Annotated in this window: 41 protein-coding genes and 1 pseudogene; 20 read left to right on the top strand and 22 right to left on the bottom strand. The window is 68.4% G+C overall.

Annotation, left to right across the window (positions count from 1 at the left end; genetic code table 11):
• Positions 1–321, bottom strand: a 321-nt coding sequence (locus AC1DYD_RS31940) for an acetyl-coenzyme A synthetase N-terminal domain-containing protein (protein ID WP_478176755.1), incomplete at its 3' end; no start/stop codon positions are given.
• Between the two features lie 273 nt (positions 322–594).
• On the opposite strand from AC1DYD_RS31940, the gene adh reads away from it, so the two are divergent.
• Together adh and AC1DYD_RS31950 are read left to right on the top strand one after the other, a co-directional pair.
• Entirely contained in the window at positions 595–2,115 is a 1,521-nt protein-coding gene (adh, locus tag AC1DYD_RS31945) for an aldehyde dehydrogenase (RefSeq protein ID WP_478176756.1), read from the top strand.
• Between the two features lie 11 nt (positions 2,116–2,126).
• A complete protein-coding gene (locus AC1DYD_RS31950) occupies positions 2,127–2,534 on the top strand; it encodes a DUF779 domain-containing protein (protein ID WP_478176757.1) in 408 nt (135 codons plus the stop codon).
• 21 nt (positions 2,535–2,555) lie between these two features.
• Here AC1DYD_RS31950 and AC1DYD_RS31955 read toward each other — a convergent pair whose 3' ends face one another.
• Both AC1DYD_RS31955 and pedF read right to left on the bottom strand, forming a co-directional pair.
• Positions 2,556–3,398, bottom strand: a complete 843-nt coding sequence (locus AC1DYD_RS31955) for a substrate-binding periplasmic protein (RefSeq protein WP_478176758.1) — start codon at positions 3,396–3,398, stop codon at positions 2,556–2,558.
• Positions 3,399–3,406: 8 nt separating this feature from the next.
• Positions 3,407–3,946 carry a cytochrome c-550 PedF gene (gene pedF / locus AC1DYD_RS31960; protein WP_478176759.1) on the bottom strand — a complete coding sequence of 180 codons (540 nt, stop codon included), beginning with the start codon at positions 3,944–3,946 and terminating at the stop codon, positions 3,407–3,409.
• 246 nt (positions 3,947–4,192) lie between these two features.
• On the opposite strand from pedF, the gene AC1DYD_RS31965 reads away from it, so the two are divergent.
• From AC1DYD_RS31965 to AC1DYD_RS32025, 13 genes are all read left to right on the top strand, one after another.
• Entirely contained in the window at positions 4,193–6,322 is a 2,130-nt protein-coding gene (locus AC1DYD_RS31965) for a sigma-54-dependent Fis family transcriptional regulator (RefSeq protein ID WP_478176760.1), read from the top strand.
• Positions 6,323–6,589: 267 nt separating this feature from the next.
• Positions 6,590–6,664 carry a pyrroloquinoline quinone precursor peptide PqqA gene (pqqA, locus tag AC1DYD_RS31970; protein ID WP_081781751.1) on the top strand — a complete coding sequence of 25 codons (75 nt, stop codon included), beginning with the start codon at positions 6,590–6,592 and terminating at the stop codon, positions 6,662–6,664.
• 72 nt (positions 6,665–6,736) lie between these two features.
• Positions 6,737–7,669, top strand: coding sequence for a pyrroloquinoline quinone biosynthesis protein PqqB (pqqB, locus tag AC1DYD_RS31975; protein ID WP_478176761.1), 933 nt, complete (start codon positions 6,737–6,739; stop codon positions 7,667–7,669).
• On the top strand, positions 7,666–8,448 hold the full coding sequence (gene pqqC / locus AC1DYD_RS31980) for a pyrroloquinoline-quinone synthase PqqC (protein ID WP_478176762.1): 783 nt from the start codon (positions 7,666–7,668) through the stop codon (positions 8,446–8,448). Before pqqB ends, pqqC begins: the two co-directional genes overlap by 4 nt.
• Positions 8,445–8,720 carry a pyrroloquinoline quinone biosynthesis peptide chaperone PqqD gene (pqqD, locus tag AC1DYD_RS31985; RefSeq protein ID WP_478176763.1) on the top strand — a complete coding sequence of 92 codons (276 nt, stop codon included), beginning with the start codon at positions 8,445–8,447 and terminating at the stop codon, positions 8,718–8,720. The genes pqqC and pqqD overlap by 4 nt, the downstream gene beginning before the upstream one ends.
• Complete coding sequence (pqqE, locus tag AC1DYD_RS31990; RefSeq protein WP_478176764.1) at positions 8,717–9,904, top strand: pyrroloquinoline quinone biosynthesis protein PqqE; 1,188 nt, start codon at positions 8,717–8,719, stop codon at positions 9,902–9,904. The genes pqqD and pqqE overlap by 4 nt, the downstream gene beginning before the upstream one ends.
• Positions 9,898–10,611, top strand: coding sequence for an ATP-binding cassette domain-containing protein (locus AC1DYD_RS31995; protein WP_478176765.1), 714 nt, complete (start codon positions 9,898–9,900; stop codon positions 10,609–10,611). Before pqqE ends, AC1DYD_RS31995 begins: the two co-directional genes overlap by 7 nt.
• A 25-nt stretch (positions 10,612–10,636) precedes the next feature.
• The gene (locus tag AC1DYD_RS32000) at positions 10,637–11,614 is read left to right on the top strand and encodes a PQQ-dependent catabolism-associated beta-propeller protein (RefSeq protein WP_478176766.1); all 978 of its coding nucleotides are present in this window, start codon (positions 10,637–10,639) and stop codon (positions 11,612–11,614) included.
• Between the two features lie 152 nt (positions 11,615–11,766).
• Positions 11,767–13,035, top strand: a complete 1,269-nt coding sequence (locus AC1DYD_RS32005) for a type 1 periplasmic-binding domain-containing protein (protein ID WP_478176767.1) — start codon at positions 11,767–11,769, stop codon at positions 13,033–13,035.
• Positions 13,032–13,871 (top strand): ABC transporter permease, encoded by an 840-nt coding sequence (locus AC1DYD_RS32010; RefSeq protein ID WP_478176768.1) that lies wholly within the window; start codon positions 13,032–13,034, stop codon positions 13,869–13,871. Before AC1DYD_RS32005 ends, AC1DYD_RS32010 begins: the two co-directional genes overlap by 4 nt.
• Positions 13,868–14,845 carry a Bug family tripartite tricarboxylate transporter substrate binding protein gene (locus tag AC1DYD_RS32015; RefSeq protein ID WP_478176769.1) on the top strand — a complete coding sequence of 326 codons (978 nt, stop codon included), beginning with the start codon at positions 13,868–13,870 and terminating at the stop codon, positions 14,843–14,845. The genes AC1DYD_RS32010 and AC1DYD_RS32015 overlap by 4 nt, the downstream gene beginning before the upstream one ends.
• A 5-nt stretch (positions 14,846–14,850) precedes the next feature.
• Positions 14,851–16,953 (top strand): 4Fe-4S binding protein, encoded by a 2,103-nt coding sequence (locus AC1DYD_RS32020; RefSeq protein ID WP_478176770.1) that lies wholly within the window; start codon positions 14,851–14,853, stop codon positions 16,951–16,953.
• Positions 16,950–17,939, top strand: coding sequence for an FAD:protein FMN transferase (locus AC1DYD_RS32025; RefSeq protein WP_478176771.1), 990 nt, complete (start codon positions 16,950–16,952; stop codon positions 17,937–17,939). The genes AC1DYD_RS32020 and AC1DYD_RS32025 overlap by 4 nt, the downstream gene beginning before the upstream one ends.
• Positions 17,940–17,949: 10 nt before the next feature.
• Here AC1DYD_RS32025 and AC1DYD_RS32030 read toward each other — a convergent pair whose 3' ends face one another.
• The 5 genes from AC1DYD_RS32030 to AC1DYD_RS32050 all read right to left on the bottom strand — a co-directional run bounded on the left by AC1DYD_RS32030 (position 17,950) and on the right by AC1DYD_RS32050 (position 24,279).
• A complete protein-coding gene (locus AC1DYD_RS32030; RefSeq protein WP_478176772.1) occupies positions 17,950–20,484 on the bottom strand; it encodes a TonB-dependent receptor in 2,535 nt (844 codons plus the stop codon).
• Positions 20,485–20,596: 112 nt separating this feature from the next.
• Positions 20,597–21,232 carry a response regulator gene (locus tag AC1DYD_RS32035; protein WP_478176773.1) on the bottom strand — a complete coding sequence of 212 codons (636 nt, stop codon included), beginning with the start codon at positions 21,230–21,232 and terminating at the stop codon, positions 20,597–20,599.
• Entirely contained in the window at positions 21,229–22,122 is an 894-nt protein-coding gene (locus tag AC1DYD_RS32040) for a sensor histidine kinase (RefSeq protein WP_478176774.1), read from the bottom strand. The genes AC1DYD_RS32035 and AC1DYD_RS32040 overlap by 4 nt, the downstream gene beginning before the upstream one ends.
• A gap of 8 nt (positions 22,123–22,130) precedes the next feature.
• Positions 22,131–22,472, bottom strand: coding sequence for a high-potential iron-sulfur protein (locus AC1DYD_RS32045; protein WP_478176775.1), 342 nt, complete (start codon positions 22,470–22,472; stop codon positions 22,131–22,133).
• A gap of 10 nt (positions 22,473–22,482) precedes the next feature.
• Positions 22,483–24,279: a PQQ-dependent methanol/ethanol family dehydrogenase gene (locus AC1DYD_RS32050; RefSeq protein ID WP_478176776.1), complete on the bottom strand. Its 1,797-nt coding sequence runs from the start codon at positions 24,277–24,279 to the stop codon at positions 22,483–22,485.
• Between the two features lie 179 nt (positions 24,280–24,458).
• Between AC1DYD_RS32050 and AC1DYD_RS32055 the strand changes: the two genes are divergently transcribed.
• Positions 24,459–26,489 (top strand): S9 family peptidase, encoded by a 2,031-nt coding sequence (locus tag AC1DYD_RS32055; protein WP_478176777.1) that lies wholly within the window; start codon positions 24,459–24,461, stop codon positions 26,487–26,489.
• Between the two features lie 118 nt (positions 26,490–26,607).
• Here the strand turns inward: AC1DYD_RS32055 and AC1DYD_RS32060 are convergent, their stop codons facing one another.
• The 9 genes from AC1DYD_RS32060 to AC1DYD_RS32100 form a co-directional block, all read right to left on the bottom strand.
• Entirely contained in the window at positions 26,608–26,937 is a 330-nt protein-coding gene (locus AC1DYD_RS32060; RefSeq protein WP_478176778.1) for a cupin domain-containing protein, read from the bottom strand.
• A 39-nt stretch (positions 26,938–26,976) separates the two neighbouring features.
• Positions 26,977–27,474: a VOC family protein gene (locus AC1DYD_RS32065; protein WP_478176779.1), complete on the bottom strand. Its 498-nt coding sequence runs from the start codon at positions 27,472–27,474 to the stop codon at positions 26,977–26,979.
• A 145-nt stretch (positions 27,475–27,619) separates the two neighbouring features.
• On the bottom strand, positions 27,620–29,047 hold the full coding sequence (locus AC1DYD_RS32070; protein WP_478176780.1) for an MBL fold metallo-hydrolase: 1,428 nt from the start codon (positions 29,045–29,047) through the stop codon (positions 27,620–27,622).
• Between the two features lie 2 nt (positions 29,048–29,049).
• The gene (locus AC1DYD_RS32075; RefSeq protein WP_478176781.1) at positions 29,050–31,065 is read right to left on the bottom strand and encodes a hypothetical protein; all 2,016 of its coding nucleotides are present in this window, start codon (positions 31,063–31,065) and stop codon (positions 29,050–29,052) included.
• A gap of 57 nt (positions 31,066–31,122) precedes the next feature.
• Positions 31,123–32,505 (bottom strand): ComEC/Rec2 family competence protein, encoded by a 1,383-nt coding sequence (locus AC1DYD_RS32080; protein WP_478176782.1) that lies wholly within the window; start codon positions 32,503–32,505, stop codon positions 31,123–31,125.
• A gap of 13 nt (positions 32,506–32,518) precedes the next feature.
• Positions 32,519–36,115 carry a hypothetical protein gene (locus AC1DYD_RS32085; protein ID WP_478176783.1) on the bottom strand — a complete coding sequence of 1,199 codons (3,597 nt, stop codon included), beginning with the start codon at positions 36,113–36,115 and terminating at the stop codon, positions 32,519–32,521.
• Positions 36,116–36,120: 5 nt separating this feature from the next.
• Positions 36,121–37,146: a patatin-like phospholipase family protein gene (locus AC1DYD_RS32090; protein WP_478176784.1), complete on the bottom strand. Its 1,026-nt coding sequence runs from the start codon at positions 37,144–37,146 to the stop codon at positions 36,121–36,123.
• A gap of 96 nt (positions 37,147–37,242) precedes the next feature.
• Complete coding sequence (locus AC1DYD_RS32095) at positions 37,243–37,740, bottom strand: flavodoxin family protein (RefSeq protein WP_478176785.1); 498 nt, start codon at positions 37,738–37,740, stop codon at positions 37,243–37,245.
• Between the two features lie 39 nt (positions 37,741–37,779).
• A complete protein-coding gene (locus AC1DYD_RS32100) occupies positions 37,780–38,760 on the bottom strand; it encodes an alpha/beta fold hydrolase (RefSeq protein WP_478176786.1) in 981 nt (326 codons plus the stop codon).
• Positions 38,761–38,874: 114 nt separating this feature from the next.
• On the opposite strand from AC1DYD_RS32100, the pseudogene AC1DYD_RS32105 reads away from it, so the two are divergent.
• Together AC1DYD_RS32105 and AC1DYD_RS32110 are read left to right on the top strand one after the other, a co-directional pair.
• Positions 38,875–39,222, top strand: a pseudogene (locus AC1DYD_RS32105) (pirin family protein); the annotation flags it as partial.
• 141 nt (positions 39,223–39,363) lie between these two features.
• Positions 39,364–39,594, top strand: a complete 231-nt coding sequence (locus AC1DYD_RS32110; RefSeq protein WP_478176794.1) for a pirin family protein — start codon at positions 39,364–39,366, stop codon at positions 39,592–39,594.
• A 104-nt stretch (positions 39,595–39,698) separates the two neighbouring features.
• Here AC1DYD_RS32110 and AC1DYD_RS32115 read toward each other — a convergent pair whose 3' ends face one another.
• On the bottom strand, positions 39,699–40,601 hold the full coding sequence (locus AC1DYD_RS32115) for an SDR family oxidoreductase (protein WP_478176787.1): 903 nt from the start codon (positions 40,599–40,601) through the stop codon (positions 39,699–39,701).
• A 110-nt stretch (positions 40,602–40,711) separates the two neighbouring features.
• On the opposite strand from AC1DYD_RS32115, the gene AC1DYD_RS32120 reads away from it, so the two are divergent.
• Positions 40,712–41,593: a CoA transferase gene (locus AC1DYD_RS32120; protein WP_478176788.1), complete on the top strand. Its 882-nt coding sequence runs from the start codon at positions 40,712–40,714 to the stop codon at positions 41,591–41,593.
• Positions 41,594–41,600: 7 nt separating this feature from the next.
• Here the strand turns inward: AC1DYD_RS32120 and AC1DYD_RS32125 are convergent, their stop codons facing one another.
• From AC1DYD_RS32125 to AC1DYD_RS32140, 4 genes are all read right to left on the bottom strand, one after another.
• Positions 41,601–42,500 carry an aldo/keto reductase gene (locus tag AC1DYD_RS32125; RefSeq protein WP_478176789.1) on the bottom strand — a complete coding sequence of 300 codons (900 nt, stop codon included), beginning with the start codon at positions 42,498–42,500 and terminating at the stop codon, positions 41,601–41,603.
• Positions 42,497–43,789 (bottom strand): NTP/NDP exchange transporter, encoded by a 1,293-nt coding sequence (locus AC1DYD_RS32130; RefSeq protein WP_478176790.1) that lies wholly within the window; start codon positions 43,787–43,789, stop codon positions 42,497–42,499. Before AC1DYD_RS32130 ends, AC1DYD_RS32125 begins: the two co-directional genes overlap by 4 nt.
• Positions 43,786–44,529, bottom strand: a complete 744-nt coding sequence (locus AC1DYD_RS32135) for an NADPH-dependent F420 reductase (RefSeq protein ID WP_478176791.1) — start codon at positions 44,527–44,529, stop codon at positions 43,786–43,788. The genes AC1DYD_RS32130 and AC1DYD_RS32135 overlap by 4 nt, the downstream gene beginning before the upstream one ends.
• A gap of 69 nt (positions 44,530–44,598) precedes the next feature.
• On the bottom strand, positions 44,599–45,579 hold the full coding sequence (locus AC1DYD_RS32140; protein WP_478176792.1) for a Bug family tripartite tricarboxylate transporter substrate binding protein: 981 nt from the start codon (positions 45,577–45,579) through the stop codon (positions 44,599–44,601).
• A gap of 157 nt (positions 45,580–45,736) precedes the next feature.
• Between AC1DYD_RS32140 and AC1DYD_RS32145 the strand changes: the two genes are divergently transcribed.
• Positions 45,737–46,711, top strand: coding sequence for a LysR family transcriptional regulator (locus AC1DYD_RS32145; RefSeq protein ID WP_478176793.1), 975 nt, complete (start codon positions 45,737–45,739; stop codon positions 46,709–46,711).
• The last annotated feature ends 116 nt before the right edge of the window (positions 46,712–46,827 follow it).

Raw genomic sequence — 46,827 nt, forward strand, 5'->3', positions numbered from 1 at the left:
GATCGCGGTCTTGTGCTCGACCGGCGTGCCGATGTGCTTGTCCAGGCAGTTGGCCGAGGCGTTGAGCTCGCCGTCCTCGAACCACTTGTAGAAAGGCGCATCCGACTCGTCGAGCGTGCGCGTGAAGGGCTTGCTCCACACCACGTTGGCCTTCGCCAGGCGGGCCCAGAAGCCGTCGAAGTCGTCCGCCGCCTCCTTGCAGAGGGCGTCGTAGGCCGCCATGCTGGGGATGCGCGCGCCTGCGCTGGCAGTGGCGTCGGGGGGAAACACGCGGGTCTCGATCAAGACCGATTCGATGCGCTTCGATGTCTTCGTCGTCATTGCTTCGTCTCTCTTCCTTCAGTCGATTGAATCGGACGAAGCGCGCAAGTTCGATGCCCATGCGCGAGCGCGCGGCATTGGTTCAATCTGCAACACCTTGCTCCGCTTCGGCACAGCGCCTGGCGCAGTGCGGCCACGCCGCCGTGGAGCACTCCGATCGAAAACCATTTCCTGACAAGGACTTGCATCTGCTGGCATGCGTTGGCACGCGCTGGCCCGCCGATTGCGAAGCAGTCCATGCGTTCCTTCCTCAACTTCAACGGAGATGATTTCATGGACATGGCAGAAATGCGCAATCTCGGCATTGCGAACCCCTACAAGCAGCAATACGGCAACTACATCGGCGGCCAGTGGGTCGCGCCGATCGACGGCCAGTACTTCGACAACCTGACGCCGGTGACCGGCCAGCCCTTCACGAGCATTCCGCGCTCGAACGCCAAGGACATCGAGGCGGCGCTGGATGCCGCGCACAAGGCCAAGGCCGCCTGGGGCCGCACCTCGCCGACCGAGCGCGCCAACATCCTGCTGAAGATCGCCGACCGCATGGAGCAGAACCTGCGGACGCTGGCCGTGGCCGAGACGCTCGACAACGGCAAGCCGCTGCGCGAGACCCTGGCCGCCGACATGCCGCTGGCCATCGACCACTTTCGCTACTTCGCATCGTGCGTGCGGGCACAGGAAGGCGGCATCAGCGAGATCGACCACGAGACCTACGCGTACCATTTCCATGAGCCGCTCGGCGTGGTGGGCCAGATCATTCCGTGGAACTTTCCGATCCTGATGGCGGTGTGGAAACTGGCACCGGCTCTGGCCGCGGGCAACTGCGTGGTGCTGAAGCCGGCCGAGCAGACGCCGGCGTCGATCCTGGTGCTGATGGAGATCATCGGCGACCTGCTGCCCCCGGGCGTGCTCAACGTCGTCAACGGCTTTGGCCTGGAAGCCGGCAAGCCACTCGCGTCGAGTCCGCGCATCGCCAAGATCGCCTTCACCGGAGAGACCACCACCGGCCGGCTGATCTCGCAGTACGCGAGCCAGAACCTGATCCCGGTCACGCTGGAGCTCGGTGGCAAGTCGCCCAACATCTTTTTCGAGGACGTGCTCGCGGCCGACGACGCCTTCTTCGACAAGGCGCTGGAAGGATTCGCGATGTTCGCGCTGAACCAGGGCGAGGTCTGCACCTGCCCGAGCCGCGCGCTGATCCAGGAATCGATCTACGACCGGTTCATGGAACGGGCAATCAAGCGCGTCGAGGCGATCACGCAGGGCCACCCCCTGGACACCGCCACCATGCTGGGCGCGCAGGCCTCGCAGGAGCAAATGGAAAAGATCCTCACGTACATCGACCTCGGCAAGCAGGAAGGCGCGCAGTGCCTGACCGGCGGCGAGCGCAACGTGAAGAGCGGCGAGCTGGCGGCGGGCTACTACATCAAGCCGACCGTGTTCAAGGGCCACAACAAGATGCGCATCTTCCAGGAGGAGATCTTCGGGCCGGTGGTGTCGGTGACGACCTTCAAGACCGAGGAGGAGGCCCTCGAGATCGCGAACGACACGCTGTACGGCCTGGGCGCCGGCGTGTGGAGCCGCGACGGGGCCCGTGCCTTCCGCATGGGCCGCGGCATCCAGGCCGGCCGCGTGTGGACCAACTGCTATCACCAGTACCCGGCTCATGCGGCCTTCGGCGGCTACAAGCAGTCGGGCATCGGCCGCGAGAACCACAAGATGATGCTCGACCACTACCAGCAGACCAAGAACCTGCTGGTGAGCTACAGCCCGAACAAGCTGGGCTTCTTCTGAGCGGGCAGCCCATGGCGTCCGGCACGCAATCGCACGAACCGGCCACGGCCCGGGTGGGTCGCGTGTCCGTGACGCCGGCCGCGCAGGCGCTCATCGAGCGCCTGCGCGCGCAGCATGGCCCGTTGATGTTCCACCAGTCGGGGGGCTGCTGCGATGGCAGCGCGCCGATGTGCTTCGCCCTGGGCGAGTTCATCACGGGCGATGCCGACATCTGCCTCGGCGAGATCGCGGGCACGCCCTTCTACATGAGCCGATCCCAGTTCGAGTACTGGGAGCACACGCACCTGATCATCGATGCGGTGCCCGGCAACGGCGGGATGTTCTCGCTCGAACGCCCGACCGGACTGCGCTTCCTGACGCGCTCGCGGCTGTACGAAGACGCCGAATGGCAGGCCCTGCAGGCGCAGGGCCGGCCGTAGCCGGACCCTGGCCCTGTCGCTTCAAGGCGCCAGCCAGGCGACGTTGGCGCGTTCGAACATCTTGCGCAGCCGCCCGCTGCCGGCGAGCTCGTCGACACCGGCTTGCAGTGCCTGCGCCAGGTCTGCCGCGTCCTTCTTCACCGCCATTCCCACCGCCCAGCCATTGCGTTGGGCGCGCGGCGACGGCAGGGGCGCGATCGCGAAGCGCGCATCGCCACGCAACACCGACTCCATCTCCGACGCCAGACCCGCGGCGGCGGCCACCTCGCCACGCTGCAGGGCGCGTGCGGCCTCGGCGCCGTCCTTCCATTGCGTGCTGAGCTGGTTGCGGTAGGCCCCGCCATCGGCGCCGATCATCAGCCAGCCAGCCAGCGTCTGCCCAGGCACCGCCACCTTCGCATCGCCCAGGGCGGACAGGGAATCGAGCTGCGGCAGGCGGTCGAGCTGCCGTGCCAGCACGACGCGCTCGCGCCAGTACGGCGCAAGGATGCGGGCCTGCGGCGTCTCGTCGATCAGCGGCTTGTCGACCGGCACGTGCATGAGCACGTCGGCCGGACCAAAGCCCAGGTAGTGCCCGCGCCACACCATGTTGCGCAGGTCGTCGCCCATGTTCTCGTCGGCGTTGAAAGGCAGCACCGACAGCTTGACGCCAAGCGCGTCCGCCAGCGCCTGTGCCAGTTCCACGTCGATGCCCTTGCCGTCGACGTGAAACGGCGGCATGTCCTTGTAGAGCGCCACGGTGAGCGTCCCGCGCTCGCGGATGCGGTCCAGCGGCGCGGCGCTCGAGACCAGTGGCGCGCCCGCCAGGCCGGCCGCACCGAGCCAACGCAGGCAGTCGCGTCGCGACGGCAGAGAGGCGTGCATGTCGGCTCCTACATCGGCTTGTCGCGACGGGTCTCGAGGTAGGCCTTGATCGACCAGATGGCCTCCTGGCTCATCATGCCTTCGAACGGCGGCATGTAGACCGCGCCGTTGCGCGTGCGGCCGTGGCGCACGGTGTTCAGGAAGTAGTCGTCGATCTCCTTGATGCAGGCGGCCTTCTTCGCGGCATCCTTCAGCGACGCGCAGTCGTTGTCGATCTTGCGCAGATCGGGAGCGATGCCGCCGGAGATCGCCTCGATGCCATGGCAACGCGCGCAATTCTGGTTGTAGGCGGAGGTACCGATCTTGATGGCGGACCCATTTCCGCGATAGGGGTTCTCCGGGCGCCACTCCTTGCCCAGATCAGGCAGGCCGGTGGTGTCCACGGCTTGCGGCGTCACGTCGCCATGCGACCAGGCCAGGGTGGCGCCGGTCATGCAGGCCGCTGCAGCCAACAGCGCGCCGGCCTTGCGGGCCGCCCGGCTCCATGGTGCCTTCCGGCGATGCAGGCTGCTCAGGGGCCGCCCTTCCTTCGGATCGAAACTCGTCATGTCAGTCTCCGTTCATCAAAATGTAGAAACATGGCCGAATCCGCAAACGCCGTGCCACGCCGAGTTGTTGCACGCGGGTACACAAATTGCGTGGAAAGTCCCGGCATGTGGCATCCTTGCCGTCTGGCAGCCGGCGTGTAACAGCGGGGGTCGGCTTGCGATGTATCAAAGCGGGACACATTGGCCGACGACACAATGTTTTTCGAACGAGACAAGCTGCTCGCATAGAGGCAGAGGAGACAGACAATGGTTGACACCCACCGTGCGCTGGCCACGACTGCCAGGACCTGGACCACGCCCGCAGCGCTACCCGTCCCCCAGCAGCCGGCGCGTACGGAGTTGATCGAGCAGTGGCATCAACGCTGCTCGGCGCTCGGCCTGACGCGCATCGAGCGGCCCGACTTCGAGCCCTTGACGCGCACCGATCTCACCGTGGCGCGGGAACGAAACCAGCGCCTGTTCACGCACGCCGCGCCGGTGATGGAAATGCTGTTCGAGCAGATCGTCAACACCGAAAGCATGATCGTGCTGGCCGACGTGACAGGCACCATCCTTCATTCCGTCGGCGACGACAAGTTCCTGCAGCGCGCCGACAAGGTCGCCCTGACACCGGGCGTGAACTGGGCGGAACACTCCAAGGGCACCAACGCCATCGGCACCGCGCTGTTCGAGGAGGCTCCCACCGTCGTCCACGGCGGCGAGCATTTCATCCACGCCAACCACTTCCTCACCTGCTCGGCGGCGCCCATCTTCGACCCGCGCGGCAACATGCTCGGCGTCCTCGACGTCACCGGTGACCAGCGTTCCTACCACCAGCACACGATGGGCCTGGTGCGCATGTCGGCGCGCATGATCGAAAACCAGTGGTTGTCCGACGACTATGGCAACCGGCTTCGCCTGCACTTCCACAGCCGTGTGGAGTTCATCGGCACGCTGCTCGAGGGCATCATCGTGGTCGGCGCCGACGGCAAGATCCTCGGCGCCAATCGCAGCGCGCTCGACCAGCTCGACATGAGCAGCGCCGCGCTGCGCATGCACAGCCTCACCAGCCTGTTCGGCACGACCGCTTCGGCGGTGTTCGACCACTTCCGCACGCCCTTGCCCGTGCCGATGATGCTGAGCCTTGCCGGCGGGCGGCAGTTTCATGTCAACGCACGGTTCAACGGGCCCCAGCGTTCGATGGTCATGGAGCCGTCCTTTTCGCAGGCTGCCGCCGAGGTCGTCGACCACCGGGCGGCCGCGGGCGACAGCCGCAGGCGCTCCGGCACGCTGGCGGGCGACACGGCCAACTCCGCGGACGGCACGCTGTTCTCGGGCCTGCACTATCTGAACACTGGCGATCCGCAGATCGGTGCGCTGGTGCAGAAGGTGCAACGCGTCATCAACCGCGACATTCCGCTGCTGATTCTCGGCGAGACAGGCACCGGCAAGGAGTTGCTGGCGCGTGCCGTCCACCAGGATTCCAACCGGGCCAAGCAGCCCTTCGTGGCCGTCAACTGTGCGTCGATTCCCGAGTCGCTGATCGAGGCCGAACTGTTCGGCTACGAAGACGGCGCCTTCACCGGCGCGCGCCGCAAGGGCGCGGTCGGCCGAATCGTGCAGGCCAATGGCGGCACCTTGTTCCTCGACGAGATCGGCGACATGCCGCTGCCCCTGCAGGCCCGTCTGCTGCGCGTGCTGCAGGAACGCAACGTGACGCCACTGGGCAGTCTCAAGTCGATTCCAGTGGACATCGCGGTGATCGGCGCGACGCACCGCAAGCTGCGCGACATGATCGAAGCGGGCTCGTTCCGCGAAGACCTCTATTACCGCCTGAACGGCCTCGTCGTGAAGCTGCCTGCACTGCGCGAGCGTTGCGACCTCGACGTGGTGGCGCGCCGCATCCTGCTGGCCGAGTGCCCGCACGGCACACCGGACATCAGCGCGCCGGTGATGTCGCTTTTCAAGGCTTATGCGTGGCCGGGCAACGTGCGCCAGCTCGCCAATGTCCTGCGCACGGCGTCCGTCATGGCCGCCGGCGAAGGCCAGATCGCCGAGCACCATCTTTCGGATGACTTCCTGGAGGATGTGCGGTGCTTGCGACAGGGGCGGGAGCCCGCCGCTTCGGTGGCGATGCCTGTCGCGTCACCCGCGGCCCAGGCGGCAGTCCCCGTGCATTCCCCGGCGCTGCCCGAGGAGCGCGCAGCGCAGCCGATCGTCGCGCCGGCGCCGCCAGCCGCCATGGCCGAAGCCGCCGCGCCCCGCACGCTCGGCGAGTCCGAGGTCGAGCTGATCCGAAACGCCCTTGCCGCTGCCAACGGGAACATCTCGGTGGCGTCGAAGCATCTCGGCATCAGCCGCAACACCATCTATCGCAAGCTTCGCTGGGCCAAGTGAAGCGCGCGGGCGCACGGCGGTCCTTCAGGGATTACCCTGTACCGCCGTCGCACGGGCGGTGTACCAGCCTGGAACACCACGCGTCGGCGCCTGCCATCGCAGGCCTGCGGACGGCGCAAGCACGCCCTCCCAAGCCTTCGGCATAAGGGCAATCCCGAGTCTTTTCGCGCGCGCTGCGCCATGCCGCCACGGGCACGCGATTTGCGAAACAGCAGAGGCACCACAAGGCAATTCCGCCTGGGCCTGTTCCGCAACGAAGGAGACTCCATGCAATGGTCGCAACCCGCGTTTGAAGACATGCGCTTCGGCTTCGAGATCACGATGTACATCTCGCACCGCTGAGCTGTTCAAGCCGGCGGCGGTACGGCCTCTGGCCGCCCTGCCGCCGGCCCGAATCTTCTCTCTGCCTTCATCATGAAAATACTCGTGCTCGGATCCGGCGCCGGCGGCGGATTTCCGCAATGGAACTGCAACTGCCGGCAATGCGCCGGCCAGCGCCTTGGCGGACTCACCGCCCATGCGCGCACCCAGAGCTCGATCGCCGTGTCGAGCGACGGCGAATCGTGGGTGCTGCTCAATGCCTCGCCCGACATCGGCCAGCAGTTGCGCAGCCATCCGCAACTGCATCCACGCCAGGGCCTGCGCAACACGCCGATCAAGGCGGTGGTGTTGATGGATGCGCAGATCGACCATGTCACCGGCCTGCTCGGCATGCGCGAAGGCCCGTGCATCGACATCTATGCGACGCCCTGCGTCTTCGAGGACCTGACCACCGTCTTCCCGGTGCTCAGCGTGCTCGAACACTATTGCGGCACCCGCTGGCACATGCTGCCGGTGGCCGGCACCGAGACCAGCGCCGCCTTCACGGTCGACGGGTTTCCGTCTCTGCGCTTCACCGCGGTGGCCATTCCGGGCAAGGCCCCACCCTACTCGCCACACCGCCGCGAGCAAACGGTCGGAGACAACATCGCGCTGCTGATCGAAGACCTCGATGAGGGCGGGCGCCTGTTCTATTCGCCGGGCCTGGCGGAGGTCGGCGCGCACGAACTGCAGTGGATGCATGGGGCCGACTGCCTGCTCGTCGACGGCACCTTCTGGGTCGAGGACGAGATGCAGCACGCCGGCCTCAGCAGCAAGACGGCCAGCGAGATGGGCCATCTGCCGCAGATCGGCAGCGACGTCCGCATCGGCATGGTCGACGTGATGCTGGCCACCGCCGCGCGACGCAAGGTGCTCATTCACATCAACAACAGCAACCCGATCCTGGACGAGGCGAGCGTGCAGCGCCGCATGCTCGACAGCCATGGCATCGAAGTGGCCTACGACGGCATGGAGATCACGCTATGACGGAAACAACACTGGCGACCCACGTGAACCCGCGCGAGGCGGCACGATACGAATTGCAGCGCCTGTGGGCCTTCGACGAGTTCGAGGTCCGCCTGCGCGCCTGCGAGTCGCGCTACCACATCCACCATCGCTTCAACCAGCGGCTCAATCGCGGCGAACTGCAGCCCTTCCAGGTGCGCGCCTGGGTGGCCAACCGCTTCTATTACCAGGTGAACATTCCGCGCAAGGACGCGGCGGTGATGTCCAACTGCGACGACCGGGCCGAGCGCCGCCGCTGGATCCTGCGCATGCTCGACCACGACGGCCGTGGCGACTACACGGGCGATGACGCCGGTGGCATCGAGGCCTGGGTCCGCCTCGGCGAGGCCGTGGGCCTGGACCCGATCGACCTCTGGTCGCATCGCCACGTGCAACCGGCCGTGCGCTTTGCGGTCGACGCCTATGTCAACTTCGCGCGGCAGCGTCCGTGGGAGGAAGCCGCCATCTCGTCGCTGACCGAGATGTTCGCGCCGAAGATCCATGCAGACCGCCTGGCCGGCTGGCCTGCGCTGTACCCGTGGATCGACGCCCGGGGCCTGGCCTACTTCCGCAGCCGCATCCCGCTCGCCACGCGCGATGTCGAACACGGACTCGACGTCGCGCGGCGCTGGTGCACCACGCGCGCGCGCCAGGAGCGCGCGCTGGCCATCCTGCACTTCAAGCTCGACATCCTCTGGTCGATGCTCGACGCCATCGAGCGCGCCTATCCCGACGACATGCCCGAGGCCCAACGACCATGATCACGCCCGACGCCCACCCCCGCATGTCGGCGCTGTACCGGATGCAGTTCGAGCCGACGCAGGACAGCTGGGTCCTGCTCTATCCCGAGGGGATGGTGCGCCTCAACGGCCCGGCCGCCGAGATCCTGCAGCGCTGCGACGGTCGGCGCAGCGTGGACGAGATCGTCACCGAGCTCGAGATCGCCTTCGCGCCGACAGCTCTGCGCAACGACGTGGTCGACTTCCTCAGCCAGGCGCTGCAACGCGGCTGGCTGCAGGAGGCGCGACCATGACATCCCCCGGCCACGGCACGGTACGGCCGCCGCTCTGGCTGCTGGCGGAGCTGACCTATCGCTGCCCACTGCACTGCGCCTTCTGCTCGAACCCGGTCGACTATGCGCGTCACGATGAAGAACTCGACACCGCGAGCTGGCGGCGCGTGCTGGCCGAAGCACGCGCACTCGGCGCCGTGCAGCTCGGCTTCTCGGGCGGCGAGCCGCTGCTGCGCGACGACCTCGAGGAACTCGTGGCGCACGCACGCGGGCTCGGCTTCTATACCAACCTCATCACCTCCGGCGTGGGCCTCACCAGCGCGCGCGCCAGAGCCCTCAAGGCGGCCGGCCTCGACCATGTCCAGCTTTCGTTCCAGGACTCGACGCGCGAGCTCAACGACTTCCTGAGCTCCACGAAGACCTTCGAACTGAAATCGAAGGTCGCCGGCATCATCAAGGCCGAGGGCTATCCGATGGTGCTGAACTGCGTGATGCACCGCTTCAACCTGCAGCATGTCGACCGCATCATCGAGATGGCCGAGCGCATGGGCGCGGACTTCCTCGAACTGGCCAACACCCAGTACTACGGCTGGGCCTGGCTCAACCGCGCCGCCCTGATGCCGACGGCGGCCGAACTGCGCGAGGCGGAGGCCATCGTCCGGACGTACCAGGCAAGGCTGGCCGGCCGGATGAAGATCATCTGGGTCTCGCCCGACTATGCGGACGCCAAGCCCAAGCCCTGCATGGCCGGCTGGGGCACGGTGTTCATGGTCGTCGCGCCGGATGGTGTTGCCATGCCTTGCCACAGCGCCCGCATGCTGCCCGGTCCGGCGCTGCCGAACCTGCAGTCGATGTCCGTGCGCGAAGCCTGGCACGACACCGAAGCCTTCAACCGCTACCGCGGCCAGGCCTGGATGGACCCGACCTGCAGCGGTTGCGACGAACGGCATCATGATTTCGGCGGCTGCCGCTGCCAGGCCTTTCTGGTCACGGGGGACGCAGCAGCGACCGACCCCGTATGCCCGAAGAGCGCGCATCGCGGCCGCATCGACGACATGCTCGACGCGGCCGCCGTGGCGCGCGCCGACGGCGCGTCCACGCACACATTGCGCTTCGTGCCGGGTGCCAGGCGCGGCGCGGGCCTGGTGTTCCGCAGCGACGAGAACTCGCTCGCCTGCGGCGCGGCGGGGACCCTCGCGTGCTGAAGATCCACGGCCTCACGCAACGCTACGGGACGCGCGTCGCGCTGGATGCGCTGAGCCTGTCGATCGCACGCGGCGGCTTCGTCGCGCTTCTGGGGCCCAATGGGGCGGGCAAGTCGACGCTGTTCCAGGTGCTGACCGGCCTGTTCGCGGCCGATGAGGGCGATGTCGAGGTGGCCGGCCTGTCGATGCGCACCGACGCCCGCCGCGCGCTGGCGCACATCGGCGTGGTGTTCCAGCAGCAGTCGCTGGACCTCGACCTGAGCATTGCGCGCAACCTGCAATTCCATGCCGAGCTGCAAGGCCTGCCGTCGCACGTGTCGCGCGAGCGCATTGCCTTCGAGGCGGCGCGCTTCGGACTCATGGCGGACATGCAGCGCAGCGTGCGGGAACTGTCGGGCGGCAACCGGCGCAAGGTCGAGCTGGTGCGCGCCCTGCTGCACCGGCCCGATCTGCTGCTGATGGACGAAGCCACGGTCGGGCTCGATCCCCAATCGCGCCGCGATCTGGTCGACGGCTTGCAGGACGAGGTCCGCCAACGCGGCGTGACAGTGCTGTGGGCGACGCATCGGGTGTCGGAAGCCGAGCATGCCGACCGCGTGCTGGTACTGCACCGCGGCCGCCTGCTCGCCAATGGCCCCCCCGCCGACGTCAAGGCCGCCCTGGGCGGCGCGACGCTGGAGGCGGCGTTCCTGAACGCCACGCGATAGTCATCCCCCTTCGAGACAAGACCGCATGATCAAGCACATCCTCGCCCTGCTGGCGCTCGCCGCCGCGCTCATCACGCTGCCTGCGGCCGCCAGAGACAGCCAGCTCGCCTTCGTCTCCAGCGAGAAGGACCACGCGATCACCATGGTGGACCTGAAGACGCTGGCCGTCGTCGGCGTCATCCCGACCTGCAAGCGTCCGCGCCACATGCAAAGACTGAACGGCGACACCCAGCTGATGGTGGCCTGCAGCGACTCGGGCCGCGCCGACATCATCGACCTGGCGACGCGCAAGTCGGTCGCAAGCGCGCCGCTCGGCGACGATCCGGAGCTGTTCGACCTCTCGGCCGACGGCAGCACCGCCTATGTGTCGGCCGAGGATGACGGCACGCTCAACGTGTTCGACCTGAGGACGAAGAAACGGGTCAAGGGCGTGCCCGTCGGCAAGGAGCCCGAAGGTGTCAAGGTGTCGCCCGACGGCAAGCGCGTGTACGTGAGCTCGGAGGTCGCGAACATGGTGCATGTCATCGACGCCGGCACGCTCAAGGTGATCCGGAACATCCCGGTCGGCCAACGCCCGCGCCGCTTCGCCTTCTCGGCCGACGGCAGCGAGCTGTGGGTGACCAACGAGCTGGGCAGCAGCGTCAGCGTGATCTCGACCGGCGAGCTGAGGGTGCTGGCCACCATTCCCTTCGCGGTCAAGGGCATGCGGCCGGACGACATCACACCGGTCGGCATCGCCTTGTCGCGCGATGGCAAGACGATGTACGTCGGGCTGGGCCGTGCCAACCAGGTGGCCTTCGTCGACGTGGCGTCGCGCACGACGAGGGCCCTGGCGCTGGTGGGCAAGCGGGCCTGGGGCGTGGCGGTCAATCGGGATGGTTCACGGCTTTTCGTTGTCAACGGCTTGTCGGATGACATGACGGTGGTCGATGCCGTCACCGCGAAGCCGATCAAGACCATCGCCGTCGGTCGCGTGCCTCACACGGTGGTCGTCGATGACTAGGGTGAAACACCCCCCGAAGCGCCTGCGGCGCCTCCCCCCTCAAGGGGGGCGATACCGGCGGCCCGGCAAAGCCGGTTCCGCGGTATCCCTGGTATCGGACTGCGCCGGTGTCATGGGTCGTGGATCGCGCACCGCGCGGTGGAGCAACTGAAATGAAACTCGCCCCCAGGCTCGCGCACTTCGTGTCGCTCTCCACCCCCTGCCGGGGGCAACCCCGGCGGCCCGGCAAAGCCGGTTCCGCGGGGTTCCTGGCTTTGGCTGCGTCGGTTTCGTGTGTCGTGGGCGGTGCGTCTGCCCTCGCCGGCACGTTGACGCTCGGCATCGTGCAGCGCGCCGACGACGATCGCCTGGAGCCGGCGCGCGTCGCGCTCGCCTACCCGGGCCAGCCCGGCGGGCGCGCACGCGACGGCGTCGACCTGGCCGTCCAGGAGCGCCAGTTCGAGCTGGAGACAGCGGGCTTGCAGGTGGCCGTCATCGTGCGCGCGGCCCGATCGGCGGACGATGCAGCCATGCAATTGCGCCAGCTCGAAGGGACCGGCACGGCGGCGGCCCTGCTCGACCTTCCTGCGGCATGGATCGCCGGCGCGTCGGCCGCGACCGCCGTGCCCCTGCTCAATGTCGGCGACAGCGCCGATGCGTCGCGCCAGCAAGGCTGTCGCGCCAACTTGTTCCACACGCTGCCGAGCGAGCGCATGCGCGCGGATGCCCTGGCGCAGGCCTTGCTCGCCCGCAAATGGATGCGTGTGCTCCTGATCTCCGGTCCGCGACCCGAGGATGCCAGCCGGCTTGCCCTGGCGCAGGCCGCGCTGAAGCGCTACGGCCTGAAGCCCGTGGCGACCAAGTCCTTCACGCTCTCCGCCGACCCGCGCGAGCGCGAATCGGCCAACCCCTTGCTGCTGACCGGCACCACGGCCGTGGGGGGCGACTATGACGTCGCCTGGGTGGTCGACAGCGATGGCGAGTTCGCGCGCACATTGCCCTGGCGCATCGCGCTGCCGCGCCCGGTGGTCGGCGATGCCGGCATGACCGCACTGGCCTGGGCGCCGCATTTCGAGCGCTATGGCGCGCCGCAGCTCGCGCGCCGCTTCGCCCGCGCGACGCAACGTCCGATGACCAGCCACGACTGGGCGGCCTACATCGCCACCAAGGCCTTGTTGAATGCCGCGCTGGAACAGCCCGCGGCACCCACGGCCGCGAGACTGAACGCTGCGCTCAACCAGCCTGGCTTCACGCTCGACGGCTTCAAGGGCGTTCGCCTGAGCTTCCGTGCCTGGGACCATCAGCTGCGCCAGCCGATGCTGCTGAGCGATGGCGTCGCCGTGATCGGCACCGCACCGGTCGACGGCGTGATGCATGCCCGGAATGTGCTCGACACGCTCGGCACCGACGCACCGGAATCGCCATGCAAGAGCGCGCCATGACGCGCACCAGGCGCCACGGCGACATCGGCCATGCGGTGCAGGCGATGCGCGCCATCGTCATGCGCGAGCTGCTCAAGTTCTGGCAGCAGAAGGCGCGCCTCGTCTCGGCGCTGGTGCGGCCGGTGCTGTGGCTCGCTGTGTTCGCGGCCGGCTTTCGCAATGTCTTCGGCGTCGCGATCGTCGAGCCCTACGACACTTATATCCCCTACGACGTCTACATCGCCCCGGGGTTGATCGGCATGGTGCTGCTGTTCAACGGCATGCAGTCGTCGCTGGCCATGGTGTACGACCGCGAGATGGGCCTGATGCGGCTGCTGCTGACTGCGCCGCTGCCGCGCTGGTGGCTTCTGCTGTCGAAGATGCTCGCCACCGCGCTGCTGAGCCTGGTGCAGGTGCTGGCCTTCGTCGCGGTGGCCGCGCTGCTCGGCACCACCCTGCCGATGGCACCGCTCGCGTTGCTGCATGCCCTCTTCGCCACGCTCGCCTCGGCGCTGATGCTGGCTTCCCTCGGCCTGCTGCTCTCCGTCCATGTGCGGCAGCTGGAGAACTTCGCCGGCACGATGAACTTCGTGATCTTCCCGATGTACTTCCTTTCCACCGCGCTCTACCCGCTGTGGAAGCTCGAGGAGTCGGGCGCGACCTGGGTGTATCGGGTGGCGCAGCTCAACCCGTTCACGCATGCGGTCGAGTGGATCCGCTTTGCGCTCTACGACAAGGACCCGGGCAGCGCGCCGCTGGTCGTGCTGGGCACGCTCGTCGTGTGCTTCCTGCTGGCCTGCCGAGGCTACGACCCGCAGCGCGGCTTCGGCGGGCTGGCGCAGCGGGGCGCCCCATGACGACACGGCGCAGCTTGTTGCGCCTCGGCGCATCGTGGGCGGCTGTCACGGCCTCTCCGTGGGTTCGTACGCAGCCAGCCGGCGCCGCGTTCCCGCAGCGTCCCCTGTTCCTGTGGGTGCCATGGTCCGCCGGCGGCGGCACGGACCTCAGCCTGCGCGTGCTGGCCGAACTGGCGGGACGCCGACTGGGCCAGCCCGTCGTCATCGAGAACCGCGGGGGTGCCGGCGGCACGCTCGCCATGCCGATCCTGCAGCAGTCCCTGCCCGACGGCTACACGCTGGCGCAGATGCCGCAGCCGGTATTTCGCGCGCCCTGGACGCAGAAGGTTGCCTGGGACCCGATCCGCGACACCACGCCGATCATCCAGGTGAGCGGCGTGACCTTCGGCCTGCTTGTTCCCGCCGCCAGCCCGCTGCGCAGCGTGGCCGACCTGCTGGCCGATGCAGCGGCGAACCCGGGCCGGATGACGATCGCGACCAATGGCGTCGGCACCACGCCCCACGTCGTCCTCGACGCGCTGTTCGCCGGACACGGGCTGAGCTTCATCCACGTGCCGTACAAGGGCGCGGCCGAGCAGTTGATCGCGCTCTCGTCGGGCCAGGTCATGGCCGGCGTCAACGCCAACGGCTTTGGACCTTTCGTCGATTCGGGCCGCCTGCGGCTGCTGGCGACCTTTGGCGCGGCCCGCTCGCGGCGCTGGCCCGATGTGCCGACCATGAGCGAACTGGGCCACGGCATCGTCGCCATGTCGCCCTATGGCCTGGCCGGGCCGCGCGGCGTGCCCGACCCCATCGTGCGGCAGCTGCACGACGCCTTCAAGAGCGCGCTGTTCGACCCGCGGCACATCGCCGAACTGGCCAAGAGCGACCAGGAGGTCGTCTACCTCGACAGCGCCGACTACGGCCTCAGCATGCGCGAGGCCTATGCCGCCGAGAAACGCACCGTGGAGCGCCTGGGTCTCGGCCCGGCGTGACGACGATGTCGCGACTGTGGGTCGTCTGGCTCATTGCATTCCTGCAAGGCCTCGCGAGCGATGCACAGGCCGGGGTGATGACGCGCGCCACCCTGCAGCAACGCCTCCCCGCGCCGCTGGTGGTCGGCGAGCAGGACGCGCAGCTCCCGGTCTGGCCCATCTTCAAGCAGGACACGACCGCGACGGCGCTGGCAGGCTATGTGTTCGAGTCGATCGACTTCGCGGCCATCCCCGGCTTCTCCGGCACGCCGTTCAACCTGCTGGTCGCGCTCGACCCCAAGGGCGGCTTCCTCGACGTGCAGGTGCTCTCGCACCACGAGCCGGTCTTTCTCGAAGGGCTCGGCGAAGCGCCGCTGATTCGCTTTGCCGCCCAGTACCAGGGGCTGTCGCTGCAGCAGAACATCAAGATCGGCTCGAACGCCAATCGCGGCGAGGAGCGCGGCAGCGCCAACGTCTACATCGACGGCGTGGCCAAGGCGACGGCCTCGGTGCGGATCCTCAACCAGAGCCTGCTGTCGTCCGCGCTGCACGTGGCGCGCGCCAGGCTCGGCTTTGCGCCCGGGCGCGACCCGGAGCTGGTTGCGCGGGTGCGGCGCGACACCTATGCACCGATGCAGTGGGACGCGTTGCTGAAGGCCGGCCTGATCCGGCACGCGCGAATCACCCTGGGTACGGTCGAGAAAGCATTCGAAGGCAGCGGTGTCGAGCGGCCCATCGCCGACGCGGCGGGCGACACTTTCTGCGACCTCTACGTCGCCTACCTCAACGCGCCGCCGGTCGGCCGCAACCTGCTGTCGGACGCCGGCTGGCAGCACTTGCTCGGGCGCATCGACGACGGCGACCATGCCCTGCTGGTGATCGCCTCCGGCCCCTACACCTTCGTCGGCGACAAGTTCGTGCGCGGCGCGGTGCCCGACCGGCTGACGCTGAAGCAAGGCGATCTGCCCCTGGAGTTGCGCGACCTCGACCTGGACGACCCGCTCGCGTTGCCGGCGAGTCTGCGCGGTGCCGATGCGAAAGTCTTCCGCGTGATCGGCCCGGCCGGCCTCGACCCGGCGCAGACGCTGGATTTCTCGCTGCGCGTGACGCGCGACAAGGGCATGGTCTACCCCGAGCGCATCAGCCGCAGCTTTGCGCTGCCCTACACGCTGCCCGCCAGCCAGCTGACCCTGCCCGACACCGACAGCAAGGGCTGGCACGGGATCTGGCGCTCGCGAGCCTGGGAGCTGGCGGTGCTGGCCGGTGCACTGGCATTGCTGACGGTGGTCCTGGCCCGGCCGAGTTGGATCGTCGCCACGCCGACACGGCTGGCGCGCTTTCGCACCGGCTACCTCGTCTTCACGCTCGGCTTCATCGGCTGGTTTGCGCAGGGGCAGTTGTCGATCGTCAACCTCACGGCGCTGATCCAGGCGGCCCGGGCCGGGCGCGACCTGGCCTTCTTCCTGCACGACCCGATGACGGTGGCGTTGTGGGCGTTCGTCGCGGCGACGCTGGTGGTGTGGGGACGCGGCACCTTCTGCGGCTGGCTCTGCCCGTTCGGCGCCATGCAGGAACTGGTGGGCCAGGCTGCGCGACGCGCCGGCATCCAGCGCTTCAAGCTGCACCGCGAACTCGATGCGAAGCTCAAGGGGGTCAAGTACGTGGTGCTGGCGGCCATCATCGGGCTGGCCGTGGTGTCGCCGACATGGACCGACCGGGCGGTGGAGATCGAACCCTTCAAGACCGCGATCACGCTGAACTTCGTGCGTTCATGGCCCTTCGTGGCGTGGGCACTTGGCTTGTTGCTCGTGAACGCCGTGCTCTACAAGGGATTCTGCCGCTACCTGTGCCCGCTGGGTGCAGGGCTGGGCCTGCTCGGCCGCCTGCGCCTGCTGCGATGGATTCCACGCCGCAGTGAATGCGGCACGCCGTGTCAGACCTGCCGCCATCGCTGCGAGTACCAGGCCATCCGGCCCGGCGGCGCGATCGTCTACGAAGAGTGCTTCCAGTGCCTGGAATGCGTGGCGATCCACGACAGTCCCGAGCGCTGCGCGCCGCTGATCGCCCATCGGCGCGACCGGGTCATCGCGATCCGCCCGCTGCCGGCGTTGACCCGGAGCGACGCATGAAGCGGCGCCAGTGGCTGCGCGCCACGCTGGGGCTGGGTGCGCTGGCCGGTGTCACGGGCCTGGCACCTGCGCTGAGCTCGCTGCACTGGGGCCGGCGTTCGATGCTGGGCTTCGGCACCACGCTCTCGTTGCAAGCCGGGCATGAAGATTCGCAGGTGCTGGACCGCGCGCTCGATGCGGGGACGCAGGCGCTGCGCCGCATCGAGTGCCAGATGAGCCTCTTCAACCCCGGCAGCGCCCTTTCGCTGCTCAATCGCGATGGCCGGCTGCACGCGCCGCCCGCCGAGCTGGTCGACATCCTCGGCATCGCCCATGCCGTCTCCCGCGACAGCGACGGCGCCTTCGACGTCACGGTGCAGCCGCTGTGGCTTGCCTTCGACGGGGCGCGGCGCGCAGGACGCCTGCCTGCAGCACGCGAGGTGGATGCGGCGCGCGCCAAGGTGGACTGGCGCGCGCTCGAGGTCACGCGGCGTCTCGTCCGTTTCGACACGCCCGGCATGGCCGCAACGCTCAACGGCATCGCGCAGGGCTATGCGGCCGATCAGGTGCGCGCCGTGCTCGCATCGCACGGCATTCGCCACGCGCTGGTCGATGCGGGGGAATTTGCACCACTCGGCCGCAACAGCGAGGCAAGGACCTGGACGCTCGGCATCGCCGACCCGCGTGACGAGTCTGCATTGATCGCGCGGCTGACGGCCGACGGTCGATGCATCGCCACCTCGGCCGACAGCCTCACGAGCTTCAGCGCCGACCACCGCCATCACCACATCTTCGACCCGCACACCGGCTATTCGCCGCCCGCGCTCTCGGCCGTGACTGTCGCGGCCGACACCGGCGCCATGGCCGACGCCCTCACCAAGGTGTTCTTCGTGGCCGGCCCGTCGCAGGCGCGCGCACTCGCGCACCGGTGGAAGGTCGACGCCCTGTGGGTCGACAAGGCCGGCCGCTGGGAAGCCACGCCCGGCCTTCGGCTCGACCGGGCTTGAGCTTCCCGTTTCAGGCACCGAAGGTGTAGCGCACGCCCACCCAGGCCGCGCGCGGTGCGGCGGGCGACACCAGGCTGGCCCGGCTCACCGGGTCATCGCCGTTGGCGTTGCGCGGCAGCCCGCGCGCGATGTAGGCCCCGCTGGCCGTGAAAGCATCGGTGCCAAGCTGGCCGCCGGTCGCGTACTTGCGGTCGAACAGGTTGGCGACTTGCACGAAGAACTTCAGCCCGGGCCGCGGCTTGTAGTCGATGCCGAGGTTGAACACCGCATAGCCCGAAGTGCGCCCCGGTCCGGTGTAGTACACGCCGTCAGGCGTGTGCAAGCCGTTCTCGTTGCCGCGCAGGTTGGCGCCGCTCGCCGCGACCATGTCCAGGCCGATGCGCCATTGCGCGTTCGGTTCGAGGTCGGCGGACAGCTTGAGCACTTGCCGCGGCAGCATCGGGATGCGGTCGCCGGGCCGGATCTGGATATTGCCGGTGGTTCCGGGGAAGCCGGCCAGTGCCTGGTCGTTGCTACTGTTGCCCGACCCACCGACCGTTTCCACGCTGCGGTAGGTCGCGTCGAGCAGCATGAAATTGCCGCCCAACGTCAGGCCGCCGGCGGGCTGCGCGTTCAAGCCCAGTTCGATGCCCTGCCGGCGTGTCTTGCCGAAGTTCTTGAAGTAGCCGAAGCCGCTCGAATCATCGGCCACGAACAACAGGTCATCGCGGTTGTCGGAACGGAACACGCCGAAGCTCCATGTCGTATTCGGCTGCACCACCCCGCGGAGGCCGGCCTCGTAGGTCGTTGTCACCACCTGCTTGAGCGGGGGGTCGCCGGCAAAGGAATTGGGCAGCTTGCAGGGGCTCGCCGGATCGGCGCAACCCAGCTCGATCGCCGTCGGCGCGCGGCTGCCCTGGTTGGCCCCGGCATAGAGGGTGACGGCTTCGCTCGGTGCGAAGGTCAGCCCGATCGCGGGGTTGAGGCGGCTGAAGGTGTAGCGGCCATCCAGCGAGCCCGGGCCGCCACCGGGCGTCAGGCCATCGGTATTGTTGACCGAAGTACTGTTGTAGCGGCCCGAGAGCGTGAGGTGCGTCTTCGCATCGATGGCCATGGTGTCGGTGGCATACACGCTGTAGGTGCTCGACCGGCTCGACAGGGCGACGCGCGCATCGAAGGCGTTCTCGGAATCCTGCGTGCCATCGGCAAAGGCTCCGGGGCCGAACACCGGCGTCACGCTGCGGTCGGGGTTGATGTAGCCGAACTGCGTGCTCTGGCCGAAGCGCACGCGGCTTGCATCGTAGGCTGCGCCCAGCACGACCAGGTGTTCGACGCTCCCCGTCTTCGCTGCCGCGGAAAATTGTCCCGCGAGGCCCTGGTTCTGCTGCTTTGTCTCGGTGCGGTTGATCAGGCCGTTGCACTTCTCGTTGGGTTCGGTGTTGAGCAGCGCGTTGGCGATGCAGCGCCACTTCGGAAACGGCGTATTGGAGGCGTTGGCGCCGCTCGTCGGCACGCCCGTGAAGCCCGCGGCGGCGAGTGCCGCCCGCTCGGCCGGGCTGGGTTGGTAGACCGATTCGCTCAAGGCATCGTCGTTGACGTCGCCGTTGAAAGTGTTCGTCCTGATGTTGCGATAGTAGGCGTTGCCCGACAGCGTCCAGGTGTCGTTCAAGGCCTGGGTCATCGCGAGGTTCAGGAAGGTCGACTTGTTCCTGGTGTTGTCGGGAATCGTGCGCACGCTGGCCCAGTCGCGCTGCAGTGCGCCCAGCGCCTGCGTGCCGTTGCCCGTGAGGTCGTTGTCGGCGAAGGCCGCGGTGAGCGAGATGCTGCCGTCGCGCGTCACCCGTCCGACCTTGGTGAAGAGCTGGCTCACATCGGTGGGCGAAGCGACGCGCCAGCCATTCTCGTGAAAGCGGTTGCCGGCGATGAACCAGTTCCAGCCGCTGTCCTTGTCGCTGCCGCCGGTCTCGAACTCGGCGGCGGCGCGGCCCCAGGAGCCGCCCACCACCTGGACCGAAGTGCCGGGGTCGTGCAAGCCGTCCTTGGTCTGGATGGCCAGCGCGCCGCCGAGCGTGTTGAGGCCGAACAGCGGATTGCTGCCGGGCATCAGGGCGATCGTCGAGATGACCGAGCGCGGAATCAGGTCCCAGCTCACGACGTCGCCGAAGGGTTGATTCAGGCGCACGCCATCCATGAACACCGACAAGCCCTGCGGCGTGCCCAGCAGCGGCGACGCAGTGAAGCCGCGGTAGTTGATGTCGGGCTGGAACGGGTTGCCTTGGGTCTCGTTCACCGTCACGCCGCCGACGGCACGCAAGAGGAAATTCGTCAGGTCGGGCGCATGAAGGCGCTCGAGGTCGGCACCGGTGGCCGTTTGCACATTGGACGGCAGATCGTCGCGCGGCACGTCGAGTCCGGGCAGCGGCGTCGGCGCGACGACCTCGATGGTGGCCAGCTCGCCCGATGCGGCCGCCTCTTGCGCGACGGCGCCGGTCGATTGGCACAGCATCAGCCCGGCGATGGCGGGCGCCGCCATGGAAAAGGCGGCAAGACGATCGCGACGGTTCATGGGTTGGGCTTCCTCGGGCGATGGATTTCGTTGTGGATCGAGCGCGTGTGCGCCCATCGCCCAAGGTATGCGGAACAGCTCCGCCGCGACAGGGAAAACTTCCCGCTGCGGCTCAGCAGGCTTCCGGCTGGATGAGGCCGTGACGAATCGCGAGGTGCGCCATCGCCGCCGTGGTGGCGATGCCAAGCTTGTCCTTGATCAGGCTCTGGTGGTTCGACACGGTCTTGGGACTCAGGTGCAGCGAGCGAGCGCAATCGGCGAGCGATTCGCCCCGCGACAAGAGGCGGAAGATCTCGAACTCGCGCTGCGTGAGCGATTCGACGCCCGGCGCTTCACCGGGACCTTGAAGCAAGCGCTGCGGCAGTCCCGGGCTCAGGTAGCGCCGCCCTTCGATCGCTGCATGCACCGCGTCGATCAGGCATTCGGGCGCACTGCTCTTCGACACGAAACCGAGCGCGCCGAGTTCCAGCGCACGGCGCACCAGCATCTCGCCATCGTGCATGCTGAACACCAGCGTGCGCGCATGGGGTACGCGCTCGCGCAAGCGACGCACCAGTTCGAGCCCGCTGCTGCCGGGCATCGAGACGTCGGTCACCGTGATGTCGGGCTCATGCTTCAGGTACAGCGCACAGCCTTCATCGACATGGCTGGCCTGCGCGACCACGGTCATGTCGCCGTCCTGCTCGAGCAGATGCCGGTAGCCGGCGCGCACCACCGGATGGTCGTCGACGAGCAGCAGGCGGATCATGCGCGGCTCCCGGCCTTCAGGACTCGCGCATCGGGCAACTCCAATTGCACGCGCGTGCCCTGACCCGGCGTGCTGAAGGCGCCGAACACGCCGCCGAGTGCCGCCGCGCGCTCGGCCGCGCCCATCAAGCCGAGGCCGCGCGTCTTCCGGCTCGACGCGAAGCCATTGCCATCATCTTCCACGCGCAACGCGAGGCCGCTCGGCGTCGATGCCAGCTCGACCCGCACGTGCGTGGCATCCGCATGCCGGAACACGTTGGCCAGGGCCTCCTGCGTCACGCGAAAGACCGCGGTGTCCACCGCCTCGCCGAAGCCGCCGAGATCGCCTGCGCACTGAAACTCGCAGGCAGTGCCGGTGCGCATCGCCCAGTCCCTGCACAGCGATTCCAGCGCCGCGGCGAGCCCCAGGGCATCGAGCTCGGCCGGCCGCAACCGGCGCAGCAGCCGGCGCACGCCGTCCTGCAGCAACTCGGCCGACGACGCCACGCGCCGCGCGGCCTGCCCGGCCTCGGCGAGCGAGCGCGAGCGCTGGATGCAGGTGGCCTCGACGCGGATGGCGGTGCAGTGCTGGGCCAGTTCGTCGTGAAGCTCGCGCGCCAGGGCCAGCCGTTCGCCTTCCTGCACGGTCATGAGTTGCTGGGTCAACTCGCGGTTGTGCAGCAGCAGCCCTGCGACCTCGCCGAGGCGCCGCCAGGCGTACCAGGCCAAGCCGAGCGACAGGGCCACCAGCGTCAGCGGCAGTTCGTCGGCCTGCCATGCCTCGTGGCGCGCGAACATCGCGGCCAGTCGTTCATGCAGCTCGAGCGCGCTCGACAGTGCAAAGGTCCCCCCGGTGATCGCCAGCACCCAGGCCAGGTCGCCGCGCCATGCGGTGCCGCCGGCTCGCTTCATCGCCACGCTCAGCCCGGCTTGTTCACCCAGGCCGTGCACCAACCGTCGGCCGCGATCTGCTTGCGCCCGAACATCGCACAGCCAGCCCATGGGTCGGTGGCCGCGCCTTGCCACATCGCGCAGTTCGCGCAGCGCTGCGTCGCCGCATGCTTGGGATACTTCTTGGCGTCGACGCTCTTGGTGTCGTGCTTGTAGCCCAGGGCCGCAGCGGTCTCATCGGACTCCTCGACGTGCGCGGCGGCCGATACCGCGACGGGCATCAGCGTCGCGACGCAGGTGCCACCCACCAGGCAGCCCGCGAAGGCCCTCCGGGTCACCCCGACGGCCAGGCCTTTGTTGATCTCGTTCATGATCTCGGCCTCAGTTGGATGCGAGCTTGGCCGCGCCACCCGCCTGGACCGTGCGCGGCGCGCCCGCGGCGCCGGGAATCTTGAAGACCCAGACCATGCCGCCCTGCTCGAGCAGGTTGATCTTCTTTGCAACCTCGCCGCCCCACAGCGGCACCGCTCCGCCCCAGCCCGACACCACGCCGATGTATTGCTCGCCGCCCTGCATCCAGGTGATGGGCGGCGCAACGATGCCGGAGCCGGTCTGGAACTGCCAGACCACCTTGCCGGTCTTGGCGTCGGCCGCCTTCAGGTAGCCCTCCGGCGTGCCCCAGAAGACGAGGTTGCCGCCGGTGGTCAACACGCCGCCCCAGAGCGGCGCGCCGTTCTTGACTTCCCAGGCCATCTTGCCGGTCTTCGGGTCGAAGGCGCGCAGCGAACCGATGTAGTCCTCGTTGAGCGGCTTGATCGTGAAGCCGGCGCCGAGGTAGGCCGCGCCCTTCTTGTACGCGACCGGCTCGTTCCAGATGTCCATTCCCCATTCGTTGGCTGGCACGTAGAACATCTTCGTGTCGGGGCTGTAGGCCATCGGCATCTGGTTCTTGCCGCCGAGGAAGCCGGGCGCGGCGAACACGGGGCTGCCCTTCTTGCCATCGGACGCGGCGGTCGGGTCGCCGGGACGGTTGTCCGCAATGAAATTGGGCCGCCCGGTCTTCAGGTCGATGCTGCTGGCCCAGGTGATCTTCTTGACGAACGGAAAGGCATTGATGAGCTGGCCGGTGCTGGCGTCATTGACGTAGAAGAAGCCGTTGCGGTCGGCCTTGCCGCCGACGCGCTTGCCGTCCATGTCGAAGGTGACGAACTCGTTGACGCCGTCGAAGTCCCAGCTGTCATTGGGCGTGCTCTGGTAGCTCCACTTGATCTGGCCGGTCTTCACATCGATGGCCACGGTCGAACACGAGTAGAGGTTGTCGCCCTCTCGCAGGTGGCTGTTCCAGGGCGCCGGATTGCCGGTGCCGAAATAGGCCAGGCCGGTCTTGGCGTCGTAGGTGCCGCCGAGCCAGGTGGCCGCGCCGCCGGTCTTCCACAGGTCGCCGGGCCAGCTCTTGTTGGTCGTGCCGGAGATTCCGTTCTCCTTCTTGTTTCCGTCCTTGTCGTAGGTGTAGCCCATGTGGCCCTCGACGGTGGGCCGCACCCACAGCAGCTTGCCGGTCTTCGGGTCGCGCGCCTCGACGCGGCCGACCACGCCGAACTCGCCGCCCGATACGCCGGTCAGCATCACGCCGTCGGCAATGATCGGCGCCGCGGTGGCCGAGTAGCCGGCGGCGTAGTCGTCGAACTTCTCCTTCCAGACCACGTCGCCGGTGTTCTGATCGAGCGCAACGAGTTGCGCGTCGAGGGTCGCGAAGATCACGAGGTTGTCGTAGAGCGCGGCACCCCGGTTGACCACGTCGCAGCAGGGCATGATGCCCTCGGGCAGCCGGTGCTCGTACTTCCACAGCTTCTTGCCGGTGGTCGCGTCGAGCGCGAAGATGCGCGAGTAGGACGCGGTGACGAACATCTTGCCATTCATGATCACCGGCTGCGACTCCTGCCCGCGCTGCTTCTCGCCGCCGAACGAGAAGGCCCACACCGGCAGCAGCTTGGCGGCGTTGGCCGCGTTGACCTGCTTCAGCGGCGAGTAGCGCTGGCCCTGGGTGTTGATGCCCCAGGTCAGGACGTTGCCTGTGGCAGTGGCTTCCGACTGGATCATCTTGTCCGTGACCTGCGCGTGCGCGGCAGCAGCGGCCAGGCCGGCCGAGATGAGTGCGGCTAAGAGCTTCAATTGCATGGTGTCTCCTGAGGGTGGAACATGGGTCGAGGAAGCGCGCGAAGCGCGCGCCCGCCACGCTCCAGAGGGGCAAGTGCCATGCCATGCATCCAGACCCGGCGCTGTCGCAATACGGGTCGATCCGCGGGCCTTGACATGCGGGTTTTCCCGTTGGACTGCTACAAGGTTGAACAGTCGAGGTGCTGAAGAGCGTGACATCGCGTCACAGTGGCCCGATTGCTGCGGCGGGCCATGGCGGGTGGAACAATCAGCGCATGTCCGATCCCATCACTGCACCGTTCGGCACCTGGGTGTCGCCGATCACCCCCGAACGCGTGGCTGCGGCCCAGACCACGCTGGTCGACGTGTTGCTCGACCGCGGCGAGGTGTACTGGATCGAAGGAAGGCCCCTGGAGGCCGGGCGCCAGGTGCTGGTGCGGCTGGGACCGGACGGCGTGGGGGTCGACGTCACGCCGACGCCCTTCTCGGCGCGCACCCGGGTCCATGAATACGGCGGTGGTGCGGTCCTGGCGGCGGCGGGCACGGTCTGCTTTTCGAACTTCTCCGACCAGCGTCTCTACCGCATCGATGGCCCCGCCGCCGCCGCGGTCGCTTTGACCCCGCCGTCCGATGCTGCCGCGCTGCGCTACGCCGACGGGCTGCTCGACGCCCGCCGCCAGCTCTGGATCGGCATTCGCGAAGACCACCGCGTACCGGGCACGGAAGCGATCAACAGCATCGTCGCCGTGGGTCTGGGCGGAGGCGACGCCGGCAAGGTGCTCGTGCAGGGCAATGACTTCTATGCCTCTGCGCGTCTCAGCCCCGATGGAACAAGGCTCGCATGGCTGACATGGAACCATCCCGACATGCCGTGGACCGCCGCAGCGCTGTGGGTCGGCGATTTCGACGGCACTGCGGTCACCCGCGCGGCGCACATTGCAGGCGGCCCGGGCGAATCCGTGTTCCAGCCCGAGTGGTCGGCCGACGGCCTGCTGCACTATGTGTCGGATCGATCGGGCTGGTGGAACATCTACCGGTGCGACGCGAGCGGCGCCAGCACGAACCTCTGTCCGATGGCCGCGGAGTTCGGCCGCGCACAATGGGCTTTCGGCATGTCGACGTACGCCTTCCTGTCGCCGCATCAGCTGGTGTGCGCCTACATTGAAGACGGGATGGGCAAGCTCGCACGACTGGACCTGCGCGACAGCACGCTCGCACCCTTCGATCTGCCGTACACGGACTACTCCGCAGTGCGGGCGAACGGCGGCAAGGTGGTGTTCAAGGCCGGCGGGCCGGGTGTTGCGAGCGCGGTCGTCGTGCTCGACGCGAGCTCCGGCGACGCGACCGTGGTCAGGAGCGTTTCGGACCTGCGGCGCGATCCCGCGATGCGCGACCACATCTCGGTGCCCCGACTCTTCGAGTTCCGCACGCCACGAGGCGAAGCCGCGTTCGCATTGTTCTATCCGCCTGCCAATGCGAACTACCGGGGCCCGGCCGGCGCGCTGCCACCGCTGGTGGTCAAGTGCCATGGCGGCCCCACCTCCTCGGCCTCCAGAAGCCTCGACCTGCGCACGCAGTTCTGGACCAGTCGCGGCATCGCCGTCGTCGACGTGGACTACGGCGGCAGCACCGGCTACGGCCGCGCCTGCCGCGATCGCCTGCATCGGATGTGGGGCATCATCGACGCCGAAGACTGCGCGGCCGCCGCGTCGTGCCTGGCTGCGGATCAGCGAGTCGATGCGACGCGGATGGTCATCACCGGCGGCAGTGCCGGGGGCTTCACGGTACTTCGCTGCCTCACGCATGCAGACCCGGCGATCCGGACGCTCTTCAAGGCTGGCGCAAGCCACTACGGCGTGAGCGATCTCCTGGCGCTGGCGCGCGAAACGCACAAGTTCGAGTCACGCTATCTGGACTGGCTGGTCGGACCGCTCTCCGACCAGCAGGCCTACATCGACCGCACGCCGGTGCGCCACGCGGATCGGTTGAGCGTGCCGGTGGCGTTCTTCCAGGGAGCGGAAGACAAGATCGTGCCGCCCAGCCAGACCGAGGAGATGGTGGCGGCCCTGCGTGCACGAGGCATCCCGGCCCTCTACCTGCTCTTTGCCGGGGAGCAGCACGGCTTTCGACAGGCCTCGAATATTCAACAAGCGCTACAGGCTGAAGCCGCTTTTTTTGATGCACTGGCGTTCGGTGTCAGCACCGATGCCATGCCGATCAGCAGCCGGTGAGCGATGCCGGTGGACGACTGCGGGAGCGGTTACCAGGGTGCGCCGAGTACGCGAGACGCTCCGGCGTGCTCGTTCCGTCCTGTCCAGAGGTGGGACCTGGCTTTTTCGACAGGCAACTTCAGGATTTCAGGGCGATGGTCACCAGCGCGCTGGTGTCGGTCACTGCGTTGACGCCGTGCGTCGCGTTCCCGGTGAGGAACAGCATCTGCCCTGCCTCCAGCCTCACGGTGGCCTCATCGAGCTCAACATCCAGGCTGCCTTCGAGGCAGTGAATCGTGATTTCGCCGGGCACCTTGTGCGGCGGCAGCGACTTCCCCGCAAGCAGCACCAGGCGCATGACCTCAAGGTCTGCCGACTTGAACAGCGCCGACGTCTTGTCGGTCGAAAGGCGAGCACCCAATGGTCGTACGTCGAGCGCTTGGCCGGGAGAAGCGTGCTGGAGTGCCATGTCGGTATGTAACTCTGGGATGGCCCCGGTCAGTTTCCATCAACTTGAGGCCAAGTTCCGGCCCAGCCGTGCCGCCTCTATCGCGGCGATGTCGATCTTTTTCATGGTCATCATCGCGTCGAACGCGCGCTTGGCCGCCGCGCGATCGGGGTCCGACAGCGCCGCGATGAGGGCGCGCGGGGTGATCTGCCATGACAATCCCCACCGGTCCTTGCACCAGCCGCACGCGCTTTCCTGGCCGCCATTGCCGACGACCGCGTTCCACAGGCGGTCGGTTTCGGCCTGGTCGTCGGTCGCGATCTGAAAAGAGAAGGCCTCGTTGTGCTTGAAATGCGGGCCGCCGTTGAGCCCGATGCAGGGGATGCCGACGACGGTGAACTCGACCGTCAGGACGTCGCCCTGCTTGCCGTCGGGATAGTCGCCCGGTGCGCGGAAGACGGCGCCGACAGCGCTGTCGGGGAATGTTGCGGCATAGAAGTTTGCGGCGTCAACGGCGGCCCCCTCGTACCACAGACAGATCGTGTTCTTGCGGGTCATATCGTGTCTCCTGAAGCGTTGAGCACCCGGCAACCGCTATCGTCCGGACAACTCCGATCGTCCTCATCGCGGGACCTCGGTTTGTCGGCCGGGACGGATGCCATTGTAGGGATCCGCCGATTGTTCCCGGCGTCACCGGGCCCCGTCAGTCCGGAAACACGTAATCGATGTAGATGTCGCCCGTCTCGAAGTCCGGCGGCAGCCGGTCCAGCTGCTTGTGCGCCTCGGGGGATGCCTTCGCGAAGGTCGTGGCCAGCCAGTCGCTGCGCACGAGCTTCTTGCCGGTCTGCTTCTCGAGCGCCTCCATCAGCGGGATGCGCGGGACTTCGGTCTGCTTGTCGATGCTGCCGTAGGTGCGCTTGGCGCTCGGGAAGCCCGTCTCGGTCGAGCACATCGCCACGCATTTCATCGAGAGCGCGCCGACCGCCGGGATCGGCGTGGCGTTGGTGCTTCCGTGGTGGCCGACCTTGTAGAAATCGATCGACGACAGGATCCGCCGCGCTTCGGCCGAGAGGCCCGGGTCGGCGCCCTTCACCGGCTTGCCGTAGAGCCAGTACGCCCAATTGCCCCATTGCGCGTCGCCGACGAACAGCAGCTTCTTGCCCCGGCAGGTGAAGAGCACGACGAGGCTCTGGTTGTTGAGCGTGCCGTCGATCGCCGCCGCCGCGGCGGCCAGCACGTCGGGCTGCACGTCGTGCAGCGCCTTCTCCATCATGGCGGGCGATGCCCATGGCCGGAAGGCTTCCGGCGGATAGTCGGCGGCCGTCGCCGGCCACCGGCGCTCGAAGGGCTCGAAGCCTTCCGCATCCGGAAGGCCCTGCGCATCGACCGCCGCGAGATACTGCTGCGCCTTGTTGTCGCTGGCGGTGAAATCGGCGACCGCGTGTTTCGGCGCCGGCCCGAGGATCTGCGCCGTCAGTGCGCCGCGCAGCGAGGGCGGCAGCTCGGCCGTGTCGCCGGCCTCGTAGTAGTGCACGGGCGGCGAATTCCTGAAGCCGCGGGTGACCAGCGCCATGGCCTGGTCGTTGCTGCCGCCCGCGACGCCGAGGGCGTTTTCCGCCATGGCCAGTGCCTGCGCGCCGTCGAGGTCCTGGCGCGCCGCGAGCTGCAGGCGCAGGTGCATGGCGAGCGAGTGGATCTGCGACTTGATCTTCATCGCCCCACCATCCTTCGGGTCCAGGCGATTGGTGATCCAGACCGCCTCGACCTCGAATTGCTCGAACTCCCTGGCCTGCGTCGCGAAGCCGGACAGATGGTCCGCGTGGTAGTGGGTCACGATCACGAGCGCCAGCTTGCGGCCGGTGGCCTCGATCAGATCCTGCACGCAGGCCGGCATGCTCTTGATGTTGCCGGCATGCACGCCGCAATCGATGAGGATGTGCCGCGGGCCGTGGCGCGTCGGTACGGTCACGAGGAAAAAGTCCCCGAAACCCACGCGGTACATGCGCACGCGCAGCCCGCTGCGGTCCGCGGTGGCGTTCGTCCGGGTCGCCTTCTTCGCCGGCGCCGGCTTCCTGGCCGTTGCCTTCCTTGCCGCGGCCTTCTTTGCCGGTGCAGTCGTCTTGGTCGCCATGGTCATATCCCCTGATGCAGAAGTCCGAAGTCGACCTGGAAGTGGCTGTCCTTGCCGGTGTCGCCGTTGACGAGGCCGGTGGCGAACGCATACCGCCTTTGCCTCGCCTCCCGCATGTCGGCCTCGGACCCGACGAGCGGCTTGCGTACCGCGAAGCGCACCCTGGGTGGAATGTGATGGCCGTAGTGGTCGCGGTCGGGCGCCGCGATGATCAGCGTCACGCCGCCGCGCAGGGGGAACGAGCCGGCCTCCGGACAGTCCTTGTCGAAGGGCACACGGCGTGTCTGGACCAGCTCGACCACCATGTCGATGCGCATCCTGCCGTCCGGCGCCATGCGGAACACCTGGTGGAAGGACGGCGCATAGGGCAAGCGCTCCGGCGCAAGGCCCGGGTCGTCGTCGAAGCCGAGCCGGGCCGCATTCTGCCGCGCGTACGCGCGCAGGATCGCTCCGTTGAGGTCCTTCTGCGCCCGCGTCAGGCCGCCTGGAAGTCCGAACTGCAGTTCCTGCGCCACGCGCTCCCGGGTTTCCGGATCCTCGATCTCCGCCACCACGGACGGCAGCGCCTCGGGGACGGGGCTCTTCGTCCAGTCGGGCACCCGTGTCCAGCAGAGCGCGTCTTCGGAGAAGAAGCTGGCGCCGTCGGGATAGATGCCGCGCACGCGGAAGGCCTGCATCAGCGCCTGCCGCAGGCCACGATCTTCTTCCGGGCGCAGGTCGACGCTCGCGGTGATGAGCGCGCGCAGGAAGTCGCCGAAGGTGATGTCGATCGGCGGGCAATAGTCCAGCGCACGGGCGCAGAGCTGGAAGAACGCGTCGGCGGTCTTCGATGCGTGCTCCGTCAGCAGGGTTGCCAGCGAGGTCGGCAACTCGGGCGACGACATCGACGCGCCGCCCGCGCGGTAGATGCGAAAGAGGTCGGCGGAGGCGCTCAGGTAGGTCGAGAAGTAGGCGTCGAACACCGCCGCCACGAGGATCGAGCCGCGGTAGTGCGGATCGTTGACGCGCTGGCTCAGCGCGCCGGGATCGGGCCGCTCCTCGAGGGCGGCGCGCAGGCCGTGGCCCATGCCGGAAGCCTGCCCGAATTGCTGTGCGAGTTCGACCAGCGGATTGCGCACGGATGATTCGGCACGGATGCGAGCCCCCGTTTCGGACGGGGCGCCGCTCATGTGCGCCGACCCCTCCGCCGGCGCGGCATCCGGCGTCAGCTCGAACGGATACAGGCGCCCGCCCGTCTTGCGAATCGTGTCGAGCAGCGCATCCTTGTGCGAGAAGTGCAGGAACAGCGCCGTGAGGTCGGCGAAGGCTTCATGAAACGCGAGCACGTCCGGATTGGTCGGCTCCGTGAAGAAGGTGCGGATGCCGTCGATGACCGCATGCGTGACCTCGTGCGCGATGATGTCGTGCGACAGGCAGGTGAAGACACGCTGGCCCGGCAGGTTGTTGCCCTGGTTCTTCTCCGCCGCGCGAAAGTAGCCGAAAAGGATCCCCTGCGCCTCGCGGCTGTAGAACGCGTTGGCCTGCACCATCGCATGCGGATAGAGCTTGAGCACCCAGATGTCGTCCGCCGGGTCCGTGGGCTTCTCCTGCCCCGCGGGCCGATCGGCGCGGCGCCAGTGGACCGTGCGGCCGAGCGCCGCCTCGAACTTCTCGACCGTCTGCGACGCCACGGCATAGACCATCTGCTGGTGGAACCTCGGATCGGACTCCGAGGGATCGAGCCCGTTGCGCGAGAGGATGCGATAGTCGTTGAGATCGACGGGCGGGTAGTAGCACTGGTTCGCGCCGTCATAGTCGATCACCGCGAACCGGCGCCCGACCGGGCCGGGCTTGAGGTTCCTCTCCCAGCGGATATCGACCGACATCACATTGCCGACGAAGTTGCCGGCGCTCGGGTCCAGCGCGTAGACCCGCAGCTTGCGCGTCGCAGGTTCGGGGATCTTCATCCAGGGCGGCTGCGCGGTGCTCCTGACCGCCCGCTTGCGCGGCACTGCGGCGCGTGTCGTCTTGTCTGCCATGCGCGGGTCTCCATTTCTTCTTGAGTTGTCGGTGCCGGTGGCATCGCGTCGCCGTCGTCACAGCGGCAGCCGGTAGTCGATCCAGTCTTCCTTCACATCCACCCTGTCGAGGAACTGCCTCCATTCGGCGTCGGACACGGCCGCCGGCTTCGCGGGGATTCCAAGTTCGAGGTCGAGGATGCGGCCCTTGCAGCGCTCGCCGAGGCGCTCGTACAGCGACGGGAAAGGCATGTTCCATTCCATCTTCGCCGCGGTCTTGCGGTCGAGCGGCAGCATCGCGACCAGGCCTTCGTCGGTCATCCGCTCCAGGCCGTTTTCCCGCAGCGTCGCGTTGTGGCTGCCGTGGTGGCCGATCTTGTAGAACACGGTGCGCGCGAGCAGTTGCGCCGCCTTGACCTTGCGCGTGGCGCCGCCCGAATCGACGGTCCATTCGATGTCGTCCCACGACAGCCAGTTGCCGACCTGCGCATCGGCGGGAAACAGCAGCACCTCGCCGGTCGCCTCGAGCTCGAAAGCCAGCACCAGGCTGGTGTTGTTGGTGTCGGAATCGAGCTGCAGGGCGAGCGCGCCCGCGGGGCCGAGCCAGTCGTTCTCGATGCGCCGCCATGCGGGCCCCTGCTCGTAGCGATCACTGAAGAAAGGCGTGGCACGCGCCTTGTCTTCGCTGATGCGGAACCACTCGTCGAAGGGTTGCATCGCGGGTGCGACGCCCTGCTCGATCGCATCGATGGCGGCGAAGAGGCCGAACTCCGCGCCGCTCGCGGCGGCCAGCTGGTAGACCTCGCTCGCGCCTTTGGTCGGATCGCTCTTCTTGATCCACTTGCTGTCGTGCGGCGGACCGAGCACATAGACCCGGACGCCCTTCGCGCCGGGCAAGGTGAAGGTTTCGCCGGGAAACAGGTAGCGCGACGGGCGCGGCGCCGTGCGCGCCTTGACCCAGTCCATGGCCGACCGGGTGGTGGCGCGCGCGGCGGCGCCGGGGCCGCCAAAGAAGGCCAGGATCGCGTCCAGGCGCGCCGCCGTCTTCTGCGCCGCCGGCTCGTTGATCGCCGCGAACTGGCGGCTCGCCGCCGCGATCCTGTTGAGGGCCACCGCGCGTCGGCCGCGAAGCTCGTCGGCCAGCGGCTCGCCGGGTTTCTCGGTCCAGGCGACCCAGGCCTCGCCGACTTCGAGCTGGTCCTTCTCCAGCATCGGCTGGGCCTGCGCGAAGCCCGAGACGTGGTCCCAGTGCTCGTGTGTGGCAACGATGACGTCGAGCCTGGGCTTCGTCGCGGCCACGATATGGCCCGCGACCTTCTGCATCCTGGCCTTGGCGTCGGAGGTTCCGAGCAGCACGCCGAAGTCGATCAGCACATGCACCTCGCCGGTGTCGCCCGGAAAGCTCAGCAGGAATGAATCGCCCAGACCCTGGCGGAACATGCGGATGCGAACGGACGCCATGTCGCGCTCCTCTTCAATGCCGGTGCAGGACCGCGAAGGGCTCCCGCTCCTCGGCACCGGGCGAACCGAAGTAGGTCGCGGCGAGGCTGCGGCTGCCCTCGTCGATGAAGAAGCGGCGCTGCCGGTTCTTGCGTTCCTCGGTGAGCCTCTTCTTGATGCTGTATCGCACCTCGCCGGTCTCCGCATCGACGAGCAGCGTGCATCCGCCCCGGAAGTAGTAGTCGGGCTTGCCGCCGGCGCGCTCGCCCTCGCCGCCGACATACTGCGGGATGCGCTGCGTGAGTTCGATGACCCACTGGAAGTTCGGCCGGCCCTCCCAATCCATGCGAATGGAAGGCCGCAGCGAGTGCACCTCGAACGGCAACTCGGGATCGATGCCCGCCAGCACCACGCTTTCCTTCGAGAGCCGGGGTCTCAGGTGGGCGTGCAGCGCGGCGCGGCGATCGCGGGTCAGCTCGAACAGGGCCTGGCGATCCTTCGAGAGACCCCAGGAGCGGATGTCCTTGCCCCATTCCTTGACGATGCCGACCACCACGTGCTCGTCCTCGTCGGGCGCCGCCGTCGCCGCGCGCCACAGCAGTCCCTCGACCGAGAAGGCCTGGACATGCTCCGCCACGATGCCGCGCCGCCGGAAGGCCTCGATGAACGCCACCCGGCGGTGCTCCTCATCCACCGGATCGTTCTCGAAATCCGCGGTGACCAGGGCCCGCAGGTAGTCGCCGAAGCTAATGTCCACCGGCGGGCAGTAGTCGAGCGCGCGGATGCACATGTCGAGCACCTGGCGTGCCGATTGCGAAGCCTCGTCGGTGAGCCGGTCGACCAGATCGGGATGCAGGCTGCCCTCGGGCGTCACGCCGGTGCCTTCGCTCGCGATCCGGAAGAGATCGGCGACGCGGCTCTTGTAGATCGAGAGGAAGGCATCGAACACGGCGGCCACCAGCACCGCGCCGCGCTCGTGCGGTTCGGACGAGCGCTGGTAGTCGCCGGCTTGGCCTTCGAGGCGCTTCCAGCGCCCGGTCTGCTCGTCGACCGCGCCGATCGCGCTCCGGAGAGCGCCCCGGCTGCCGATCGCCTGGCCGAATTCCTGCGCCAGCTGGCCAAGCTGGCTCTGGCCGGCGAGGTCTCCGCGCGTCGATGCGATCTGGTGCCGCAGCACTTCCGGCAGCGAGAAGTGCTGGAACAGCGCGACGATGTCCGCGAAGGCCTCATGGAAGGCGAGCACGTCCGGATTGCTGGGCTCGCTGAAGCGCCGGTGCATGCCGTCGAGCAGCGCGTGCGTCACCTCGTGCGCCACGATGTCGTGCGAGAGGCAGCTGAAGACGGTCAGCCGCGCCGAGCTCTCCTCGGCCGAGGCCGGCGTCGAGAAGTAGCCGAACAGCAAGGCCTTCTTCTCGGGGCTGTAGTAGGCGTTGGCCTCGCGCAGCGCATGCGGATAGATGCGCAGGCGCTGGACGTACGCCTCGCCCCATCGGCCATCGGCGTCCTTCGTGCCGTGCGAGCGCCACAGGGCCAATCGCCCGAGCGCGCGCTCGAAGGTGCGGATGGTCCGCATCGCGACCGCATAGACCATCTGCTGGTGGAATTGCGGGCTGCTTTCCGAGGGCGGCAGGCCGTGCTGCGCCACCACGTAGCGATCGTTCAGGTCGACCGGTTCGTAGAAGCACCGGCTCGCGGGATCGCGGTCCACCACTTCGATGTATTCGCCGGCCGGTCCTGGCTCGAGGATGTCGGTGCCGGCGGCGTCGCGCTCCCAGGGCACGCGGATCAGGGTCTCGTTGATGTCGGCGGTCTCGCGCTGGCGGCCCATGCTGGGGTCGAAGGCGAACACGCGGACCAGGCGCTGCGTGGCCGGGGCGATCGGGGCGGCGTCGACTTTCGGTGCCGCCGGGGGGGCACCCTTCTTGGCTGCCGACTTGGCTGTCTTGCGCTCGATCTGGTAACGGACCTGCCCGGTGTCGGCGTCGACGATCAGCGTCACCCCGGCCCATGGCCGGACGTCGACTTCGACTTCCAGTTCGAGTGCCCTGGCCTTCGGCTTCGCACGCGCCGTGGTGGACACCTCCTGGACCAGCTTGATGACCCACTGGAACGCGAAGTTGCCGGACGCATCGCTGCGCTCGCGCGGATGAAAGGACTCGACCTCGAAACGCCGGTGCAGATCGATCGGACCGATCGCGCCGACCGTGCCGCCGGACAGGCGCTGGTGCAGCAGCGCGCGCTTGTCTTCGAGCAGCTTCCACAGCGCCTCGCGATCGCGTGGCAGCGTCCACGGCGTGAATTCGCGCGACAGCTCGCGCACGAATTCGCTCACCGCGCGCGTCGCGTCGGAATTCGCCGGCGCCCGCCAGAGGATCGTGTCCTGCGACAAGGTGCCCACTTCGGAAAGCGAAATGCCGTAGCTGCGAAACGCGTCGATGAAGGCCAGCCGGTAGTTGCCGTCGTCGACCGGGCGGATGTCGTAGTCGGCGGTCACGATGGCGCGCAGGAAGTCGCCGCTGGTGGTTTCCACGGGCGGCATGTAGTCGATCGCACGAATGATCATCTCGAGCACGCGCTGCGCCGAGCGCGATGCCTCCTGCGCCAGCCGGTTCACCAGATCGGGATGCAACTGGCCTTCGGGCAGGATTCCGCTGCCCCTGGTGGCGATGCTTCGCAGGTCGGAGGTACGCGCCTCGTAGATCTTTCGGAGAGCCTCGAAGACCGCACTGACCACGATCGCGCCACGATCATGCGGCTCGAGCGTCGCGGCGTAGGCCTTCGGATCCGGTTTGCGCGGATGCCAGACGCCCGCTTCGTCGATCGATCCGAGCGCGTTGCGGATGCCTTCGGGCCGCCCGAGGGCTTCGCCGAATTGCGGGGCGATGGCCCCGAGGCGGCTCGAGTTCTCGAGCTTTCCCCGGATCGCGCCGATCTGGCCCCGGAACACGTCCGAGGGCCAGAAGTGCTGCAGCACCGCAATCAGGTCCGCGTAAGCCTCGTGCAAAGCCAGGACATCGGGGCTCTTGCCCTTGAACGAGATGCGCATCCCGTCCAGGATCGCGTGCGTGATCTCGTGCGCTACGACGTCCTGCGACAGGCAGGTGAACACCGTGGTGCCCGCGAACGCGGAAGTGTCGCCGGCGCGGAAGTAGCCCAGGCACAGGCCGTCGCCGGGCTTGTAGTAGGCGTTGGTGTCGGCGACGTAGTGCGGATAGATGGGCAACTGCCTGCGGTAGTTCACGCGCTGGCCCTTCATCGCCGGCGGCCAATGGATCGATCGTCCGAGCGCGCGCTCGAAGTTGCGGATCGTCCGCATCGCGACCGCATACGCCATCTGGTGGTGGAACTGCGGATTGCCGTCGGAAGGCGCGAGGCCGTCGTTCGCCAGGATTTGCGGGTCGTCGAGGTCGACCGGCGGATGCACCTGGCGCCCCTGGTCGTCCTTGTCCACCACGGCCACGTATTCGCCGATCGGCCCGGGCTGCAGGTCCTCCCACGGCACGAGCAGCGTCATCTCATTCATCACCGCGGTCTCGAAGCGCGCGGTCGTGCCGGGATCGAAGGCGAAGACACGCAGCCTGCGGTAGACCGGAAGCGGAACCCGCCAGTGCCTGTCGATCCTGGGTTCCATGGCCACTAGGGCGCGACCGTCGCGAGTTCGGGCGCGTACTTGCCGACGCGCGACGCCAGCAGCGCGCCGCCGTGCCGCAGCAGGACGCGCATCTCGTCGTCGTCGAGCTTCTTCAGGTTGGTCGGGATCGCGGAAGCGAAGCTCGCGTCGCCCTGCTGCTGCTCGCCCTCGAGGCTGTCGATGGAGAACCACAGCGGCCGCGCGCCCTTGCCGGCAAGATGGCGATGCTCGATGCGGTCGAACTGCAGGCCGCGGATCTGCTCCATCATGATGTCGAGGCTCGCCTTGAGGACGACCGCGCCCGATTCGGTGGGGCGGTCCTCGAAGGCGAAGGGCTTGCCGCCGTCGCTGACGATCAGGTAGTCGATCGGGTTGCGCGCCGTCCGCAGCAGCGGGTTCACGCCCATGTTGTCGTAGATGCCGCCGTCGCTGAGCGTCACGTACTCGACCGTGGCGGCGGCCGGCGGGTAGATCGAAGGCGGCAGCAGCAGCGGCGGAAACACCGGCGGGAACGCCGACGAGGCGGCCACCGCGCGGCTGATCGGGAAGTCCGGCGCAGGAACCACGCCGAGTTCGTGTTCGCCCATTTCCTCTGCCTTGCCGCCGCCGGCGACGAAGAAGAACATGTTGCCGGTGGCGAGGTTGGTGGCGTTGAAATAGATGCGCGGGCCGCCCTTGAGGCTCGACAAGGTCTTGCCCTGGAACAGGTCGCGATCGTAGGAATTGGCGAGCTTGTCGAGCCGTGACTCGAAGGGGTCGAGGAGGCCGCCGACCACCGACGCCACGGCGATCGACCGGGTCCGCAGGTAGGTCTCGAGCTTGTCGAGGCAGGCCGGGTCGCCCCAGTTCACGGCGAGAGTCCCCCCCGCGATGCTCCCGCCGCTGACGCACGAGACGAGGTCCAGCTTGTCCAGCAGGTTCAGCGCCTGCAATCGGCGCATCACGCCCAGGTGGAACGCCGCCGCCCTGAATCCGCCGCCGGACAGCGCGAGCCCGATCCGCTTCTCGACACCGTCGATCTTGAATGCCATGGCGGTCCCCTCTCCAGAGGGATCGGATGCTAGACCTGTGGCGACCGAATGCAATCAGCCAGATGGGGGATGCGGGCCGCGCCTCGGCGGCCGGTGTCAGTACACGCCGAGCGCCAGTCCCGCCGCCATCGCGGCGCCCAGCGCGCGGCATTGCGCAAGGTCCTCGGCGCCGATCTGCTTGGGCCGCGCAATCGCCTCGGGCGTCTGCGCATGGGTGCACACGATCAATGCCGGCGCGACGCAGCGCAGCCGCCAGCCGGTGGCGATGCGGTCGATCTGCCGCACCGCGTTCTGGCCGTCACTGCCGGCGCAGACCAGCGTGGCGTAGGGCCGGCCGTTGACGCGGTCGAGCGCGGCGTAGTAGCAGCGGTCGAAGAAGTCCTTCATCAGCCCGGCCATCGCGGCGAGGTTTTCGGGCGTGGCGAACAGGTAGCCGTCGGCGCCCAGCACGTCCTCGGGCTGGGCCTGCGGCGCCCGCAGCAGACGCACCTGCACGCCGGGTTCGTCGCCCGCGCCTTCGGCGGCGGCCTGCGCCATCTGCGCAGTGCCGCCGGTCATGGTGTGGTAGACCACGAGCAGCGTTTTCGAAGTCATGCCGCCCAGCATAGCGGCCCGGCCCGATGACCGGCGAGCTCAGTCGTCCTTGCCGCTGGAGCGGTCGTTCAGGAACTCGAACGCGGCCTGCCAGGTCTGCGGCGAGTTCAGGATGCCGAGGTGCCCGGTGTGCAGGATGGGGTCGTAGGCGCCCTGCCCCGTCAGCACGATCTCGCGCGTGCCGCGCAGGCTGGCGCTCCTGGAGAAGTCCGTCGGCCTGCCGAACGAATCCACGGCGGGCACCGGCGCGATCACGCCGTCCTGCACCGGGAAGTAGACGAAGCTGGCATCGCCGTTGCGGATCACCAGCACGCGCGTCGGCCCGTCGTTCTCGTTGCGGCCATTGAGCAGGCGCAGGAAGGGCGTTTCGGGCGAGCCCAGTTCCTGGCACACGTCGCTTGCGGGCGTGAAGCCGCCCGCCGCCGGGGCCTGCCAGTAGTTGGCGGGGTCGGGCGAGCAGTTGATGATGCCGTGGTTGGGCCCGTCGACGGCGACGAAGCGGCGCACCATCTGTTGCGCCTCGTCCTGCCGCATCCATTCGCGCGCGAGCGTCACGCCCAGGCTGTGCCCGACGATGTCCACCCGCTTGGCGCCGGTGAAGTCCATCACCGCGCGCACGAAGCGGCGCAGGTCGGGCACGTTGGCCGCATTGGTGTGGGCGATGCTCGAACGGCGTGACTGGTCCGCGGCCAGGTCGCACTGGTCGCCCTGGTAGCCCACGCCCCAGAGTTCGCTGGTGGCATAGCCGTTGTCGGCGAAGTACTGCGCCATCGCCTGAACGCGCCCGTAGGGGTTGCAGGCGGTGGCGAACGGCGTGTCGTTGTTGCCGTGAATGAAGATCACCGGCGTTCGGGTCACCAGCCCGGCGGCACCGAAGCCGATGAGCGGCCGGGCCAGCGAGGTGTCCTCGATCGAAGGAAAGCCCGGTGGCAGCGTATTGCCCACGAGGCCCGCGGACTGCGCGGCGGCCGCAGTCACGAAGAGGGCGAGAGCAGCGGCATGGCGAATCCACGGTGTCATCGGAGAGCTCCTTCTTCAGCGCCGGCGATGATGCCGACGAATGCCGGCGCTGGCAAGGACCGCCGCCCCGCGCTTGAGGAGGCGGCACCACGCGAACGCGTCAGAATTGTCGGGATGACCGACCTGTTTCACGATCGCCAAGCGCGCGGGCGGACCCGCACCGGGTGGCTCACCAGCCACCACACCTTTTCATTCGGCTCGTTCAACGACCCTCTGAGGATGGGATTCCGGGCCTTGAGAGTGATCAATGAAGACGTCATCGCCGGGGGCTCCGGCTTTGCGGAGCATGCGCACGACCACTTCGAGATTCTGACTTTCGTCCTGGCCGGGCTCATCGAGCACAAGGATTCGGCCGGAAACGCCGGCATCTTGCGAGGTGGCGACATCCAGCTCATCAGCTCCGGCACCGGCATTCGGCATTCCGAGCGGAATCCCTCCCCGACCGAGCCCGCCCACCTGTTTCAGATCTGGCTTCATGGTGAAGCGGACGGCGCTTTGCCACGCTACCAGACCCTTGCCGGTGCGCTGAGCGGCGAACCCGGCCCCGTTCGACTGGTCGCGAGTCCGGACGCTGCAGACGGCGCGCTTGCATTGGCGGCGCCGGTGCGCATCTGGGCGGGCAGACTGGGCGCCGGACAAGTCGCGACCCAGGCGCTCGCTCCAGGGCGCTTCGGATGGTTGCAGCTGCTGGATGGCATCCTGACGATCCGCGAGAACTCCGAAGCCGAGCCCCTGGAGCTGAGAGGCGGTGACGCCCTTCAGCTGGTGTCCGTGCGCTCACTCGATCTCGCTGCGGTGACGGACGCGCGCTGGCTCTGGTTCGACCTCGCCTGACACCGGCCTCGACGAGCGACGGCTATCTGGCGGACACGCTCGAGTTCGGCCTCCAGCGCCTCGCGCGAGCGCAGCGCGCCGGCCAGCCCCCGCGGGGGCGGCGTTCAGCGTTGAGCCTTGTCCTTTTGGTTCTGCGCCTCGATGCGCTCGCGTGCCGCCAGCCAGTCGGCATCGCTCCACTGCCGCAATTCGTAGAAGTTGCCGCCGGTCGCGAGCGCGTTGCCGCCGTCCATCATGATGCTCTGGCCGGTGAGCCAGTCGCACTGGCCGCGCGCCATCAGGAAGGCGGCGAGGTTCTGCAGCTCGCTCATCTTTCCGGTCCGGGCCATCGGGTTGTGGGCCTTGCTCCGAGCGCCGGGCTCCTCGCCGGGATTCAGCCGCTTGCTCATGCCCTCGGTCGGGATCTCGCCCGGGCCGACCGCGTTCAGGCGGATGCCGTAGCGCGCCCACTCGACCGCCAGCGACTTGGTCATCACCTCGATGCCGGCCTTGCTCATCGCCGAGGGCACGACGTAGGGGCTGCCGTTGTCGACCCAGGTGACGATGATGCTCATCACGCTGCGGTACGGGTCGCCGGCCTTCCACTTGCCCTCCTTCGCCTCGGCGACCCAGCGCTTGCCGACCGCCTGCGTGACGTAGAAGCTGCCGTGGAAGACGATGTTGGCGACCGCGTCGAAGGCGCGCGGCGACAGGGCCTCGGTCGGCGAGACGAAGTTGCCCGCCGCGTTGTTGATGAGCCCGGCCAGCCCGCCGGATTGCCACAGGCTGTCGACCATCTCGTCGACCGCCTGCGCATTGCGGATGTCGACGCCGAAGGCGTCGATGCGCCGCCCCGGAAACTGCGTGCGCCATTCGGCGGCGGTCTCCTCGCAGACGCCCTGGCGCCGGCCGCAGATCGCGACGTCGCCGCCCAGCGCCAGGAAACGCTCGGCCATCGCGCGGCCGAGGCCGGTGCCGCCACCGGTCACGAGAATGCGCTGGCCGGCCATGAGATCGGTTTGGAACATGCGTGTCTCCTTGTCTTGGGTGGATGGATCGGACTGTGCAGCACGCATCGTAGAGCGCCGGAGGCGAGCCGGTAAGCTGTGATCATTCGTCGCCCAAGGAAAATCGACCGATGCACGCTCCCTCCTCTTTCTCCGAGACCTTCGCGCCGCTGGCCGGCGTCCGCGTGTTGAGCCTCGCGCTCAACCTGCCCGGCCCCGCCGCGCTGATGCGCTGCCGCGCCATGGGCGCGACTTGCACCAAGCTCGAGCCGCCGTCCGGCGACCCGATGGCGCACTACAACCGCACCGCCTACGCAGCACTGCACAAAGGCGTGACGGTCGAAGCCGCCGACCTGAAGTCCGAGGCCGGCCGGCAGCGCTTGCACCGCGCCCTCGAAGCCACCGACGTGCTGCTGACGTCGTTCAGGCCCTCCGCGCTGGCCAAGCTGGGGCTGGAATGGGACGCTTTGCGCGCCCGGCATCCGAGGCTCTCGCAGGTGGCGATCGTCGGCGCCCCCGGCGACCGCGCCGAGGAGCCCGGGCACGACCTCACCTACCTCGCCGAGAGCGGCCTGGTCACCGACACCGCGCTGCCGCCGACGCTGTACGCCGATATGGGCGGCGCGCTGCTTGCGAGCGAAGCGGTGCTGAAGGCAGCCCTCCGGACCGGCGCGTCGCCCACGGCCGGGATCTATCTGGAGGTGGCGCTGAACGCCGCCGCCGACTGGCTGGCGCTGCCGCGCACCTGGGGCCTGACCACCCCCGACGGCGCGGTCGGCGGCGCCCATGCGGGCTACCGCATCTACCCCTGCGCCGACGGCCGCGTGGCGGTCGCCGCGCTGGAGCCGCACTTCGCGGCGCGGCTCTGCGAAGCGGCCGGGCTGGCATCGACGAACATGTTCGCGTCCGGAACGCACGAAGCAATCGCACGCTGGATCGGCACGCGCACCCGCGCCCAGCTCGACGCCATCGCACGCGAGCGCGACCTGCCGCTGCTGACGCTGGCGAACTGACAAGCGTCTAGAGACTCTGCAGAAAGGCCACCATCCGTTTGCGCTCGTCGGCATCGGGCAAGCGACCACGCATCGCGCCGAGGTTGTCGGCCATGTGCGCAGGATCGGAGGTGCCGGGGATCACCGCCGTCACGCGCTCGTCGGCCAGCAGGAACTTGAGGAAGAACTGCGCCCAGCTGCCGGCAAAGCCCGCCGCCCAGTCGGGCAGCGGCTTGCCGCGCACCGCACGGAACAGGCGCGCGCGGCCGAAGGGCAAGGCCGTGAGCACGCCGGCCCGCACCTCGGCCGCCAGCGGCAGGAGGCGCGCTTCGACTTCGCGGTCGTCGAGCGAATAGGCGACCTGCACGAAGTCGGGCTTCTCGCGCTGGAGCACGGTCTCGAAGGCCGGGTAGTCGCGCTCGAAGGTGGAGGTGATGCCGACGTAGCGGCACAGGCCCTGCGCCTTCCATTCCCTGAAGCGGGCCAGCGATTGCTGCGGGTCGCGCACGTTGTGCAGTTGCAGCAGGTCGATGCGGCGCGTCGCCAGCCGGGCCAGCGAGCGATCGAGTTCCGCCGCATCAGGGGAACGGAGCTTGGTGGCGACGAAGATCTTGTCGCGCGCCTTCATAGCGGTCATCACCTGCCCCAGCACGAGTTCGGCGTCGCCATAGGCCGAGGCGGTATCGACGAGCCGGCCGCCGGCATCGACGAGTGTCTGCAGGATTTGCGCAGCGGATTCGCGCGTGCGGACGTCGTCGGTGCTGAAGACGTTGGCGGTGCCGAGTCCGACGGCGGGCAGGCGCTCCCCGGTGGAGGGGACGGCGCGCGTGATGAGCGCGGCTGCTCCGCCCTGCGCGAACGCGGCTGGCGGCAGCACGGCTGCCATGGCGGCAAGCGCGGAAAACTCTCGCCGGGTGATGCGGGTCATGGCGGTTCTCCTTGCGCGGTGATGGTGTCGAAAGAGGCTCGGCGCTCCTGCGTGCGTCCCAGCAGCGCCGACAGGACGAGCCACCCGACCACCACCGGCAGCGCGCAAAGCGCAATGGCGCCGATCTTGAGTCCGATCCCGTGCAGAAGGTCGTAGACCCAGCCATAGAGCGCATCGGAGCCCCGGTAGACCACGACGTCGATCAGGTTCTTGGACTTGTACTTGTCCTCGCGCCCGACAACCGTGAAGAACACCTGCCGCGCCGGATTGGCGATGGCGAAATTCATCCAGCGCTGGACCACCTGGAACACGAGGACCACCGCCAGGCTCGGCGCCATCGCCAGCACGAGAAAGCCGATGACGTAGACCGCCGGCAGCGCCGCCGCCGCCACACCCGTGCCGAAGCGCTGAAGGAGCCGGCCGGTGGCGAACACCTGCGTCGCCAACGTGAGCAGCCCGACGGCCAGGTCGATGCTGGCGAAGATCCGCGTCTGCGCTCCAGCGCCCTGCACGGTGGCCGCGACCACGTTGGCTTGCGCGAAGTAGAGCATCGTCGCGCCGAAGGACAGCAGGCTCACCCAGGCGCCGACACCGAGCAGATAAGGCGAGCGGAGCATCCCCGACAAGCCGGCAAAGGCGCTGCCGCCCACGCGGGACTCGTCGCGCCGCTGGCCCGGGCTCGCTCCCGCGCGGTGCTCGAGCCGGTGCGCGCAGAACACCGCGATCTCGAGAAACACGATGGCCGCGAGCAGCAGGTTGTGCGGCCCCAGCGGCACCGAGAGCGCGATGGTGATGACCGGTCCCAGCAGCGCCCCCGCCGTTCCGCCGGCGCCGATGAAGCCGAACAGCCGCTTGCCCTGCTCGCTCGAGAAGAGATCGGCCATGAAGGACCAGAACACGGCGACCGCGAACAGGTTGAAGACGCTGACCCAGACGAAGAACACGCGGGCCACGATCACCGGCGCGATGCCGAGCGCCAGCAGCAGCCAGAACAACGCGAGATTGACGACGAAGAAGTGGTAGACGAGCGGAATGAACCGTGCCCGCGGCAGCCTCGCCACCAGCACGCCGTAGATCGGCTGCGCGGCCAGCAGCGTCACGAAGGTCGCGGTGAACAGCCACGGCAGCGCCCGCGTGCCGCCCGCGATGCCCATCTGGTCGCGCAGCGGCCGCAGCACGTAGTAGCCCGCCAGCAGCGCGAAGAAATAGCCGAAGGACCACAGGGCCGCCGCCAGCTCCTGCGGCGTCGCCGGAACCGCGCGCCGCAGCCAGCCCTGAAGCCGCATCATGGCGCGAGCGACAGCTTCTGCCTGAGTTCGGCGGCGCTCACCGCCTGTCCGTAGCCCGGTCCGCCGCGCTGGAATCGACGGGCGTCGGCCAGCTTGCCGACCACCACGGGGTCGAAGCCGGCATCCCTCACCAGCCCCGCCGCGACCTTCACGGCTTCGGGATCGTCGCCCGCGATCGGGATCGCCAGCCTGGGCGCGGGCCGGTGGGCCTCGCGCGCGAAGATCGTGTAGGACAGGGTGTTGAACGCCCGCACCAGCCGCGCACCGGCGAGGTACTTCTGCGACACGACACCGACGCCTTCCTGCTCCACTTCGTCGGCCACGCTGCCGTCGCGCGAAGCCACGGCATTGCAGGCGTCGAGCAGGATCTTGCCCTTGAGCGCGCTGCCGTAGTCCTTGCCGATCTGCGGCAGCGCTCCATAGGGCACCGCGATGAAGAGCGCGTCGCCGAAGGCGATGGCCTGCTCCACCGTGCCGGCGCTGGCGAGCGCTCCGAGACCCGCGGCCAGGTCCTTGAGTTCTTCGGGATGGCGCGACGAGAACATCACCGGATGGCCGGCCTTGACCCACAGCCCGCCGATCGTGCCGCCGATGCGGCCCGCGCCGATGATGCCGATGCGCATGCCGGCCGTCGGCTGTGCCGGGGCCGGCCCCGGCGACAGCGCCGCGAGCGCGCTCCATGCCGCGCCGGCCGCGACCAGGCCGCGCCGCGTCGGGTCGAAAGATGGATGCTGCGCCATCGAACCCTCCTGGAGTTCCGGGCGATCATCCGCCCCCCGCCGGGGCGGCGCAAGCACCCCGAAGCCCGCTCAGAGCTTGATGCCCGCCGCCTTCACCGTCGGCCCGAGCACGCCCACCTGCTCCTTGACCACGCCCTCGAAACGCGCCGTGCTCTCGGGCTTGGCGACGATCCCCAGCTCGATCAGCTTCTTCTGCACCTCGGGCATCACCAGCACCTCGTTGCAGGCGTCGTGCAGCCGCACCACCATCTCGGGCGGCAGCCCGGCCGGCCCGCTGAGGCCGAAGAAGTTCTCCAGCACCAGCTTGGGCTGGCCCAGCTCGATGATGGTCGGCACCTCGGGCATCAGCGGCGAGCGGGCGCTGCCCGTGACCGCCAGCGGCAGCAGCTGGCCACTCTTGAAGAAGGGCACGTAGGCGGTGATGACGTCGATGCCGACCGGGATCACGTTGGCGATCAGGTCGGTGGTCATCGGCGCGCCGCCGCGGTAAGGCACGTGCACGAGGTTGGCGCCGGTGGTCTTCTTGATCAGCTCGCCGTGGATGTGGCCGATCGATCCCGGGCCGCCCGAGCCGAAGTCCAGCCGCCCTTCCTTGCGGGCGCGCGCCTCGAGCTCGGCATAGCTCGCGATGCCCGAAGGCTTGCTGGCCATGATCACCAGCGGCGCCGAGCCCAGGTAGGCGATGTGGGTGAAGGCGGCGACCGGGTCGTAGGGCTGCTTGTCGAGCGTGAACGGGCCGAGCGCGATCGGCGTGGTGTTCGAGAGCATGAAGGTGTAGCCGTCGGCTGCTGCGGCCGCCACCTGGGCGCCCCCGATGGTGCCGCCGGCGCCGGGCTTGTTGTCCACCACCACCGCCTGGCCGAGCTTCTTGCCGAGCTGCTCGGCCATCACCCGCGCCAGGATGTCGCTCGACCCGCCGGGCGGGAAGGTCACGATGATCTTGATCGGCTTGTCCGGCCACTGGGCGAAGGCCGGCAGCGCGAGCGCGGCGGCGCCTGCGGCGAGCATCTGGAGTGCGCCGCGGCGCGTGGGGTGCAGAGGGGTGGTCATGTTGTGGTGCAGCAAAAGGGATGCCCGATTCTGGGAAGGCCGCCATGGCACGCCAATCGCTAGGCAGCAATCAGCGGCATAGCAAAGCGCCGCCCCGGAGTCCGCCAGCGACTGGCGCTGGTGCCCCGGGGCACCAAAGCTGTGCAGGAGACACGCCATGTCACGCGCCAACGACCCCTTCGACACCTACCTGCTGCGCGTCTTCAGCATCCTGATGAACGAGCGCAGCGTCTCGCGCGCGGCCACCCGCCTGAACCAGTCGCAGCCGGCGATCAGCACCGCGCTGAGGCGGCTGCGCGAGATCTTCGACGACCCGCTCCTGATCAAGGACAAGCAGCGCATGGTGCCGACCGAGCGCGCGCTGCAGCTCGAGGCCTCGGTGCGCGTGGTGCTCGGCGAGATCGACGCCCTGCTCTCGCCCGGCGACGTCTTCGACCCCGCCACCACGCGCCAGACCTTCCGCATCGGGACGCCCGACTACCTCGCGCCGCCCCTGATGGCGGCGGTGGTGCACTACCTGCGCACCACCGCGCCAGGGGCCCGCATGCTGCTGCAGCCGCTCGGGCCCGACTACGACTACGACAGCGCCCTGGCCGACGGCGAGATCGACGTCGTGATCGGCAACTGGCCGCAGCCGCCCGAGCACCTGCGCACCACGCTGCTGCTGGAGGATGAGATCGTCTGCCTGGTCGACCGCGACCATCCGGGCGCCGGCGGCATGCGGCCCTCGGACTACCTGCAAGGCTCGCACGTCGTGCCGCTGCTTTACAGCGGGCTGCAGCGCGGCGTGGTCGAGACCCACCTGGCGACTCAGCGCCTGACACGCGCGCCGACGGTGACGGTGCCCTACTTCGCGATGGCGCCGCACCTGCTGCCGGGCACCGACCTGATCTTCACCACCAGCCGGCACTTCGCGCTGCACTTCGCCGCCGTGCTGCCGCTGGCGGTGGTGCCGTCGCCGATCGATTTCCCGCCGATGCGCTTCTACCAGCTCTGGCACGGGCGCAACCAGCACGCGCCGGGCCACATCTGGTTCCGCTCGCTGCTCTCGGCGGTGATGCGCACCGCCAGCGCCACGCGCCATCTGCGGGTCAGCCCGCCGCCGATGCCGGAGGTGCGACTGGCGGCCTGAACTAGCCCCCACGCTCCCCCACTGCGTGTGGGTCGCTGCCCCCCGAGGGGGCCGCAGGCCGCCTTGGGGCGGCCCGGCGCCGGCCTGAGCTCGCCCCCACGCTCCCTCACTTCGTG

The sequence above is a fragment of the Variovorax sp. P4_B11 genome (assembly GCF_056402355.1).

Coding starts and splice junctions, on each gene's coding strand:
- adh (WP_478176756.1), top strand. CDS start 595: ATGGACATGGCAGAAATGCGCAATCTCGGCATTGCGAACCCCTACAAG.
- AC1DYD_RS31950 (WP_478176757.1), top strand. CDS start 2,127: ATGGCGTCCGGCACGCAATCGCACGAACCGGCCACGGCCCGGGTGGGT.
- AC1DYD_RS31955 (WP_478176758.1), bottom strand. CDS start 3,398: ATGCACGCCTCTCTGCCGTCGCGACGCGACTGCCTGCGTTGGCTCGGT.
- pedF (WP_478176759.1), bottom strand. CDS start 3,946: ATGACGAGTTTCGATCCGAAGGAAGGGCGGCCCCTGAGCAGCCTGCAT.
- AC1DYD_RS31965 (WP_478176760.1), top strand. CDS start 4,193: ATGGTTGACACCCACCGTGCGCTGGCCACGACTGCCAGGACCTGGACC.
- pqqB (WP_478176761.1), top strand. CDS start 6,737: ATGAAAATACTCGTGCTCGGATCCGGCGCCGGCGGCGGATTTCCGCAA.
- pqqC (WP_478176762.1), top strand. CDS start 7,666: ATGACGGAAACAACACTGGCGACCCACGTGAACCCGCGCGAGGCGGCA.
- pqqD (WP_478176763.1), top strand. CDS start 8,445: ATGATCACGCCCGACGCCCACCCCCGCATGTCGGCGCTGTACCGGATG.
- pqqE (WP_478176764.1), top strand. CDS start 8,717: ATGACATCCCCCGGCCACGGCACGGTACGGCCGCCGCTCTGGCTGCTG.
- AC1DYD_RS32000 (WP_478176766.1), top strand. CDS start 10,637: ATGATCAAGCACATCCTCGCCCTGCTGGCGCTCGCCGCCGCGCTCATC.
- AC1DYD_RS32005 (WP_478176767.1), top strand. CDS start 11,767: ATGAAACTCGCCCCCAGGCTCGCGCACTTCGTGTCGCTCTCCACCCCC.
- AC1DYD_RS32010 (WP_478176768.1), top strand. CDS start 13,032: ATGACGCGCACCAGGCGCCACGGCGACATCGGCCATGCGGTGCAGGCG.
- AC1DYD_RS32015 (WP_478176769.1), top strand. CDS start 13,868: ATGACGACACGGCGCAGCTTGTTGCGCCTCGGCGCATCGTGGGCGGCT.
- AC1DYD_RS32020 (WP_478176770.1), top strand. CDS start 14,851: ATGTCGCGACTGTGGGTCGTCTGGCTCATTGCATTCCTGCAAGGCCTC.
- AC1DYD_RS32025 (WP_478176771.1), top strand. CDS start 16,950: ATGAAGCGGCGCCAGTGGCTGCGCGCCACGCTGGGGCTGGGTGCGCTG.
- AC1DYD_RS32030 (WP_478176772.1), bottom strand. CDS start 20,484: ATGAACCGTCGCGATCGTCTTGCCGCCTTTTCCATGGCGGCGCCCGCC.
- AC1DYD_RS32035 (WP_478176773.1), bottom strand. CDS start 21,232: ATGATCCGCCTGCTGCTCGTCGACGACCATCCGGTGGTGCGCGCCGGC.
- AC1DYD_RS32040 (WP_478176774.1), bottom strand. CDS start 22,122: ATGAAGCGAGCCGGCGGCACCGCATGGCGCGGCGACCTGGCCTGGGTG.
- AC1DYD_RS32045 (WP_478176775.1), bottom strand. CDS start 22,472: ATGAACGAGATCAACAAAGGCCTGGCCGTCGGGGTGACCCGGAGGGCC.
- AC1DYD_RS32050 (WP_478176776.1), bottom strand. CDS start 24,279: ATGCAATTGAAGCTCTTAGCCGCACTCATCTCGGCCGGCCTGGCCGCT.
- AC1DYD_RS32060 (WP_478176778.1), bottom strand. CDS start 26,937: ATGGCACTCCAGCACGCTTCTCCCGGCCAAGCGCTCGACGTACGACCA.
- AC1DYD_RS32065 (WP_478176779.1), bottom strand. CDS start 27,474: ATGACCCGCAAGAACACGATCTGTCTGTGGTACGAGGGGGCCGCCGTT.
- AC1DYD_RS32070 (WP_478176780.1), bottom strand. CDS start 29,047: ATGGCGACCAAGACGACTGCACCGGCAAAGAAGGCCGCGGCAAGGAAG.
- AC1DYD_RS32075 (WP_478176781.1), bottom strand. CDS start 31,065: ATGGCAGACAAGACGACACGCGCCGCAGTGCCGCGCAAGCGGGCGGTC.
- AC1DYD_RS32080 (WP_478176782.1), bottom strand. CDS start 32,505: ATGGCGTCCGTTCGCATCCGCATGTTCCGCCAGGGTCTGGGCGATTCA.
- AC1DYD_RS32085 (WP_478176783.1), bottom strand. CDS start 36,115: ATGGAACCCAGGATCGACAGGCACTGGCGGGTTCCGCTTCCGGTCTAC.
- AC1DYD_RS32090 (WP_478176784.1), bottom strand. CDS start 37,146: ATGGCATTCAAGATCGACGGTGTCGAGAAGCGGATCGGGCTCGCGCTG.
- AC1DYD_RS32095 (WP_478176785.1), bottom strand. CDS start 37,740: ATGACTTCGAAAACGCTGCTCGTGGTCTACCACACCATGACCGGCGGC.
- AC1DYD_RS32100 (WP_478176786.1), bottom strand. CDS start 38,760: ATGACACCGTGGATTCGCCATGCCGCTGCTCTCGCCCTCTTCGTGACT.
- AC1DYD_RS32115 (WP_478176787.1), bottom strand. CDS start 40,601: ATGTTCCAAACCGATCTCATGGCCGGCCAGCGCATTCTCGTGACCGGT.
- AC1DYD_RS32120 (WP_478176788.1), top strand. CDS start 40,712: ATGCACGCTCCCTCCTCTTTCTCCGAGACCTTCGCGCCGCTGGCCGGC.
- AC1DYD_RS32125 (WP_478176789.1), bottom strand. CDS start 42,500: ATGACCCGCATCACCCGGCGAGAGTTTTCCGCGCTTGCCGCCATGGCA.
- AC1DYD_RS32130 (WP_478176790.1), bottom strand. CDS start 43,789: ATGATGCGGCTTCAGGGCTGGCTGCGGCGCGCGGTTCCGGCGACGCCG.
- AC1DYD_RS32135 (WP_478176791.1), bottom strand. CDS start 44,529: ATGGCGCAGCATCCATCTTTCGACCCGACGCGGCGCGGCCTGGTCGCG.
- AC1DYD_RS32140 (WP_478176792.1), bottom strand. CDS start 45,579: ATGACCACCCCTCTGCACCCCACGCGCCGCGGCGCACTCCAGATGCTC.
- AC1DYD_RS32145 (WP_478176793.1), top strand. CDS start 45,737: ATGTCACGCGCCAACGACCCCTTCGACACCTACCTGCTGCGCGTCTTC.